Here is a 51,048-nt window from a genome sequence, read left to right as displayed (position 1 = left end):
CCTCCCAACTTCCGATTCCTGGGCATTCAAAAAATAAAATCTTTAAAAACAGCATTAAAGCTAAATTTATCAGTGTTTTCAGCAACTTTAAAAAAAATAAACACTATATTTACAATAGATTAAAACAAGGTAGAGTGAAGACGAGTATTGCGTGTCAGAAGTATCTACAGCAACTTCAGAACGACATAACAACGATGTATAATCAGCCCGTCTCCTCCAGTATTATTACGGCGATTATGACTGGCTTGCTTTCTATATCCTCTACCTTGGTAAGCGGCATATGTGGCGAAAAGGAAAAAAATATAACTCCGTAATTGGTTTGACTTTGTTGCTGGCACTTGCCTCTACCCCAATAGCAGCAAGCATTTTCGTGTCTCAATTGGCAGTCGCGCAAACCAATGTCCAAGAACCATCTTTTCCTCTTCCAACAAGCATTCCTGAGGGAACAACGGTGAAGATTGATGGCTCTGGGAGTATGGCTCGGATTAACGATAGTCTCAAGCAGAGCTTTGAACAACAATATACAGGCACAAAAGTTGAATTAGCAGCAAATGGTACTGATGCCGCACTAAAATCACTATTAGATGGGAAAATTGATTTGGGTGCGATCGCTCGTGATTTGACACCGGCAGAGCAAGCTCAAGGTTTGGAACAAAAACGTCTGTATCGTGAAAAAATTGCGATCGTTGTTAGTGAAGATAACCCCTATAAAGGAAATCTGACAAGCCAGCAGTTTGCGAGGATTTTTCGCGGAGAAATTACCGATTGGTCAGAACTCGGCGGCAAAAAAGGTAAAATTAGATTTATCGATCGCCCAACTTCCAGCGATACCCGCGAAGCTTTTCGTAACTATCCAGCATTTAAAACGACAAAATTTACCACAGCTTCCACAGCCACCACACTCAGTCAAGATGACAGCGTCGAGTTAGTTAAAAAACTGGGGAAAGATGGCATCGGTTATGGACTTGCGACCCAAATCTCAAAAGTCCCTGGTGTACGAGTCTTAAAATTACATCAAACTCTACCTGAAAATCCCAAATATCCATTCTCCCAACCTTTAGTTTACGTCTACAAGAAAAATCCCAGTCCCGGCGTTGCCGGATTTCTTGGTTTTGCTAGTGCTGCACCCGGAACAAAAGCTGTAGACATGGCAAGAAGTGCTGAAGCTAATGCAGTCGTCCAAAATATAGTGGCAACACCCACAGCAGCGAATGCCACTGCAACACCCGCAACAGCGAATTCACCTGTAACTGGAACCGAAGCCACTACCAATACCTATGCGGTAAATGGAACATCAAATCAGACAAATGCAGGTGATAACAAACAAGTCTTTGTACAATCTGGAGAAAACGCTGCATCCAGTGAAACAGGAACTTCTACTTTCCCTTGGTGGTGGTTATTACCCATTTCCGCACTTGGTGCTGCTGGCTTATGGCTATTAGTTGGGGGAAAACGCCAAAAAAATCAGGAATTAGTCGTATCGGAAACACCAGCAACTTCTGGAATTAGCGCTGCAAATACTCCAGAAGAAAACCCATTGTTAGTAAACGAGTCGAATCTCATCAACAACACCAGTCAAGGCGCAACAAATTTGCTAGATAGTACAAATAGTATTTCTAATCCCGAAGCTTCTAATCTCAAAGCTGTACCTTTAGCTGGTGCCGCCGCCGGAATTGGTTTATGGTCGCGATTGGGATATGGTGACATAGATGATGTCCCAAACGCAAGCATCCCCGCAGAAATAGAAATGACTAACTTTGAAGAACCTGCGGCGGTTGTCATCCCTCCAGAGAGAGAGATTCAGAATTTAGAAGTTGCAAAACCTGTGATTGATGCTGATTTACCTAATATTGAGCAGCCCAGCTTAACTACACCGATTCAAACGCCAGAAATTACCGACCTTCAAGAAGTTACATTAGAAAATGATTTACCGGAAATTCCAGAGGTCCAGTCACCTGATATGTCGCCGAACCCACAAGCCGACATTCCTCCAGTTGAGATTCTCCAAGCCAAAACACCAACTGGAAACAATTTGCTCAATAATATTAGTGGGGTAACTTTAGCAGGTGGTGCGGCTGCTGGTGCTGGATTGTGGTCGATATTAACCAATAACAAACCAAATCGCACAAATGTTGAGGTTGAGGAACAGAACTTAAATCTATCTCCAGAAACGCCCGAAGTCCCGCAAATTTCCTCAGTACCAATCAATAATTTTAGTCAACCATTGCCAGATGTCTGGGATGATACACCAGAAGAACCAATAGAAAGCGATCGCACTTGGTTTGGAAAGGCTGTAAATATCAATCCATCTGCCTCTGGAGATTTTACAAATCGTGATAACGAACGGGAAAATACTGAATTTTTAGTAGAAAATATTGCTAGTAGTGAATTAGAGGCAACTACTGCATCTCTGGAAACACCCGAAATAAACCTTCCGGCAGCAGAAATCAATCCAGAAACTCCAATAGTAGAAATTACAGAAGTGGAGGAACTGACACCAGGAGAACCCACAGCCGTTGATGCAGTTGCAGATGCCGCAGAATCTCACGAAGATATTATTCAGGCATCATTCTTAGAATCATCTTATGCAGATATTCCCACAACAGAAATTCCCGCAACAGAAACTCCGGCAACAACAGGACTCGATATTAATCCAGGCGTAATAGGTGGTGCAGCACTGGCAGGAGCAGGAGCCGCGATTTGGGCAAACAGTACAAATTCTGACAAAAATCCAGAACCAGAATACCAAGAAACTGCCAGCGAAACTCCTTCAATCACAGAAAACTCTGGCGAAGTAGTCACCCCAGCCATTAGTAGTGACAGCACGATTACCCTGACAGCGCGCACACCAAAATGGGCATATGTAAATTGGGATGTTGCCGATACAGACAAACAAAGCAAACGCCAACAAGGGGGCATATCTTTAGCATTGCGATTGTATGATACTACCGACATTGATTTAAGTTATCAATCCCCGCAACTCATACAGCAATATGAATGTGAAGAAACAATTACAGATCGTTTTGTTGCTATTCCCATTAGCGATCGCGATTATATGACAGAAATTGGTTATTTAACCAACGATAATACCTGGCTACCAATTGTGCGATCCCATATTGTGCGAATTTTTAACCGTCCCCAAAAGGAATTTTGGTTTGAAGCTGATGCAGAGCTAATAATTCATGGTGCAACTGAACCAGGTTCCAGCGTTTCTATTGGCGGAAAAGCTCTTAAACTCAAAGAAGATGGAACATTCCATCTACGAATTCCCTTTACCGATGACTTAATTGATTATGTCATGACCGCAGTTGCTCATAACGGCGAAAATGCCAAAACAATTCATATGCACTTCTCTCAAGATGGGACAAACAAAAAAGACGACAATGGTAGATAAATGAGATCATGAGGTCATTTCCGGCGAATTACTCATGATTTATTATTGTGTTGACTAGCTATGCCGCTAGTTTGCGCGATTGAGAATATACTACCCTTTGGTAGTAATTTTGTAGTTGACGGGTTGCGGCTCCCCAGCCCCAACGTTCTGCTTCCGTTCGGGCATTCTTGCGAATATTTTCACGTTCTTGTTTTTCTTCGAGGAGACGAATTGTCGCTGTTATCGCTCCAGTATCATCAGTTTTCGGGTCAAATAAATAACCATTTACCCCATCAGTGACAATGTCGGGAATACCCCCGGAATTAGAAGCCACTACTGGACATCCTGCTGCCATTGCTTCTAACAGTACCAATCCTAAAGTCTCGGTACGCGATGGGAAAATAAATGCATCTGCACTAGCAAATGCCGCAGCTAATTCCACGCCACGCAAATAGCCGACAAAATGGGTATTGGTATCGGTAAAGTGTAATTCTAAAGCTTGACGGTGAGGTCCATCACCCACCAATGCCAAGCGGGCATCGGGAATCGCTGCTAAAATTGGCTTGATCCGTTCGATTTCTTTCTCTGCCGACAACCGCCCTACATATAACAATAATGGGCTATCGGGAGAATTTTGGGACAAGTGCGATCGCATTTGCTCGCTTTTCCTAATCGGGTGGAATGTTTCCGTATCAACTCCCTTCTGCCACAAATCCACCCTTTCGATACCATGGGAACTCAATTCTTCACACATAGCAGTCGAAGTACATAAATTCAATGCTGCTTGATTATGTCCCAGCTTTAACAACTCCCACAATAAACCCTCCAATGCCCCTAAACCGTAGTGCTGTAGATATTGCGGTAAATGGGTGTGATAAGAGGCAACCAGGGGAATATCGTTGGTTTTAGCATGAAATATGCCAGACAAGCCTAAAACTGCTGGGTTAACCACATGGATAATATCGGGTCGAAATTCATCCACAGCCTCACCAATCGAAGGACGTGGCAATGCCATTTTCAACTCAGGGTATAGAGGTAGGGGAAAAGCTGAAACTCCATGTATTTTCGCCCCTCTGTACTCAGTCATCCCACCTTCAGGACAAACAACCAATACTTGGTCCCCATGACGTTGCAAATAATCAACAGTGTGACTTAAGCGTGTCACAATTCCATCGACCTTGGGCAGAAAGGTTTCCGTGAACAGGGCAATTCTCATAAATTAGTTATTAGTCATTGGTTATTTGTCAAGAGTTTATTTGCATTATGTTGAGAAAACTACAATGCAATTTCTCCTCTTTTGTTGAGGATACCGCTATTGTGACGCTGTATGGCTTTGAGTTAATTCTAATTTTTCTCTCCATACCAAATTCAACAGCGATTATCACTAGTATTGGCAAAATTAACAAAATTAAGAAGATATGGAGAGGGGATCAGAAAAATATAGGGAATTTCTTTTAGCCCCATTCCCTTTTTTCCTTTCCCCTTCCCTGTCCTATCTCTTCCAAGTCACCTTCGGCAAAATTTCGTTCTTGTCAACGCGATTTTGATACTTAACAGCGAAGTTCAACAGCGAATCAAGCAACGAATCTGAGAGGAAATGCGGTTGTAAACCCAAATCCAATAACTTGGTGTTTTTGGCGTTGAAATAATGTTCTTCCTTTTCAATTCGGGGATTTTCTAGGTGGTTGATATCCACATTTAACCCAATTGCATTCCCGGCTTTCTTCACCATCATCGCCAAATCACCGACGCTAAATAACTCAGTAAATTGGTTAAATACACGAAATTCGCCAGATTGTGCTGGGTTGGCGATCGCAATTTCCAGACAGCGTACAGTATCGCGAATATCCAAGAAACCCCGTGTTTGTCCACCCTTTCCGTAAACTGTCAAAGGATGCCCTACGGCAGCTTGAATGCAAAAACGATTTAAGGCTGTACCAAATACACCATCATAGTCGAGACGGTTGATTAACATCTCGTCCATGCCAGTTTCTTCGGTTAAGACACCGTAAACAACGCCTTGGTTGAGGTCGGTTGCCCGTAAACCCCATATTTTACAAGCAAAGTGAATATTATGGCTGTCGTGTACTTTGCTCAAATGATACATCGAACCGGGTTGCTTGGGATAGGGCAAGGTATCCTTCCGTCCGTTATGTTCGATGGTAATATAACCTTCCTCAATATCAATGTTGGGTGTGCCATATTCACCCATCGTCCCCAGCTTGACTAAATGGCAGTCGGGGAAATCCTCTTTCATTGCATAAAGCAAATTCAGCGTACCAACTACGTTATTAACCTGCGTTACCACAGCATGTTCGCGGTCAATCATTGAAAACGGTGCCGAACGTTGTTCCCCAAAATGCGCGATCGCATTTGGCTCAAACTTATGCAGCGTTTTACTTAAAAACTCGTAGTTCGTAATATCACCAACAAATAGGTCGATAGATTTACCCGTCAAATCTTTCCAGCGCTGGAGGCGTTGCTGAATCGAGGCGATAGGCGTAAGCGTTTCGACACCCAATTCGTTGTCCCAGTGCCGTCGCACCAAGCTATCTAAAATTGCTACTTCGTAACCTCGATTAGAGAGATATAGAGCGGTTGCCCAACCGCAATAACCATCGCCACCAATAACCAGGACTTTCATTTTCACCAGTTTTTACTCGCTGATAGCTAAATCTATCAGGTTTGTGTCCCCTCTAAACCACTCTTATACGAGATTGTAAATAACTTTAGCGATTAATCTGTTAGTAATTTGCCTGGTCTTCAGAATAATTACGAAAACCTGATACAGCAACTGAAGATAACAAAAATACTTGTCGCATTTTTGTAAATATTGCTTTTGCAATGTTGTTTATTCATCTTAAAACTCTTCTAATTAGACATTTACGTCGATTTTTGATCACATAATCTAATTTAAGTAATTAAACGTAATTTTAATTGAAGAGAAGTTATATAAATCACTAGTAACAATGTCACATTCTTACCAGGAATATTTAACCTATTCTTTACTCAAATTTAAATTCATCGAACGCTTGTTTACTGTGTGATTAGTTCAACTGTCGCTACTGTATGCAGCGCTTTGCTCAAGCTCCAATATTTTATTCGTTCCATAATAATTTTGATGTCATGTAAACATATATTAAGAAATTGCCGTCAAAACGTTTTGACGTCTTGACAAGAGTCACATTAATCGATAAGTTAAGATACATACCCGGGTAAGACCGTTAAAGAGTAATATGCAAGCTAAGCAAAAGGTAACTTTGTACTTGTCGCCAGAGCTGCATCGGAAATTAAAAATCCGTTCGGCAGTCGATTCTGAACCGATGTCCGAACTAGCCGAGCGAGCGCTGGTTTTCTACCTAACCAATTCTGAGTTAGTTGACGAAATAGAATCAAACTATGGCAAAACCCATAGAGTTTACTCCTGTCCAAACTGTGAAAGTTCGTTAGTTTTGAAGGATTCCGAATTGGTTGCTTTAAGTAAACAACCCGGTGTCATTAACCAAGAACGTATCTCTATTGACGACGAATTGGATGAGGACGGGGCAAATCCCAAGGGAGAGGAAGAGTTAGTTCCCTGCTGATAAAACATTTAAAGAGAACTAAATAACTCCGTATTGCTGTTAATTTGATTTTATTTTTAATTAATCTGGAAGCGGTATCTCTAAGGTCTCTAATCAAGGTAGGTATCAAGAAGGTCGAAGTTATGAAAGAAGAGCTCAACATTCTCATTCAGGCTCAATACCCCCTAATCTATCTTGTGACCTCAGAGGAAGAGCGGGCGGAACAAGCTATATTCACGATCGCTCAATCCTCGAAGCCGCAACGGCGGGTATATGTTTGGACAGTGACTCACGGCATTGTTGAGTACGGTCAGCCCAGGAATGTGACCCAGCACAATACTGTTTCACCGGAAGCAGCGATTGAGTGGATTATTAGGCAGAAAGACCCTGGTATATTTATTCTTAAAGATTTACATCCATTTATAGATGCGCCAGCGACGACTAGGTCTTTGCGAGATGCGATCGCTTCTTTCAAAGGTACGAATAAAAATATCATTTTGATGTCGCCGATGCAGCAAGTTCCGATCGAGTTGGAGAAGGAAGTAGTTGTATTAGACTTCCAACTTCCCGATATGAGCGAATTAAATAAAGTTTTAACATTCCACGTTGACCAAAATCGCGGTCGTAGATTGACAGCAGAAGCAAGGGAAAAACTTTTAAGAGCAGCTTTAGGTTTAACTAAAGACGAAGCCGAAAAAGTCTACCGCAAGGCACAGGTAACAACGGGACGTTTGACGGAAGATGAAGTAAACATAGTCTTGTCTGAGAAAAAACAGTTAATTCGACGCAATGGGATTCTCGAATATATCGAAGAAGATGAAACCATTGAAGCCGTAGGTGGATTAGAAGAACTGAAGAAGTGGTTAACGCAACGCTCCAATGCTTTTTCGGAAAGAGCTAGGGAGTATGGATTACCCCAACCGAAAGGTATGTTGATTTTGGGTGTTCCTGGTTGTGGTAAATCTCTGATTGCCAAAACTACTTCCCGTCTATGGGGTCTGCCACTGCTACGCTTAGACATGGGACGAGTTTATGATGGTTCGATGGTAGGGCGATCGGAAGCTAATTTGCGGAATGCCTTAAAAACTGCCGAATCGATTTCTCCAGCAATCCTCTTTATTGATGAGTTGGACAAATCCTTTGCAGGAAGTGGTGGTTCTGGTGATTCCGATGGCGGTACATCCAGCCGAATTTTTGGATCCTTCCTAACCTGGATGCAAGAGAAAAAATCTCCCGTATTCGTCATGGCAACCGCAAACCGCGTGGAAAGGCTGCCTGGAGAGTTTTTGCGGAAAGGTCGATTTGACGAAATTTTCTTTGTAGATTTGCCTACACCTGAAGAACGCCAAGATATTTATCGAATTCACTTGGCTAAACGTCGCGAAGACATTACCCGTTTCGATTTATCGCAATTATCGAACATGTCTGACGGTTTTTCTGGAGCAGAAATTGAACAAGCGCTTGTTGCGGCAATGTATGAAGCATTTGCCCAAGACCGCGAGTTCACACAACTAGATATTATTGCTGCACTCAAAGCCACGCTCCCACTGTCTCGAACGATGCAAGAGCAGGTGACAGCCCTGCGAGACTGGGCAAGACAGCGTGCAAGACCCGCCGCAGCCTCCGTTGCTGAATATCAGCGAATGGAGTTCTAAAAGCTTTCCTCTGCTACCACAGGGGGAAAGGCTAGCCTCACAGCTAGCAATTCAAAAAAAGAAGCCGCGACTTGACATAGCATTAAGTGCGGCTTGATAGAAACGTCCTTTTCTCTATCTTCTCTTTTGGAGGAAACCCAAATGTCTCATTTTAGCACTCTCCGTACCAAAATCACTGAAGCTGAAATCCTCAAGTCTTCGCTACGCGACCTTGGTATCTCGGTTAAGACAGAGGCTGATGTTCGCGGTTACAACGGTCAACGTGTACGTGCTGACATCGTTGCTGTTCTCGAAGGTGAATATGACCTTGGTTGGTCGCGCAATAGCGATGGTTCCTTCGACTTGATTGCAGACCTGTGGGGCGTTGCTAAGAAGCACAACCAAACCGAGTTAATCAACTCGATTAACCAAAAATATGCTGTTAATAAAACATTAACAGAAGTAAAACAACGCGGTTTGCAAAATGCCAACGTTAAGTTGGTATTGCAATAATTAATTCTCTGCGCGTTCCCAAAGCTGCACGGGTTAACCTAGTTTGAGAGCGGTTAGCCCGCTTTTTTCACGAAACCGAATTGCGAGTTTTATTGCAATTCGGTTTCTTGTTTTTCTCTACATATTTAACTTAGCATTTTTTAAAGAAAACTTAAAGTTGTCTCTAATTCACTTAGAAAAAGACTAATTGATCATCTGTATACAGCAAAACTATGACGATTGGTACTAGATACCTGTCGTCTACATCTTCGCGTCTATTTTATCGTCATTGTATTTATACTAAGAACGGTTAGAAAATGAACTTCTCAAAATGCTATTAGCGTTTATTTATAGGTCTTGTGGTTAATTGCTATAGGCGTAGCCTTATCGTAGAGTACAGCTAGCTAACAGCTAATAGCTAACCGCTCGCAATATAGCTGAATTTGGCATAAACTACTCAGAGTCGTAGTTACTCTACTTGTAATTAAAGCAAAGTTAAAACTTACACATGCTGAATGTACGCATTGTCAAGTATTGTGCCAATAGATGTTGCATAATCAATATCAACCAAAAATTTTTATAGTGATATTTAGCACTGACTTTATATATACGTACGTATACACAAATATAAATCTCGAAAATCCCCCTTATGGGTACTATTTTATTTTTAATTTATGACTGAAATAGCAAAAATTACCTTGTTAATTAACTTAAGAATGTAGAAACTATGGAGAAGTCATCATGTATCAAATGGAGGCAGCAGTACAAGCGGTAAGTCGCAGTTATGACATTATTTGTTTTGGTGATGAAGTACCTGGTATTCTGGCTTTAGTTTCTGCGGCAAGGGAACATTACCGCAGAACAGATAAATATCCCCGGAGTTTATTATTATTTAAAGGTAATTCTAAATACGGAATTGGTGGTCATTTAGTCCGTAGTAGGTTGGCATATTTAGAACGCTCCTCAGTACCGACAACAGTTCAACAAGAAAGACAATTAGATACATTTGGCGATGCACCAGCAATTTACAAGGAATTTTTGCAAAAGTCGGGAGTCGAACAAATTGTAATTGATGCAAGTAAAGCTGATTTTGCGCTGCGGGAGATGTTGCGTGAAGTTGGTGCTGATATTCTTAGCCATGTGGAAATTAAATCGGTAGTCCAACAGGGACATAAAATCAGTGGAATTGAATTAACCAAGGGTGAAATTTACTTTGGTAAGCAGTTCATTGACTGTACGGTAAATGCAGAGTTAGCACAGTCAACCCTAGGAATTGGTAAATATAAAGGATTTGAGACGATTGGTTTGCCAAATTCGGAACTCTCAGTGACTTGGGTATTTGAAACCCAAGGTTTAAACGTCGAAAAGTTGCAAAATATTGAGTATCAATACTTGAAACGCTTTATCAATCATGAAGATAGAGAAGCTCAAGCTTTACTAGATATTGCTGCGGGGAATGATGCTAATTATGCCGAACAATTGAGAAAAGATTTAGTTGATAAAAAAGGTTATCTCAAAACGATCGCAGTTGGGAAAGATTATCTTGATATTCGTTCTCCGGCACTATCAATTGCTTACCATGCTTTTCGCGGGACAAAATTTGATTTGGCGACGAGTACGAGTATTTTCGATTATGGGAATGTGGCTCTTTTATCTCGCCAACGCCTGTCGTGGAATGCATTATTATTTGCTGTCAATGCCGATGAGGCTGAAATATTAGTGCGTGGGAAAGCTCAACCAACGCGAAAAATGCTGGATGAAATGCTATTTGTAACTAGGTGGCTGCAATCACTGGGTGCGGGAGATGTGAAACCAGCAAAGGAATTATATATTCGCCATGCGGGTAATATTACAAATGTTGTGGAACCCTTAACTGGTGCCAAAATACTCACAGGTGGGGTTCCAGCAAACGAAGCTTTGGGTACTTTTGGCTATCATTTTGATGTTCGTGGAGCTACGCAAGGTATCATCCAACGGGTGGAAGAATTTACTCAGAATCAGGGTTGTGCGAATCCAGGCTTTAGTAACTTAGCTTTTTTAACACCATCGCTATTTAATATTGGGATTCAACATGCTTTGATGAAGTATGTACCGAATTTAGCAGTGGTTAGTCCCTGTTCGGGATTTGAAGGATATGCTTGTTTTCCAGGTCGAATTATTGAGTTTAATTGTGGTGTGGGACAAGGTGTGGGGATTGCTGTGGGAATTGCTCTCACTCAGGAGAGGGAACTTAACGAAGTCTCAAACAAGGAAGTCCGTGATGTTATGGAAGTTACGGGGATATTACCGCAAATATACGGTACAAGGGATGGAGTTGCAGCGACTCAAGTTGGTGATTTTCAACATTCGAGGACAGCTTGATACTTAGGTGCGCCTGAATATTTTCCGAGCAAACCGATGCGGAGATGGGGAGACAGGGGGACGCACAGAAAAATTAATGGTGAGTGAGAACTGAATTCTGCGGCAGAATATGGGCTGATATCAGCTTAATCGTTCCATAATGCATTCCGCAATCCGTTGTGCAGCACCTGGTTTGCCCATCCTTAATAAACCATTTTCGGCGATCGCATGTAGTTTATCAGGGTCAGCCAACAGATTTTTGACTTGTTTGCCTAGATTTTCGGCATGTGGAACCAAAATGACGGAATTGCCTAAAAGACGGCTTTGGGCTTCTGCAAATATGGGATTAAATTGTGGTCCTTTTCCAGGTATCGTCAATGCTGGTTTGCCCAAACCTACAAACTGTTCTGTTGCTGTTCCTGCCATAGCGATCGCAATATCTGCCATATGTAAACAGTCGTTATAGGCATTTTGTGTTAGGACAAAGTATGCATTCCTTTGTTTAAATGTCAAGGCTTTGCGGTCAGAAAATTTCACAGGTAATTCGGTGATGGGGTGGGGTTTCCAGCCGTGGGATGTGACAAATTGAGCGAGAATAGTAGAATCGAGATTAGGTGCGATCGCGCCTAAAAAAATCAGGATTTTGGAGCCATGGGAAACAGAATTTCGTTCTAACATGGTTTCCATTAGGGATGAGACAGCAATCATAATTTGTTCCCAGTTATCGTAGGCTTCGGGAATACGGGAACCGGGTAACAATGTCACCGCCAAAGGACGAATGATTTCTTGATGTTCTGCATCCGTTGCATAAACGCGATGGGTAGGAAAAGAAGGTTGCAAGTTATCCATCATCGGGTTGCCTAAATCAAAAACAGGAACCCGCATTTCTTGTAATATTTTTGTTGTTAGGGAATCTCTAGGGAAAACAGCTTTGCAGCGCTGACGAGTCATTAACCACCTCTCCCAAGGATGGTAAATCGAACCGGAAAAGTTTTCCCAATAGGCTCCTTTATTTGTTCGTTTCAATAATCCCGCATCATCACGCACATAATATTCAGATTTCGCTGTCCCCACAAATGCGTAATTAGCACCACTAATCGATGCAAATAGCAACGGCAAAATATCTCCAACAGCTAAAACCGCACTGCGATTACCAGCTTGTTTTTGTGCCTGTACCCATTCTCTAGTTGTTTGAATTTGGTTGAGAGTGAGTTTGAGCAAACCCCCTTGGACATCCCGCATCAATTGTTGTCCTGCATCCATATAGATGAAGCCACCGGAAGGCATCGTTTTCACAGAACCAACAATGGGAATATTCAGTTTTTGGTAAGCATATCCTTCCCCAACTAAAGGTAGTGCCGAAATTTTCGGGGGATTTTCTAATTGCAGTAATTCTTTCAAAATTCTCACTGCAATCACATCCTCACCATGTCCGTTGCTTAATATTAGTAGCTGCAATTGCGAAGTCATATTCATACAAATAGAAGAAGGGAAAGGGAGAATAGACGAAATTTTGGAGTTCCTAATTTTAGTCGAACTCACGTTTGATTAACAGTCAGCACTCTCCTGTTGATGTGAAGAAACAAAAATACATAAGTCACAGTCTCATTGGTTACGAGGAACGATAGATGGGGGAAAGAAAGGCTTGGTGTTGGAAGTTTAGTGTTATCCCCATTGCTTTTCCTTGGTACAACTAATTCCCGGATAAATCAGGCTAAATTTATTATGCGAGTTGCTAAAGCTACAATTATGACACTCGCCAGTATTACTGCTGGCAATTTTTCTGAGTCGGTAATAGCTGCACCGACAAATACTTCCACACCAACAAAAACCACTAATAGCGTTGTTATACCCGTAATTGAAGTTACTAGGCAACGGGTAGAGACAATTGCTCAACCAGAAACCGTAGATGCACCTCAATTCTCCCAAAATACAGTCAATGTGCAAAGTCGTGCCAGCAATAATTCGACTGTAGTAGTTGGAAAAGACGCAGGCAGAAGTGGAGAAGTGGAAAAAGCACCCGTACCAATTCCGGTACCGTCATTTTCTGCGGCGCGTGCAAAAGCTCCTGTACCAATTCCCGTCCCTGCCGTTGCTTCCCCTACTCCCGCAAAATCAGCCACTATCGCCCAAGCTCCCGTTGCCATTCCTGTTCCTGCTGTTGGTTCTCGTACTGCTGCTAAACCTGTAACACCAGTTAAAAAACCTACTCCCACTTCCCCCGCTCCCAATGTCACCGTGCCTTCTGCCGCCCCTACAATCAATGATGAAAATTTAGTTGTCCCTGCAATTGACATCCAAATAGTTGGCGCTAACCAGGAACTACAAAACATCATTCGTGAAGTTATTAAAACTCAAGTAGGTGGAGAAACTAGCAAAGCCCAACTCCAGCAAGATGTAGCTGCAATATTAGATACCAAATTATTTACCAGTGCGCGTGTAAATAGCACCACTACAAAAGATGGTTTGCGAATTGTGTATCAAGTACAACCATTAGTTGTGCGATCGCTACAATTATCGGGTGCTAAGGCGCTGACGTATAAAGTCGCTCTGGAACCGTTCCAAAATCAAATCAATCAACCAGTTAGTCCAACTGGCTTACAAGAAGCAGTTAAAAAGATAAATAAATGGTACAAAGATAACGGTTATAGTCTGGCAAGGGTAATTTCGATTTTGCCTGACAATCAGGGGATTTTGACAGTCAACGTTGCCGAAGGCTTGGTGAGTGACATCAAGTTTAAATTTGTCAATGACAAGGGTGAGACGGTTGATAGTCAGGGTAAAGCTGTTACTGGACGTACTAAAACCGACTTTATCCGCAAGCAATTGAAATTAAAATCCGGTGATATTTTTAGAGATGATGTTGTCCGCAAAGACGTACAACAGTTATATGCTTCCGGTTTATTCGAGAGTGTGAATCTTACCCTCGAAGGTGATGCCACAAAAACTGATGTTGTCTACGAATTGAAGGAAATGGGAGCGCGCTCCATTAATGTAGGCGGTAGCTACAATGCAGATCAAGGTATTTTAGGGACTTTAAATTACCAAGATCGCAATGTAGGCGGTATTAATGATACCTTGAGTGCGAATGTTCAAGTTGGCAGACGGGATTTCCTCTTTGATAGTACCTTTAATAGTCCTTACCGGATTACCGACCCCAACCGCAACGGCTATGCTATCAACATTTTCCGCAAACGGGGACTTTCAGAAGTCTTCGATGGTGATATTAAATTAGCAAATGGCGATCGCATTCGTGAAGGTAAAATTGGCGGTAGTGTCAGTTTCCAACGTCCCATTGATGACTGGGATGCTTCACTAGGATTTAATTATACCAGGGTCAGTATGCGCGATCGCGATGGTAATATCTCCTCCCAAGATGAACAGGGTAATCCCCTCACCCTCAGTGGAACAGGTATTGACGACCTAGCAACAGTCTCATTTACAGCAACAAAAGACGAACGCGACAACCCCTTAAATCCCACCAACGGTTCGATTCTCAAACTTAGCACCGAGCAATCAGTTCCCCTTGGTAACGGTAATATCTCTATGAACCGTCTCCAAGCAAATTACAGCCAATATACACCCGTCCAAGTGTATAAGAGCCAAAAACCTCAAGTCTTTGCTCTCAACGTTCAAGCTGGAACAGTTTTAGGAGACTTACCACCCTACGAAGCCTTTAATATTGGTGGTCCCAACTCAGTACGTGGTTATGGCTCTGGTGATGTTGGTAGCGCTCGTACCTACGTACTGGCATCCGCCGAATACCGTTTTCCCATCCTCCAAGCCTTAGGTGGAGTAGTCTTTGCCGATTTGGGTTCAGACTTAGGTTCCGGGGATACAGTCACAGGGAATCCTGCTGGAGTTCGTAACAAGCCAGGAATTGGTTTTGGTTATGGTGCAGGTATTCGATTTGACTCTCCCCTGGGCTTACTCCGTGCTGATTATGGGATTAATGACCAAGGAGAAAGTCGCTTGCACTTTGGGGTGGGGCATCGATTTTAGGAAATTAGGGGAGGCAGAGCAAAGGGGAAAAGATGATAAAAATATCACAACCACTCAATCCTTCCCTACTTCCTTTTCAGTAAAACTTCCGATCTCGATCGCCTGATGTTTATGTTGTAATGAAGTTTAGAGGAATACCCAAATCTGTGGTGTTCAAATATATGCATATATGCAAATTTTAAGACTTGTTTCTTGGCAGTAGTACAGTCTGGCGAAAAAAGCAACTATTAATGTTGTCCAAAAGTCTTTCAGTTCAATAATTATTAATTTTTTGTTCTGCATTCTGACTGCCAGATTCCACATTCTTGTACTAGCGTGCCTGCAAGCAAGACAAAAACATATAAGAGCAAATCATTATTCTGCTTTTTATTAATAATTTTTTGCAGTTATTTCATGCTTACAGAAATTTTCAGCGAACTTTTTCCTCTCTTAAGTACGGCTAGTCCTCAAAGTTTAGAATGGATGCTAAATGTTGCTACCGAACATGAGTATCCAGCCGGGCGGGCTGTACTAATGGAGGATTCTTGGGGAAATGCAGTCTACTTCGTGGTTTCCGGTTGGGTAAAAGTGAGGCGTACTGCTGGGGAACACTATCGTGCTTTGGCTATCTTAGGTAGGGGCGATTTTTTTGGCGAGATGGCAATTTTGGACGAGTCACCACGTTCTACTGATGTCATTGCCCTTTCCCCAGTCAAATTATTGAGTATTTCGAGAAATTGCTTTATCCAAATTCTCTTTAAAGACCCGCAGTTACATCATCGGATGCTACAAATGATGGTAAGGCGATTGCGACATGTGAATATGCGTCTGCAAATGCGTTCTTCACCACCAGCCGTCAAACTCGCTTATACATTAATTACTATTGCCGATACTTATGGTCAAGAATCAAATAAAGGGAAGGAAATCTTTAATGTCGCCTATCAAGATTTAGCGGATGTGACTGAAATTGGTGTTGATGAAACTGGCAAAATTATGGAGAAGTTATACGAAAAAGGTTGGATTGAAATTGATACAAACAAGCAAGTCGTGCATCTGGTAAATATGAAACAGTTGATGAGTTTAGCTGGTAGATTATAGGACTAGGAACTCTGTGATTACACTTAATCGAAAATCGAAAATTCCATCCACCCGTCTCGAAAATAACTGTAGGCGGGTTTTTGCTTTGCTGGTGAGGGGTGGCAGAATTCATTCAAGCTTTAACGTTCTCCGCTAAACTTAAGGGATTTCCATCAGCAAATATCTGAAAATATATTCAAAATATATAAGTATATAGATAGTAACGACCGTATTTACCGACTGCGATCGCCAAAATATCTCATTGGATCATTTCTATTTTACCTTAACGCCAAAGACAACACTCAAAATGACAGAAGTAATTGCTCCTCGCACTCACATCGCTCATCAAAATACATTACCAACAATTTTTTTCCATGTTGCCATGCCGCAACCACAAACTCATTTGTTTGAGGTGACAATGCGGGTTACAAATTATTCATCCTCTGTTTTAGATTTAAAATTTCCTGTTTGGACTCCAGGTTCCTATTTAGTACGGGAATATGCCAGAAATTTACAGGACTTTCGGGCGTTTTCTCTTGTCCAATCTGGTGAACAATCTCGCCAGCAACCTTTATGTTGGTGTAAAGTCAGCAAAAATCACTGGCAAGTTGAGACTAATAATGTTACCGAAATTACTATAAATTACCGTATATTTGCTAATGAATTATCTGTGCGAACTAATCATTTAGATACGACGCATGGATATTTTAATGGTGCTGCATTGTTTTTTAGAATAGCTGGTTGGGAAAAGCAAGCAATTAATGTGAAAATTACCCCAGCACATCCAGAATGGAAAATTACTACAGCCTTACCAATTGTTCCCGGTGAAAAAAATACTTTCTCTGCTGCTGATTTTGATACTTTAGTTGATAGTCCTTTTGAGATTGGTTGCCATTCACTACATGAGTTTGAGGTATTAGGTAAACCTCACGAATTAGCGATTTGGGGCAAGGGCAACTATGACATACAGCGAATGATTACGGATATACAACGCATTATTGAAGTTGAATCGGGAATGTTTGCTGGTTTACCCTACCATCGCTATCTATTTTTGCTGCATTTATCTGCCCAAGCTTACGGAGGATTGGAGCATAAAGATTCTTGTTCTTTGATTTATCAACGTTTTGGTTTTCGCGATAAGGATAAATACGAGCGTTTTCTGCAATTAGTCGCACATGAATTTTTCCACTTGTGGAATGTCAAGCGAATTCGTCCCCAGGGTTTAGAAGTTTTTGATTACGATGGCGAAAACTATACCCCTTCTCTCTGGTTTTGTGAGGGAACGACAAGTTATTATGATTTACTAATTCCTTTACGGGCTGGTATTTATGACGCTAAATCATATTTAGCACATTTAAGTAAAGAGATTACAAGATATCAAATCACACCAGGTCGTTCGGTGCAAGTGCTTTCCGAATCAAGTTTTGATGCCTGGATTAAGTTATATCGCCCTGATGCTAATAGTGGAAATTCTCAAATGTCCTACTATTTGAAGGGAGAAATGGTATCGTTATTAATAGATTTGCTCATTCGTGCAAAACACCGTAATCAACGCTCTTACGATGATGTCATGCGTAAAATGTGGCATCAATTTGGTAAGGATGAAATTGGTTTTACTCCCCAGGATTTACAAGATGTAATTGAGTCTGTCGCAGAAGTTGACTTAGCTGATTTCTTCACCAAGTACATCGATGGTTTAGAGGATTTACCATTTAATCAATACCTCGAATCATTTGGATTGCAATTGATTGGTGATGCTGATGCAGAACCATTTTTAGGCTTGCGGGTGAGTAACGAGCATGGCAGAGAAGTAATTAAATTTGTAGAAGCAGGTTCCCCTGCACAAATCGCAGGAATCACTGCGGGAGATGAGTTGCTCGCAATTGATGGCATTAAAGTTAGTGCTAATGGATTAACTGAACGTCTCAAAGATTATCAACCTCATGATAATATTGAAGTGGCTGTTTTCCATCAAGACCAGTTACTTAGTTTTAATATTGTCTTAGCACCTCCAAGACAAAGCAAATATCAAGTAATTCTTATCCAAAATCCGACTTCAATTCAAAAAGATAATTTAGTTGGGTGGTTAGGCGATTCTGTGAAGGGTTTGTTTTAGTTAAATTTAAAAATCCTGGAAAAAAGAAATATCCCTCACTTCTAGAAAAAGTCGGGGATATAACTCATCTACTATTTACAATTTACAAACAACCTGACATTCCTAGCAATTATTAGTTAATAAGTTTGTATGATTTGATATGCAGATATCCTGGCAAATTCTCTTAATGCCTGTGTAATTTGACTTGCTTGCAAGCACATGCCAATACTGAGTAGAGCGAGAATAATTGTGAATACAATGCCGACTTTGAAGCGGGATGAGGATTGTTCTTTGATAGCTGTTTCTGTTTCGACTTCTTCGATATCGGCAGGATTTAAAAACCCTTCGGCGATTAGGTAATCAATATTTCCGCCCGTTTGCGCCCATATATCTAATAGTTCGAGGTCTACTAATTTCTGGTAGCTTAATTTATGTTTGAGAGAATCATTAGGTATCATAGTCTCTCCTGTAATGATTTAATAGACAAAACCTGAAAATAAAATAAACTGGGTTTATTACCACAGGATTAAGTTAATATCACTTTATAAATTGTCTCTCATCTATTCGCAACAATTTGTATATCTCAAAGGCGGAAACAATTAATGAAGTCTATACCTTCCAGAAATAGCCTATCACTTTGCTAGCAGTGATAAAAGCAATTTGTTAACATTCTTGATATTTCGATAAGTTGAGTAATTATAATTATTCAATCAAATAGGTATTTTTCAGCAACTTTCCAATATCGAGAAAAGCGCTTCAAATCGATAAAACCGTCATAATCAAAAAAAGGCTCAATTGTACAGACTTCTAATTCCAGTGATTTTTTGATGCGATCGCATATTACATCAAATCGGGGACTGGGACTATTTGTGGTGACAATTTGAGTGGCATTATGTTCTTTAGCAAATTCTAAAATTTCCTTGGCTATGTCTCCACGCCTGATGGTGACTGGTAATTCTAGTAAACATTCGTAAATGAAGGTGATGCGTTTGAGACTAATTTGCCATTCGGTAAGTAAAGCATCATCCCACACCCAAATAGCAGGTGTATCAGGGTATTTTTCAAATGCAGGATTTTGGGGACTTAAGCAATCTCCATGTATCCAGATGATTGATGTTGGCATTTTTTGGTGAGTAGTCAAGGGTTGATGATTATTTATAGTTATTATTTCTATACTGCAAGCCTTTAGCTATTAGTCTTTAAGTCTAATCTTAAGGTGCTATAGCGATTTAGGGAGTCCAGTTTCTAGCTGTTTTTGGTGTAGCTATTATCGAGTCATTCTCAGCTAATTCATTTCGTTTGAATCTAACATTTCCTCAAACTTAAGGGGTAGCTGAATCTGAGTATGAATTTATCTCGCGTAGAGAGTAAGAATTTGAATGTACCTGATTTTTCTATTTTCCCTTTACCCTTTTACCTTTCTGCCAACTTTGACTATTTCTCTGCCGACTAAATTCTCCTTTGGGGAATAACTTTATTTCTAACTCTTCATAACTGCCTTCAAAATCACAATTCCCATACAACGGACATTTCTGACAATAAACCCCTTCCGTATATTTTTCTAAATTCTCACGATTAAAAAAATAAGGCTTATGACTAAACGTACTGGCAACCCACTGCCATGACATATTATTACTCGCCGGATCACCATCTAACAAATGTTCGAGAAACCATTTTGCTCCAGCTTGCCAGCGAATGCGTCGAAAATGCACTACATATGCAGCTATCCACATGCGTGCATGGTTGTGTAAATAGCCGATGTCTCGTAAATCATCACTAAAACTATCGATGCAAACTAACCCAGTTTTTCCTTCGCGAATATCTGCGGCTAATTGTGACGCATACTCACTCTTGTTATACCCAGTTTTATATTCTTCCTGATCTTCCCAAATTTTGTCCCCCAGTTGCAAATATAATCTTTGCCAGTAGTCGCGCCATCCTAACTCATTCACAAGCTTGATAGCATCATCTGGGTTATGGGCTTTAGCAACTGCAAAATCTCGAACTTCGCGTAAGCTTATTACACCATAACGAAGATATGGAGATAGATAAGTCACTGCTCCTTTGAAAAAATTACGTGTTTTGCCGTACTTAAGTGGGTCAACTTTTGCCAAAGCGACTTCGGCAGTTTTTCGTCCACCAAGCATTTCACTAATATGATTATCTGTTTCTGTTGCTTGAGGAAATTGTTCGCGAAGATACACAATAAGTTCATCCCGGTTACTAAATTCGCGCCGCATGTTGTGACTCATAATAAACCTGTGAGTGTTTAATTTAATCTATTCTCTGTCAAGCAAACTATGCTCTAATGTGTGAGTTTAGTATATCTTTGGTGTAAATAATAAGTATTAACCGTCAACTGTAATCAATTGGCTACACATTTAGGTATATATTATTAAGTTGAAAGTAGACAATTGATAAACTGATTTTTTTCAAAATAATTCCATTCTCTCAAGATAAATCAAATATTACTGTATATATTCACGATTAAAAATAACCATTTTCAATATGATTTTGTGCATCAACCCTAATTGTAATCAACCAAACAATCCTCAAGAAAACCGTTTTTGTGGGAATTGTGGTTCAGAATTACTTCTCTCTGGGAGATATCAGGTAATTCAACAAATTAATCAGCATAGTTATAACAATAATTCATCCTGTAAGTATGAAGTTCGCGAAGTTGGTAATGAGACAGTCAAATATCTACAAACTTTGACATCAAATAATTCGCAAGAAATTGAGCATTTTCACAAAACAGGTGAAGTTTTAAAGCAATTAAATCATCCTGGTTTACCAAAAGTAGAAGTTGATGGTTGCTTTATTTATTTTCCTCGCGATAAAGCAACACCTTTACATTGTTTAGTCATTGAAAAAATCACTGGTTTGACTTTAGATGATTATATATTGAGTCACTCTTCAACAGAGCAAGCACATCAAGCTCTAGATGAAAAATTAGTAATTAACTGGTTGCAACAAATTGTAGAAATATTACAACAAATTCACAGCCATGATTTATTACATTTACATATTCAACCAGCTAACATCATACTCCAAAATAATGGCAATTTAGCACTTGTGGGCTTTGGAGAACCGCAGATAAATAAACAAGTACAATTTATTGCTGCTTATACTCCACCGGAACAGATTAACAATAGTGCAGTGTCTCAATCTGATTTTTTTGCTTTAGGACGCACATTTGCTTTTCTCTTAACTGGAAAATCTCCTCTATCCTATCTCGAACTTTATGAACCAAATTTCAATAATTCAAATGCAGATAATACAAACTTAGATAATGTAAATTCAAAGTATACCAATTTGCAAAATAGTTGGCACAGTCATACTACTAAAATATCCTCAAAAATAGTTAATTTACTCGATGCAATGATGTCTCCCATACCAAGAGAACGTCCTCAAAGTACAGAGGAAATCTTGCAAACTTTAGCAGAATTAAACCCAACAGCAACCCCGTTAATGGTATCACAAACCAGCCTGAATCCATCTATTTTATTACCGCGCAAAACTAGATTTTCATGGAGTTTTTTGTTTGTGTGGATAATTGCGATCGCATCCTGTGGTACTATTGGAGGCTTTATTGGTTTTGTAGCTGGTTTTCTGGCAGAATTTATTCTGGGTGCAGTTTTCAAAAATATCACTGTTGGTTTTATCTTTGGTGGGGCAATATTTGGGCTAATTACTGGAATTGGTATTGGATTAGCACAAAGTATATTACTACGACAGAGTTATTTTAAACTACGCTGGTGGTTTTTGGTGACAGTTTTGGGATTCATATTTGAAGGTATTTTGAGTGTTTTTAGTGGAAGTTATGGAACTCAAAATAAGTTATTTATTATCCCAGGTTTAGCCGTGGGGATTTGTCAATGGTTAGTGTTACAGCGATATATACGTATACAAACTGCTTTTTGGTGGGTATTGGCAAGCGTTGCTGGCGGTGGTGTAGCTGTGGGAATTAATAAAGCAGTCAATTATTATTTCGGGAATGCTTATAGTATTTTTGGTATTGTCTTGGGGTTGTTTGGTTTTGCAATAGTTACAGGTATCGTTTTACAGTTTTTATTGATGCGCTATCAAAAATTAACTTAGAAGATTACTTTCCATAACTTAGGAAACCCACCCATAGGAGTGGGTTAGTTACATGTGAAGTAACCTCCCGACAATCATAATTTAGTGCTTTATTTAGTGCTTAAATCTTTGTGCCATCTCAGCAATTCTGATACCCAATCTTTCTGCTGTCAATTTATCTCCAGTATCAATTTCAGCAGGTTTTCCACTCATATCTAATGGACTCGAACCCATTACCCCCATATACGAACCCAAACGGTTTACTCCATCATCTTTACCAAGCAAAAAACTTGACATCTCTCCTGGATTCACCCAAATCATGCTGTGCTGGGCGGCATTAATCGCCATATAAAGCAATGTACCTTGCTTGTCACCACTTGGAGAACTCGAATGGGTAAAACCTGCTGCTAATTTATCTTTCCAACCTTGCTGAAACCAAACTGAACTTGCAGCATCAACAAAAGCCTTAAATTGAGCGGCGACACCACCCATATAAGTAGGGGAACCAAATATAATTGCATCCGCTTGATTCAGTTTTTCCAAAATCGCGTCATCCTGCCAACGTCCATTAACGATTTGTTCCCCAGTGATTCGCAATAAATCAACCGTTGTCCCGGAAACCTGATTCGCACCATTTGCGATCGCTTCTGCCATAAGATGGGTATGACCGCTACCGGAGAAATATATAATTGCCACAGATGGCATAATGAACCTCGTGTTTGGATGAAATATTTAGATTACCGAGGTTGATAGTAAAAGAAAATACTAATTGAAGTAAAGTAGTTACCAAAAAGTAACCATAATCATCCTCTTCGGAATCTGGCGCTACAAATTTTGCAAATTTAGATTCTTGTTTGACTCTCCCTTCTGGCAGACAGAGTTTTTTCAGTCATCTATCGATGGCATTAGTTGATTGAAATTACATTATTAATTAGTTTTATATGTACTGTTTTACATAATCCAAATTTACCTGAATCGCTATATCGACTTGTAGCGATGAATTTAATTAGCGAATTAATCAGTAAATAAATCAGCAAATATTAGTTATTCTTAATTGTTAAAAAATGTAACGTCTGTTACCATTTGCCTGATAATTTATGACTTAAGGTTGAACATGTTTCTGCATTCTGGTTCACAAAAATCATCCCAGGTGAGGGATATACGGCTTTTTTAGTAGGGGAAATCACACCGAAAGGTACTGTTTGTTTTCATACGTATCTTCTAAATTAAAGATATATCAGAGTAATGGGGTATATAAATAATAAATAATTAATTGCCTGACATTTGTAAAGTTTTTTTGCTATTTTGTATTCAACGGAACAGTTGTAGCTAAAAAGCTAAGTTTAAATAATTGTTAATTCCTCAATTGACCACCTAATTCCATAGCCAAAACGGTGACGTGTTTAGCAAAAATAATCTGAAGCTACAACTGAAATTGCCGGAATAGATAGCGTGGAAATTGTATGTAAATTGAGCAGTTGATACAAAATACTTCACTCGAACCAGGAGAAGCTAACTACTATGCTTAAAACTAACAACAAAAACCTTGTTTTCCCTGTCTTTATCCAACCTGTCACAGAAGAAGTTCAAGAATTTGTCACCAGACAGTTGCCAAAATTTAAATTTGATTGGTTACAACCACTACGAAATCGCATTGATGCATTAGAAATAAATAATCGTAAATTGGCGAAACTAGTTGCGAAAGTAATTCCAGCCCAATGTCCATTTGAACGTGATATCGTTGTGTTTGGTCGTAAGGTGGCTCACATTCCGCCAATGTGCAAATTAAACCCTTTATATGAACAATTTGTGGGGTTGCGTTTTCGGGCTTTATGCTATCTAGTAGACAAATGCGGAGAAGATATTCAGTCTTACTGCTAGTCCAAGAATTACAGAAGTCCAGAAGTCAGAATTCAGCCATCAAAATATATATAGAAGTTTTGAACATGATGCTGTAAATGTACTAAAATCAGAAAACTAAATAGTGTAGTTGAGATAGAGATAGCAAGTAATGGATATTCAAATTGAGCATCAACCAAGTCAGGAAAAATTACACCATTTAGGTGTGTCAAAATGGGGCATTTGGCAAAAAGAAATCTCTAAATTTCCTTGGACTTATGATACTCAAGAGACTTGTTATTTTTTAGAAGGTGATGTAATTGTTACGCCTGATGGCGGTCAACCAGTACAGATGGGAAAAGGGGATTTGGTGACGTTTCCAGTGGGAATGTCCTGTACATGGGAAATTAAAAGTGATGTGAAGAAACATTATTCTTTTAATTAGCTGAAATTTCAAGCATCAGGTTAATCAATCAAATAAAAAAGTGTATGGAGATTCGCAGGAACTGTTGTTAAATTACTAGAATTTAGAGATTGCTGTATCTCCAATAATCTCTGAAAACTCGTAGCGACTCCATACTAAAAATAAGCATTTATAAAGTTGAATAAAGTTGAATAGTTCTATTTGTTTCTGCGTTTTAAAGCCTGCTCTACAGTTCCACCCCGACGAAATCGAGATAAAAGTATCGCAGCTTCAGCCCGTGTTACAGCCTTTTGAGGTGCGTATATACGGGTTGTGCCGTAGACACGTGCAAAGTTTCTCCCACTAGCCGCATTACCTAAATCAAAAGCAATATAAGGAAGGTACTTTTCACTGATTTGCCCAACATCAGTGAATCCTTTAGTTTTACCGATGAAGTTACGCAGTGCATCAGAGGAACGACTGCTGTTGATACTAGAATCCAGGGTTGTTTTGAGAGCAATCATTTGTTCTCGTGTCAAAATGTCATCAGGTCTAAAGTTGCCATCATCAAAACCAGCCAGGAAACCTGCATTGTGAGCAGATTGAATAAAGGTAAAGTGGGGATGAGAATTAGAAACATCAGGGAAAGCTGATGTGGGGTTTTCAGACAGACGAATTGGCTGTTTGTGTAGCTGATTGTAAGTCTTGACTAGCCAAGTTACAAACTGACTACGGGTAATTGCTGCTTGTGGTTGAAATTGACCTGATGTAGTTTCTAATACTCCTAATTCTGCTAGTTGTCTAATTTCTTTTTCGCCGGAAACACCAGTAATATCCGTGAAAGTTGTTGAGGTATTTAACTGGCTAATTGTACTTTCAGGCGTTAATAACTGTCTTGGAAACTGTGCAAAAGATGATTGTTGATTGCTACCCCAACAAAGCAAAGCGACAGCAGTCACACTGACAGCCTTGATAACTAATTGAATCTGAGAAGACATAATCACGTTTCCTTTTTTGGTAAGTTTTCAATGTATTTTGTAGACTCAAAAGTAAATATGTGTGAGTTTGCCAAAATATGCCAAAAGCTAGTGGTTCGCCAAGCTAAAATTAACGGGTTAAGATTGGCTTGGAGATACATGGGGGGAGATTTTTATTCCTGCAAAGTTGCTTTGGTGGAATACTAGACATCGCCACTGCGTAAATTTGTGCTTAACTGTGATTCTTGATGATGAAAGCTAGTCAAAGAAGATGCTGTCTAGCGGCAAAAAGTTGCGTATTACCAAAATTTTCATGAGGATATTTAGGAAAATGTTACTACACTTAAGCACCTGGCAAGAAGTCGAAACCTATTTGCAAACATCCAGAGGGATTATTTTTCCCATTGGTTCAACAGAGCAACATGGACCTACAGGTTTAATTGGTACTGATGCAATTTGTGCAGAAGCGATCGCTCGTGGTGTCGGTGAAGTTACTAAGGCGATCGTTGCCCCGACAATCAATGTGGGCATGGCTCTCCATCACACTGCTTTTCCTGGCACGATTAGTTTACGCCCCAGCACTCTAATTCAGGTAGTACGCGACTATGTTACTAGTTTGGCAAAAGTAGGTTTTACAAAGTTTTACTTTATTAATGGACATGGTGGTAATGTTGCTACCCTGAAAGCTGCATTTTCGGAAACTTACGCCCACTTGGAAGATTTGCAGATTCAGAATGCACAACAGGTGCAGTGTCAGGTGGCAAATTGGTTTATGTGCAGTTCTGTCTACAAACTGGCAAAAGAATTGTATGGGGAACAAGAAGGTTCCCACGCGACTCCCAGTGAAGTTGCTGTCACCCAATATGTCTATCCAGAAGCGATTAAACAAGGGTACTTATCCACAGAAGTTGCATCTGAACATAAAATTTATAGTGCTACAGATTTTAGATTACGTTACCCTGATGGGCGTATGGGTTCTAACCCGGCTTTAGCCACACCCGAACATGGCAAGCAATTTTATGATTTAGCTGTCAAAGAACTGAGTTCAGGGTATTTAGAATTTTTAGAAACAGCTTAGGAATCATGTAAAAATAAGTAGTGCAAGCGTCTCGCTTGCTATTTTCCAAAGGTGGGCAAGATGCCCCGGAGTTTTCCGTGAAGAACATCTCCCCGGAAACTCCTGTCCACACTACTTGTTCAATTTATTTTTATACGAATACTTAAGAATAAGAATTTAATAACCTACAACTTTTGATTAGATTGGGAATGGTGCGTTACGCTCTGCTAACAGCACCCTACTTTGGTATTTTTGAGGACGCACGTATATACCTGTATAAATATTTAAACCGATCGCATTCAGTATCCCAAACACTGGGTTTACGTCCATCCTCGTCTACTGCACCTGCGATTTGGTAAGCGACTGTTGCCACACCCCAAGAAAAATCTTTTGGGAAGATATAAACCATAGTATTTTGGATTAGGAATTGTTATGCTGTTTATGAATGGGTTGATTGTGCATGAAAATTAGCATCCGCGATCGCTTATTTATCTTCCTAATCTATGCTAATAACGGCTAATACATATCATTTTCTGGTTCACGACTCTTCAAGACGCAACCTTTAAGGTTAAGTAAATTGAGAAAGGTGACAATCAGGATGATAACAGCTTGTATATTACCCGTTTGCAGTATACAACGCAAATTGTTACCCCTGTTTTGTTGTCCCACATTTAGCCCAAAATTTAACCCAAAATTTAGTAGCGAGAGCAAACCCCATCGGCACTATTCCACTGAAAGACTCACACTTTTTCGGTTTTTCAGAAAGTGGAATGTGAAGAAAAACTTATCTCCATCAATATCATTACATTTAGCTTCATCGCTTTTTTATCGTTGAGTATAAATGCTTAGATATGATATCCCTAGCAAATTTATCTGTAGGTGAATCTCAAATCAAGTCATAAACATATTTTATCCCTTGCTGTCAGCGTCGCCTTAGCTATCTGCTAGGCAAAAGTGACAATCATTTATTGTGATTGCGAATAATTGCAAAAAACCATCCTTGAGTGCGATGATAACAAGTGTTTGCATATTTATTATGTTCAGTAAATTGTTTTTGTAGGTGGTTTGGATGAAGTTAATTACCAACATTGCCGATTTCATCGCTCTTTTCTAGTTTGCTTATTCCTTAATTGAGATGCTCTGTAACTGAATGATACTCGGCTTATTTTTGAGCAGTAGCTATCAGTAATCACAAAATAATTTTATTAATTAACTTTTGAAAAGTTAGAATTTTGCAGAGTTCAACAATGTACGAACAAGATAACTGCGATCGCCAACTAGCTGACAATAAGCTGCCACATAAATATGCAGCATTATTAGAGCATGAAAATCTTTGTCAAATTTTACTCGACAATTCTCCCAATTATGCCTTAATGCTGTTTGACCAAAACTTGCGCTACTTAGCCGCCGAAGGGCAAGGACTCACAGTGTTTGGCATAGCTCAAGAAACAATAATTGGTCGAACTATTTGGGAAGTATTTCCTCATCCAACTTGTGTATTGATAGAGCCATTATATCGACAGGCTCTAGTTGGAGAAAGCAAGATTGTGGAAGTGCTAGGTAATAATTATTTTTATCAAATCAATACAATTCCCATCAAAAACGAGCGCGGAGAAATTTTTGCGGGAATGGCGATCGTGCAAAATATTAGTGAACGCAAAAAGGTAGAACAATCTTTGCGTGAAAGCGAGCAACTCAACCGTAGCATCTTTGAAAATAGCCCTGACTGCATTAAACTTTTGGACTTAGATGCCCGTTTATTATCCATGAACAAACCAGGGCTACTGCTCATGGAAATTGATGACTTTACTCCCTTGATTGGCAAGTCATGGATTGATTTTTGGCAAGAACCTGCCCGTAGTTTAGCCTCAGAGGCGATAGAAACTGCCAAACAGGGAAAAGTAGGAAGCTTCCGGGGATTTTGTCGTACTGCCAAAGGTACACCCAAATGGTGGGATGTGATGGTTTCACTAGTCACCGATGTGGAAGGGAACCCCAAGTTATTAGTCTCATCCTCCCGTGATATTACTGCCCAGAAGCAGTCCCAGGAGGCACTCCAGGAAAGCAAGGAAATACTGTGGTCTGTGTTAGAAAATTTACCGGTGGGCGTATGGATTAGCGATAAAGACGGCAATATTGTGCATACAAACCGAACTGGCGAGGAAATTTGGGCAGGTAAAAAATATGTGGGAGTGGAGGATTACGGAGAATATAAGGGATGGTGGGCTGATACAGGTGAACTGATTACTACTGAAGAATGGGCAATGAGGCGGGCAATTCAACAAGGAGAAACTTCTATCAACGAAGTCATAGATATTGAGTGCTTCGACGGTAGCCAAAAAACCATTTTGAACTCAGCCGTACCGCTACGGGACAGCCAGGGAAATATTACCGGAAGTATTGCGGTTAACCAGGATATTAGCGAATATCGGCAAATGCAGGCAGAACGTCAACAAATGTTAGCACGATCGCAGCATTATGCAAATCAACTACGTGGCTTAACTAAAGCAGCTTTAGCCATTAATTCTGCCCTTTCCATTGCCGAAGTCATTAGAGTCATTACTGAACAAGCTCGGACTATTATTGGCGCACATCAATGTGTCACTAGCGCCACAACTAACGAAAATTGGGCACAATCAATTAGTTTTATCTCGCTTTCCGATAAATATGCAGCTTGGCGGGATTTTCATGAAAATCCCAATGGTACTGGGATTTATAGACGTGTTTGCGAGACAAATCGCCCCATGCGAATGACACAAGCAGAAATTGAAGCCCATCCCCAATGGCAAGGATTTGGTAGTGCCAGGGAAAAACACCCTCCCATGCGGGGTTGGTTAGCAGCACCCTTAGTTGGACGTGACAGTCGTAATCTGGGATTAATCCAACTATCCGATAAAGATGACGGCAGTGACTTTAGCGAAGAAGACGAGTCCATACTTGTCCAAATAGCACAAATGGCATCAATTGCCCTGGAAAATACCCGCCTTTACGAAGCGGAACAAAAAGCCCGTAGCGAAGCCGAACAAGCCAACCGCATTAAAGACGAATTTCTAGCTGTACTTTCTCACGAATTGCGATCGCCTCTCAATCCCATTTTAGGTTGGTCGAAAATTTTACAAACCCGCAAACTCAATCCGGAAAGCACTGCTGAAGCGTTAACAATTATTGAACGCAATGCCAAACTTCAAGGACAATTAATCGAAGACTTATTAGATATATCTCGAATTTTACAAGGGAAATTAACCCTCAATGCTTCCACAGTCGAGCTAAAATCTCTCATCTTAGCAGCCTGGGAAACAGTACGTTTAGCAGCAGAAGCCAAAAACATCCAAATCACAACAGTATTTGCAGTAGATGTCTGTCATGTTCTTGGTGATGCCGGACGTTTGCAACAAGTTTTCTGGAACCTTTTGACGAATGCAGTTAAATTTACGCCAAATGGAGGTTGGGTAGAAGTGAGTTTAGAACAAATCGATAACAATGCTTGCATTACTTTTACTGATAATGGCAAAGGCATTAATAAAGAATTTTTACCTAACGTTTTTGAGTATTTTCGCCAAGCAGATAGTGCCACCACCCGAAAATTTGGCGGCTTAGGTTTAGGATTAGCAATTGTCCGGCAAATTACCGAAATGCATGGTGGTAAAGTCAGCGTGGAAAGCGACGGTGAAGATTTAGGGGCAACATTTAAAGTGGAATTGCCACTATCTCAGACAGCAGAAAAACAAGAGAATCATATTACCAACGAAGAATTTGCCTCAGATTCTCAAAACCTTCAAGGCATCCAAATATTAGTTGTGGATGATGATGTCGATTCACGGGATTTTATTGCTTTCGTTTTGGAAACGGAAGGAGCAATTATTACCCAAGCCACATCAGCCTTTGATGCTTTAGAAATATTAAGCGAGTTTCAACCAAAAATTATCATTAGCGATATTGGAATGCCAGAGATGGATGGCTATATGTTAATGCGTCAAATCAGAACTTTACCCCAAGATGCAGGGGGAAACATTCCCGCAATTGCATTAACCGCCTATGCAAGTGAATATGATCAAAAACAAGCGATCGCTGTTGGGTTTCAAAAACATTTATCGAAGCCAATTGAACCTAATGAGTTGATTGAAGTCATTATGCAAGTTGTCAAAAATACTCAATTTTGACTGCATGGTGGATAACTTTAGAAAACAGAATCTTTTACCAATCCCCGAATTACATTATCTTTAATCATCAGTAAACGAGAGGTTTGAATTACCATATCTAATAGTTGTTCACGAGTCAAACTTTCAGCCGATTGTTCCATTAAACGCATCTGAAACTGCTGTTCTAGGGTAAGTTGAAATGCATGAGTATCCATAAAAAACTCCTATATTCCTACAATCATCTGAGCCAAATTATTAAATAAGTTCGCTTTTGACTCTTTGATTGCCATGTTATATGATTTTGTTTTTAGTGTTCACTATCTTTAGTATTGCTTCTTTTTATTATTGGTAGTGGGCTTTTATTTCTCAAGATATGTGATTGCTGATGATTAGCTATTTCCCAAGTTAAATAAGTTCATTAGTGGTTGAAAAATCGCCCATATTGATGATTCTGTCTTTTGGATTTGTTTCTATATCTTCAGATAGATGATTCAATGGTTGATTAAATGTTTGTTTCTCATCACAAAGCCAGATTTAGCTCTTGGGGTAGAAGACAATGGTATAGGAATCGCTCCAGAGTATAAAGAACAAATATTTGATGTGTTGAAACGATTTTATGGTGGCGATTTATACCAATAAATTGAATTGGCTTGGCAATTATCCGTAAAGTGACGGAATACATGAATTGTCAAGTTGGCAGTCAGAATTAAATCGAGGTTTGCGCTTTTGGATAAACTTACCACTCTTTAGAGAGAATGAATAATATATAAATACTTGCTAGAGAATGAAGATATTGGTGCAGGCATACTGTTAGCCTATGTTTAGATAAGTAAACAATATTTAAATTAAATTAGTTTAATAGTATGCTACGCATTTTGCTGATAGATGATAATCCCGATACCCGTACTTTGGTGATTCGCTTTCTCAAAAAAGAGTTTTGTGACTTAGAGGTTGAGCATATTATTGATGCGACTAGCTTTGCTCAAGCATTGACTGTCAACAATTATGATCTTGCCATCACTGATTATCAGTTGCATTGGAGTAATGGTTTAACTGTATTGAGCGAACTCAAAGCCGTTTTTCCCGAACTCCCCGTCATCATGTTTACCAGTTCTGCGACACAGGAAATAGCTATAGAAGGGATGAAAGCAGGTTTAGATGATTATGTAGTTAAATCTTGTCATCATGATATTCGTCTAGTTACAGCCGTAAAACATACGTTAGAACGTATTGATTATCAACGTAAATCTGCAAGTTTAGAAATTCGCCTACATTCATTATTAAATAGATTAAATGTAGGTATATTTCGCTCAACATTAGAAGGTAAATTATTGGAAGCCAATGCCACTTTTCTCAAGTTTTTGGGTGTGGAGAATATTAACCAAGTCCAGTTTTTGAATTTACATGAGATTTTTTTTACATCCCAAGAGCGTAGACAATTACTCCAAGAATTGCGAGAACAAGGGCAGATTTCGGGAAAGGAAGTTAAATTTCAGCAGTTAAATGGAAATACTATCTGGATCAGATGGAACCAAGTTATTAGCCAGGAAGGAAAGGAAATATTTGTCGATGGATTCATTGAAAATATAACCGATCGCAAACAATTAGAAATTGCTCAAACACGAAATTATACACAGTTAGCCCAAGCAAATCGTCTCAAGGATGAGTTTTTAGCAACTTTATCTCATGAGTTACGTACTCCTTTAAATGCTATTTTGGGTTGGGCTAATATTTTACGGACTAAATTAGTCGATACAATCACAATGTCTCGTGGCTTAGAGGCGATTTATCGGAATGCCAAAACACAATTGCATCTTGTCGAAGATTTGTTAGATACTTCCGATATTATTAAAGGAAATCTCAGACTAAATATTAGAAATGTAGACTTTCGGGCGGTGATTTCATCAGCTCTAGAAGTTGTAAATCCCGCAGCATCAGCTAAGAATATTAATATCAATGTGACATTTGATCAAAATGTAGACTTTATTTTTGCTGATGGCGATCGCTTGCAACAAATTGTCTGGAATTTACTTTCTAATGCCATCAAATTCACACCTCATGGAGGAGTTGTAGAGGTACATTTATCAAAAGTAGAAATAGGAAATAGAGAAAGAAGAGGCTTGTTTTCACACGTAATCAAATACGCCCAATTGACAATTCGTGACAGTGGTGATGGCATCAATGAAGAGTTTTTACCTTATGTTTTTGAGCGCTTTATGCAAGCCGATGGTTCTAGCACTAGATGTTATGGTGGTTTAGGTTTAGGTTTAGCAATTGTGCGTCATTTAGTCGAATTGCATGGTGGTAAAGTTTGGGCTGAAAGCCCAGGGAAAAAACAAGGAGCAACTTTCATTGTGCAAATTCCCTTAACTTCCAAGCAAAAATTCGCACCACCTGCCGCCTGGGCGATGGCGAATCATCATCAAGACTTAGTAGAAAATACTTCTGTATTGCAGGGTTTAAAAGTTATGATAGTAGACGACGAAGCAGATAGTCTTGACTTGCTTTGTTCGATACTGACAATTTATGGCGCTCATGTCAAAACTGTCTCATCAGTTAGCGCCGCAATCCAAACTTTAAACTCATATACTCCCGATGTACTAGTCAGCGATATTTATATGCCAGAAAATGATGGCTGCTATTTAATCCAGCAATTGCGAAAGAAGACGAAATTTGCTAGAATTCCCGCGATCGCGATTTCCGCTTATTCTCAAGAAGCAGATGTAAACAAAATAATTTCTGCGGGCTTTCAAGTCTATATGCCCAAACCTTTTGTTCCTGATAAGTTAGTGGGGACAATTGCGAAATTGACAGGGCGATAACTATAGTTTTATATAGTTTTATGAGTTTCTCCGCCAGGATTGTGGTCAAATAAATAGGAGAGACGTTGTTATCTAACGTCCCTAAAAATTACCAATTGATAATTTAAATAAATTATTTAAACCAACTATTTAAACCAACTATTTAACTAACCCTGCACGCAAAGCACGAACAGCAACTTGAGTGCGATCGTTTACGCACAACTTATTCAAAATATTCCGGACGTGGGTTTTCACTGTACCAACGGTAATATACAGTTTTTCAGCAATTTCACCATTACTACATCCGTCCACAATCAAATTTAAAACATCAAATTCCCGTGTTGTTAAAGGGTATGACTCTAACATTTGATTATCTTCAGCAGACAAACCATGAATAGAAACAGTATCGGAATTAGCAGTAACTAAATCCACATTTCTCTTACTTTTATCTAATACAATTCTCGCAATTAATGGGTCAATCCAGGAATTACCTAAATGTGTAATTCGCACTGCATCAGCAAGTTTTTCAATACTCGCATCTTTCATATAGTAAGAATCTGCACCCGCCGCAAAAGCTGCGAGAACAGTATCTTCATTTTGATTCATCGTCATAATTAAAATTTTTGTTTGGATGGGGGATTCTGCATCCAGAGAATTTTTGATTTTCTGTGTTAATTCAATCCCACTCATATCTGGCAAACCCACATCAACGATCGCAATGTCAGGTTGTGTAGACTGAAGCAACTTTAAGCCCGACATGGCATTTCTGGCTTCACCAACTATTTCAATCCCTTCTTCCTTAGCTAAGGCTGCCCGCATCCCCATACGGGTGAGGTCATGGTCTTCTATTAAAATAATCCGAATTGTATCCATAATTAAACCTCAATTTTTCTAAAAGTGAAAGATAGTTTCATCAACTTTATTGGTGGTTATCATGTTCCTATTCACAAATTCTAAATGTTACAGCAATATCAGTCTATCCATCCCCAGAACAGTAAATATAACTCAAATTAAGTTCTGCCGAAAGAGTATAATTAAGTCGGAAGTCAGTTTGAAGATCACTTTAAATATATACTAAAGGTTAGTAAATGCCTATCTTCAGGAGGATGTATTATTTTTCTGCTCAGGCGCTCTCCCCATTTAGATACAATTTTGCTGGCTGCATAGAAATAGATAATAGATATCAGTATTATTCGCTTCCCAAAAAAGGGAAAATAGCTAACCCCATAACATCAAAATTTTACTGTTTTAATTTTTAATTGTTTTCCGGAAGCAAGTAATATTGAATTAGATATAACTGCAATCTAGATGTCGATTTAAAATCTCCCTCGCACAGGAGAGATATAGCTTAACCCTTAGGCGAGATTATCGCAGCAAGACAACAACAAAATTACATATCTTGGTTGCAGATGTAAATGTCGAAGTTTAGGAGAGCGGTATAATTAACTACTATACTTCGACAACTGGCAAATTTTACTGCTAGTTTTATTTAAATTTTAGATAGCTGAGAAAATTTATGAGCGGGGAATTTTGGATTAATTTTTTCAGGACGGAACCTTTTATTCCTCACGGGCATTGTTATCTTTGGCAAACAAATTTAGTCTGGCTGCACATCCTATCTGACTCATTAATTGCACTAGCCTATTATTCCATCCCCATTAGTATATTCTATTTTGTTCGTAAGCGGCAAGATTTGCCTTTTAACTGGATTTTTCTCTTATTTGCTGGTTTTATTATTGCTTGTGGCACGACTCATATCATGGAAGTCTGGACACTTTGGCATCCGATTTATTGGGTATCGGGAACTCTCAAAGCGATGACGGCGATAATTTCGGTTTTTACGGCGATAGAACTTTTTCCCCTAATACCGCAAGCTTTAGCACTACCAAGTCCAGCCCAACTTGAACAGGCAAATTTGCAACTGCAAGCACAGATTGGTGAAAAACTCAAGGCTGAGGCACAACTGAGAATTTATCAAAATCAACTAGAGAAATTAGTTGCCGAACGTACCAATGAACTAACACAAGCAAATGACCAATTGCAACAAGAAATCAGCGAACGTAAGCGTACAGAAATTGCCTTGCGCCAAAGTGAGAAGCAATTTCGCCAACTAGCAACCCAAGCGGAAGAAGCAAACCGTATCAAAGACCAATTTTTAGCAGTTCTTTCCCACGAATTGCGATCGCCTCTAAATCCAATTTTAGGATGGTCAAACATTCTTCTCACTCGCCGACTCACACCCGAAAAAACAACTGAAGCTTTAACAATTATTGAGCGAAATGCCAAATTACAAGCTCAATTAATCGAAGATTTACTCGATGTTTCGCGAATTTTACAAGGAAAATTAAATTTAAATACAAATCAAGTAGATTTAGAATCAATTATTTACCATGCTTTGGAAACGATTCGGCTAGCAGTAGAAGCAAAATCCATTGATTTATTCTTTACAGTTGAAAATTGCCAATTTCGAGTGTTTCCCCAACAGCTTGAAGATAACGAAGAAGCATATTTCCCGCTTCTATCTTCACTTCCCCACCCCAAATTGGAAATCAAAGGAGATGCCGCCAGACTGCAACAAGTCATCTGGAATCTCCTCTCGAATGCAGTTAAGTTTACACCACCTGGTGGTCGAGTCGAAATCAAATTAGAAAAAGTCAATCAATACGCTTGCATCAAAGTCATTGATACAGGCAAAGGCATTAGCCCGGAGTTTTTACCCCACGTATTTGAATACTTTCGTCAAGCAGATAGCGCCACCACCAGGAAATTTGGTGGTTTGGGTTTAGGACTGGCAATTGTTAAACAACTAGTCGAACTTCACGGTGGGATAGTGGGAGTCGAAAGTCCAGGGGAGGAGCAGGGGACAACCTTTGCCGTCCAATTTCCTTTACTGGAAGTCACTAGGAAAAAAACGAGACAGGACAGTCAAATTCCGGTTGACTTAAATTTCCGAAATCTCCAAGGAATAAACATCTTAGTTGTCGATGATGATAATGATTCGCGGCATTTTCTGGCTTTTGTGTTGGTAGAAGAGGGAGCAAATGTCATCCAAGCCAAATCAGCATTAGAAGCATTAGAAATTTTGGTAAATTTTGTACCTGATATCTTAATTAGTGATATTGGAATGCCAGAAATGGATGGTTACACATTGATCAGTCAAGTGAGACATTTTGTCAACGGAGCAATGCCAAAAGCGATCGCCCTGACAGCATATGCGGGGGAATATGATCAACGCAAGGCTTTAGAGGCTGGGTTTGCCATGCATATATCGAAGCCAGCAGAGCCACATGAGTTAATTATCGCCATTCAGCAAGTGTTGGCAAGTAAGGGAAATTAGCAAAAACACCTAAATTCAAATATACTCATCTATCTTCAGATATAGTAACTACCTCAGCAAATAATTCTCAAGATAGGGAAATGCGATCGCTAAATTCTCCGTAAGACATCAACCCAAATAACTAGAGATTGATTACTTGAGAATACACATCATCAGATAATTCCCCTAGATAAAAACAGCACAGCAGCTAATTAAACAAGCTGATATGATTGTGCTGCGTAAACGTAATCCTAATCAAAGAGAACTTAAAATCGTGGCAGAAACAAATGGCGTAATGATGCAGTATTTCCACTGGTACAACCCAGGAGATGGTAGCCTGTGGAAGCAGTTGGCAGAATCAGCCGCAGATTTAGCAAAGATTGGTGTCACCTCCCTGTGGTTGCCTCCAGCATATAAGGGTACAGGTGGGGGTATGGATGTGGGCTATGGGGTGTATGATTTATTTGACTTAGGTGAATTTGACCAAAAAGGCTCCGTCCGGACTAAATATGGTACTAAAGCAGAATATTTACACGCCATTAAAACTGCACAAAAAGCGGGAATTAGAATCTATGCCGATGCTGTTTTCAATCACAAATTAGGTGCAGACGAAGAGGAAGAAGCCGAAGCAACACCCTTTCATCCTGAAGATCGTAACGCAGTAGTTGGCGAATATCAAAAAATCAAGGCTTGGACTCATTTTACCTTTCCCGGTCGCGGTGACAAATATTCCAGCATGAAATGGCATTGGTGGCATTTTGACGCAATTGACCACAATGTATATAATTCTGATGAAAATGCCATTTACTTACTCAAAGGCAAAGAATTTGACCGCAACATCGATTTAGAAAAAGGTAATTTTGACTATCTCATGGGTTGTGATTTGGATATGGACAACCCGGAAGTAACTGGAGAATTAAAATACTGGGGTGAGTGGTATATAGATACAACTGGTGTTGATGGTTTTCGCTTTGATGCTGTCAAACATGTATCGGCGGATTTCTTCCTCGAATGGCTGGAACATGTTCGCAACCATGCCCAACGTGATATCTTTGCAGTTGGCGAATATTGGTCTTATGAAGTTGAGGCTTTACATTACTTTATTACTGTTACTAATGGGAAGGTGACTTTATTTGATGCACCTTTGCATTACAACTTCCATCTTGCCAGTAAATCTGGTAATAACTACGACCTCAGACAAATTTTCGATAATACTCTGGTACAACACCAGCCTACCCTCGCTGTCACCTTAGTTGATAACCATGATTCCCAACCGTTACAATCCTTGGAATCAGTGGTTGAAGCCTGGTTTAAACCCCTTGCCTACGCTTTAATTTTGCTCAGACGCGAAGGTTATCCCTGCATATTTTACGCAGATTATTACGGCGCTCATTACAAAGACTATGGCAATGATGGTAATGAGTATGAAATTTGGTTAGATAGCCACAAATGGATTCTCGATAAATTTTTATTCGCACGTCAAACCTATGCCTACGGGGAACAGTACGATTATTTCGATCATGCAAATACCATTGGTTGGACAAGATTAGGAGACGAAGAACATCCTGGAGGCATGGCAGTTGTCCTGAGTAACGGTAGCGATGGTAGTAAATATATGGAAGTTGGACAACCCAACCGTACCTATATCGACATTACCGAACATATTAGTGAACCGATAACAAGCAATGATGAGGGTTGGGCTGACTTCCGATGTCATGCAGGTTCTGTCTCCGTTTGGGTTCCCCAAGAATCTGTGTAAGTATTCGTGTAAAAATAAATTGAACAAGTAGTGTAGGCAGCGTATCTCCTTCGGAGACGCTCCGCGAACGACTGAGCGCTCACGCCGAAGTCCCACCTTTGGGAAATAGCGAGCGAGACGCTTGCACTACTTATTTTTACATGATTCCTTAGCTAACCTGAGTCATACCTCATCTCCAAAATCTCGCACCAGATAAATCTCCGTGTCACTCTTAATGATAAGTATTCAACCGGACATGGTATCACTCCCCCTCAACTTTCTTGGAGCTTGTCTCTTTGTTTCTCCCTCCCAAGTATTGTCTAGTCTTCTGCCTTTAGGTACTGGCTGACTCATGATTTTTGCTGCGACTATAAATAGGGTTAAAGTCGCAAATATATCTTGATCGACAACATCATGAAACTTTTAAATCAAGTTGCTGTCATCACTGGTGGAGGTTCAGGAATTGGTCGTGCAACTGCCATTTTACTGGCAAATGAAGGGGCAAAAATTGCCATTATCGACTACATACAGGCAAGTGCAGAGGAAACAGCTAGCAAGATTACCAATGCTGGGGGTATTGCATTCGCAATTACCGCAGATGTCGCAGATGCAGGGCAAATGGAAGAAGCATTTCAAAAAATTATTCATCAGTATCAAAAAATTGATATTTTGTTTGCCAATGCAGGTATTAATGGCGTGTGGGCACCGATTGAAGATATTGCCCCTGATGAGTGGGATAGAACCATCAATGTGAACCTCAGAGGAACATTTCTCACCACTAAATATGGTGTTCCTTATCTCAAAAAACAGGGTGGTTCCATTGTGATTACATCATCTATAAATGGAACCCGCAGTTTCCGAAAAATTGGGGCAACAGCTTATGCATGCACTAAAGCTGCCCAGGTTACTTTTGCCAAAATGTTAGCACTAGAACTTGCCCGCGATCGCATCCGAGTTAATGTTATTTGTCCGGGTGGAGTTTTAACGGGAATTAATGAAAGCACGACTAAACGACATTTAGATTGGATTCCTGGTGCTGCTGAATTAATGAAAGATAATATTCCCTTGACTGGAAATGTTGCTGGTACTAGTGAAGAAGTTGCCCAATTGGTGTTATTTTTAACTTCAGATACATCCAAATTCATTACCGGGACTGAAATTTGGATTGATGGAGGTGGCTCTTTGAGTTCAGGGTGAAGATGAAAAAAAACACTAACCAAGGAAATAATTTTTCTAATTTTAATAATAGTAATATATCTGGCGATCGCCTTTGTGCAAATTCAGAGATGGAGAAACTGCCAGAAAATTTACTCAAAAATATTGAAGCAGTAATAGGTTTGCAAGCTCAGGATGAGCAAAAAATTCCCCTGCATCAACGAATTTTAGAAAAAATGGCTAGAGGATTCGGTCAACCCTGGTTCCTTTATACTCAAATTATCTTTTTTACTAGTTGGGGTATTTTTAGTCATCTGGCGAATATTGGCATCCTCGCTGGAGAATTTCCCAAACTAAACTTACGGGAACAAGGAATTGATATTGCGGCGTTGCTAATTTCTACAGGCGTATTAGTTCATCAGACTCGTCAGGAAAAACTCGAAGATAAGCGATCGCATCTCATACTACAACTAAATCTACTCACAGAACAAAAAATCGCCAAGCTGATTGCATTAGTAGAAGAACTGCGGACTGATTTACCTAATGTCCAAAATCGCTATGATCGAGAAGCTGAAGTTATGCAGCAAAGCACTAATCCACAAATTGTCTTGGACATACTACAACACAATCTTGATCAAGTCAATTTTGAAAATGGACAAGTGGAAATAGAGAAGATACAAACGTCACATGATTCTACCAGTATCACCAGAGAATATACTTAAATTTACAGCTATATAACTATTAGCGAATGTCTGAGTGAATATTTTTTATTGGGAGTATTATCAACAGATACTAAATCATCCCTAGCTTAATTTTGTTGGTGACTCATTTTTTCACCAGTCAAATTTTAAGAATTAATGATAAACCAGGCTCTAATTATTTATGAATTTATGATGTAGAATTCAAATATCTGTAGAATGTATGGCTGTTTGCTCTTAAAAATTTGTTTAATTGTGACAAATTAAATGGAATTGCTCTAGAATGCTTGTTTTAATTCATCAAAAGGATACTGAACAGTGCTGATAAACAGTCCTATCATCGCATTTACAATTCTCCTAATAGTAATTTTTGCAATTCCACCATTATTTGAACGCTTAAAATTACCTGGGTTAGTCGGTTTACTAGTAGCAGGCGTAATCTTGGGCAGTAGTGGATTAAATCTACTCAATCATGAATCTGAAACCGTCAAGCTATTATCCGAGATTGGCAAAATATATCTCATGTTTGTAGCGGGTTTAGAAATTGATTTGGAACAATTTCGCAAAACCAAAAATCGCTCAATTACATTTGGAATTTTGACATTTTTAGTACCATTGATAGCAGGCATTATTGTTGGTAGAATATTTAACTTCAGTTGGAATAGTTCAGTTTTAATTGGCTCATTGCTCGCTTCGCATACACTCCTAGCATATCCAATTGTTAGTCGTTTAGGAGTCGTCACTAATGAAGCAGTAACCGTCACTATTGGCGCAACCATTTTCACTGATACAGGGGCTTTGTTAGTTCTAGCTGTTTGTGTTGGCATTCATGGGGGAGAATTTACTGCTCTGAGTTTAGTAAGTTTATTAGCTGGATTAGCAATTTATTCAGCCATTGTTTTATTTGGGTTTGACTGGGCAGGAAAGGAGTTTTTTAAACGCACGGGTGATGAACAAAGTAATCAATTCTTGTTTATTTTACTCGCATTATTCTTAGCATCTGTGGGCGCGCAAATTGTTGGTGTGGAAAAAATTGTGGGAGCATTTTTAGCTGGTTTAGCAGTTAATGATGTGTTAGGACGTAGCCCAGTTAAAGAAAAAATTGAGTTTGTAGGTAGTGCTTTATTTATCCCTTGTTTCTTTGTAGACATGGGACTATTAATTGATATTCCGTCATTCATCAAAACCCTAAGTTCCATCGGTATTACCATCGCAATTATTGTGGCTTTGATTGGTAGTAAGTTCATTGCTGCATATCTAGCCAAACTGTTATACCGTTATAATAATGCGGAACTATTAACAATGTGGTCATTGTCTTTACCACAGGTAGCCGCAACACTCGCAGCCGCATTAGTTGCATATCAAAGTGTAAACTCTGCTAATGAAAGATTGATTAATAATGCTGTTTTAAATAGCGTTATTGTCTTAATGCTAATCACTTCTATTCTTGGTCCGATGATTACAGCTAGATTTGCCAGCGCTCTCACTATTTCCCAAGATGATTTAGCCGATGAGCCGCTCGCAACTTGGTGGAAGAATGACAGCATTAATAGTAACAATATATTAGACGAAACTCAGCATCCATTTACTGTAATAGTGCCAATTTATAACCCACAAACACAACGTTATTTGTTAGAAATGGCGGCACTGTTGGCGCGTCATGAATTAGGGAAAATAGTGCCACTAGCAATAACGAAAGGACATGTGCAAATGGATAATCCTGAGTTAAAAATGGCTCTGATGCAAAGTCGAGAACGATTGCAGATAGCGACAGAAATTAGTCAAGAGTTTGATGTGGAAGTATTGCCAACTGTACGGATAGATGATGATATTGCTTTGGGTATTAGCCGTACTAGTAGAGAACAAAATGCTAGCTTAGTAATATTAGGTTGGTCACGGAATCTTGGTTTGCGATCGCGTTTATTTGGTAACATCATTGATGGTATCTTTTGGTCTTCCCACTGTCCAGTTGCTATGGCACAGTTGTTAAATAGTCCGACAAAATTTCAACGGATTCTTGTACCTGTCGGTGACTTGACACGTCAAACCATAGGTGCAATTAAGTTTGCCCAAATTTTAGCCGATGTCAATCAGGCGGAAGTGGTTTTATTACATATTTATCATCCGCGAACACCACAAAATAAAGTAGAACTGTTCAAGTCTCAATTATTAGATATTGCCTCGAAAAGTCAATTAGAAGTCAATACCAATATTCAAACAGTTAAAGATAATGATGTTGCGAAAGTCATTATTGAGGAAGCATTAAGCTTTGATTTAGTAGTTTTGCGTTCTGTACGTTATCGGACTGCGGGTGGCTTATCTGTTAGCGAAGTAACTACACAGGTAATTCAAGGCTTAAGTAGTTCAATTATCTTATTGGGAGAACCAAATTAGTAGAATTGAGCATGTCAAAATCAATGTACTAAACCCGCACGTAAAGCGCGAACAGCAGCTTGAGTTCTATCAGCAACACAAAGCTTGCTCAAAATACCGCGAACGTGTGTTTTCACAGTACCGACTGTTAAGTAAAGTTTTTTACCAATTTCTGCATTATCACAACCAGCAACTATTAATTCTAAAACTTCCTTTTCCCGTTGAGTGAGAGGAAAACTTTCGATAGTTTTTTCCACCTCCGGTTCCAAACCTTCAATCATGACTCGTTTAGAGCCGATACCACTATTGGCATCATCCCGTCGTACTTGTTGGAGTACAATATCTGCGATCGCAGGATCAATCCAAGAACTACCTGTAGATGTGGTTTTCACCGCATTAATTAAGTTTTCACTTTCAATATCCTTCATGCAATAAGAATCTGCTCCCGCCCCAAAAGCGGCTAACACAGCTTCCTCACTGTTTTGCATGGTTAAAATCAGTAGATTTGTGGTGAAATCCTGAGTTTCCTGTTGGTATTGTCGGTATCTGCGTGTCAATTCAATCCCATCCATATCAGGTAAACCGATATCAATAGTCGCCACATCTGGCTTTAAAGTCTTAAGTAGCTGCAAACCGTCCGTTGCATTGGAGGCTTCACCGATAATCTTAATTTCCGGCTCTGTTTGTAAAGCAGCCCGCAAGCCCATTCTGGTAAGGTTATGGTCTTCAATCACAATTACCTTAATCTCGCTCATGGCTGTTTACCTCTTCCCAAATCTAATTTCTAAAGTACAGATTAAAATAACCTTCTTAATTTTATTGGTAAAGCTATGCAAAAACTACAAATTTTAATGATTTTAAGTTAATTGCATCTACTATAAGTAGTAGAAAAGCTTACTGTCAAACTACTAGAAATAAAAGTTCATTAATTACATCCTCTTTAATATCCAATTTATACATCTGTCGCTGGGTAGATTTTTTCGGAGATAAAACTAGACCTAAGAATCTAGTCTTGAGATAGATAAAAGGATAAATTTGATTAATATGGGTAGCCCATAAATTACGTTGATATTACAATGTAGCCTTTAATGTGCTATCAATAATTTTATTTATGCATATTTAAAAAACTATGTTAATTAATAAACCTGTTAGGAAAGACAAAATACTGGTAGTTGATGATATTTTTGAAAATTTACTGCTCCTCGAAACAGTTTTAGAATCAGAAGGTTATGAAGTAAGTTTAAATGAAGATAGTAAAACTGGTTTGAGTATAGTTGAAGATTGGCGACCAGATTTAATACTGTTAGATGTAATGATGCCAGAATTGGACGGCTATGAATTTACTCGTCGAATTCGCAATAATAAAAATCTCCCATACATTCCGATTTTATTAATTACTGCCCATGGACAATCCAGCCTGGTTGAGGGACTAGATGCGGGTGCTGACGACTTTATCCGTAAGCCATTCGATCCAGAGGAACTACATGCCAGGGTGCGATCGCTACTACGTCTCAAACATACCATAGACGAACGTGACCAGATGGCAAACTTACGTGAAGATTTTGTTTCGCGTTTCACCCATGATTTACGAACGCCTTTAGTTGCGGCAAATCGCATCTTAAAATTAATGTTAGAAGGAATGTTTTTTGAGGTGACACCAGAAGCCTCCGATGTTTTTCAGACGATGATTGGGAGCAATGAAGATTTATTGACGATGGTTAACACTTTATTGGAAGTATATCGTCATGAGGCTGGGAGTAAAAGTTTAAAGCTGTCGGAATTTGATATTCACGAATTAGTCCGAGAAGTGACTCAAGAATTGAAACATTTGGCAGAAGAAAAGGGACTAGCAATGAATTTGGAGGTATCTGCAAATATTCATGGTTTAGAGAGTATAATTGTAGGCGATCGCATCGAATTGAGACGTGTTGTCACTAACATTATTGGCAATGCTATTAAATTTACGGAAACAGGTTATGTCAATGTAAATTTAAATCTCCATCCAGATATTGTCACTATTGAGATTCAGGATACAGGAGCCGGAATTTCTATCCAAGAGCAAGCGAGATTATTTGAGCGTTTTCGTTCGGGTAAGCATCAAGGTTCCGGTAGTGGTTTAGGTTTATATTTGTCGCGGTGTATTATTGAAGCTCACCAAGGTTCAATTGATGTTACATCTGAGCCGGAACAAGGGAGCAAATTTAGTATCAATATACCGCGTGTGAAAACTGTAGATAATCGCAGCAAACAGAGATAATAATTTATCAATGAACTGGCAATTAATATCAAATATTTTATAGAGGTGAGATTATGGAAGAGATTTTAGTCAGAGCTAAACAGTTAAAGCAAGAATTACTTGACTTTGTCATGGATGCGGAGGGGGATTTAGCAATTGCACTAGAATCTTTTTATGCTCAAAAATTATCCATATTACCAAAATCTCAATATGCAAGTAACACAAATAATGAGATGGTAATGGATATGTTCTTGACAGATGCAAAAATTGATGAGAAAACACCAATTGATTTATTTTTAGATAGTAAGCCCAAATTAACAGCAAGCGATTTTTCGCTCGTGAAAAGTTGGCAAAAAAGTTTTATTGGCTTGTTTGCTGTCACCGAAATTTTTGCTGATGGTTGTCAACTCATGAATTGGATGACTGCAAAATATTATGTAGTCAAAACTAAAAATGCCGATGAGTTACAGTTACTAAGTAGGATGAAAAATGGAGAAATTTTACTCGCACGCATAGCACCTGTAACTGATAGCTACTGGATGTTTTCTACTTCTATAAGTATCATGGGTAAGTTGGGTAAACCCAAACTAGCGATCGCAATTGGTAACTTTAAACAGAATTATAAAAATTATTTGTATACAGATGCGCCAGATTTATTAGAAGAAGCATGGCAATCTGTAGAGCAGTATCATCAAGCTTTTCTAGACTTTTTCCATAGTGATGAAATTACCTTACCTGGATATCAGCTACAAAAAAAACTCAAGGAATTTCAGGAATTCATCACTCAGCGTTCTTTAGAGAATGCAGGTATTGATAGCTCAAAATCATTAAAAGAATTAGTAGAAGAAGCTGGAGTTTCGAGGGAAGAAATAGTTGATGTAGCCGCAGAAATGGGGGCAGATGCAAAAGTTGCTTCGAGACTTTTAGAAGATAATAAAAACACAAAAATGGTGGTACCTGATATTGAGCTACCAAATCACCTCAAAAAAGCAGAGCAGGTTACTGTCATTACCCATCCTCGCTGGGGACAGATGTTTTTGACAAACTATCAATTATTTAAAAACATGCTAGGGGTAGCAGATTGGCGTAGTGTTGAAAATGCAGAAAAATTATTACGTCAATATCTAGAAGAACCAGAAATTAATCTCAGTATTTGGCAGCGTTTAGCGAAGCAATATCCAGTGGAATTAGAAAAAGTATTACAAGCATATTTAAATAGAGAAGAATTTAATTTACAGCAAGATTTAGAAACGACTCTGCAAGAATTTAATAAATCTCTCAATCCAGAATTGCCGGAAATAGCTAGTGTTCCTTTACATCTACATAATTTATTTCAAGAGGCTTTAATAGAGGTTAATGGTAAGAGTAAATCTAAAAATAAAAGTAAAGCTAAATCAGGATTTGGCTAATCAAGCTAATCAAATTGATTGAGAAATGATATTTGTAAATAGAAAAAATGTAAATAGAAAAAACTATAAATCCCCGATTTCCTCAACCAATCGGGGATAAGTTGATATGTAAGACAAGATAAAAGTTTAGTCTAAAGCCTTCTTGATTTCGTCTTTGATATTTTCAACTGTGTGGCGCATTTGAGATTCGGCTTGTTTTGCTTGTCCTTCAGCCTTATCGTTGGGATTGCCAGTGACTTCGCCAACTACTTCTTGAATTTTTCCTTCGATATTTTTAGCAACTGCCTTAACTCTATTTTCGGTACTCACTTGTCTTGCTCCTTAATTAATTAATAAATTATTTGAGAGTTTATTATGTATTGTCGTTTGATATATTCAAACCGACAGCACCTTTATAATAAACTTATTTAAATTTTATTACCTCTATCTTCAGGAAGAAAATTATTGAAATATTGCTGCTCCTAAATACTCAGATTGTGCATAGATTTAAGTACATAAATTTCAGTAAATTAATTAATTATTGAATTTATTTTCATCAAAGACTAGTCACAACTCATTTGTATATTTTTGTAACACAAGTAAGGCAAGCCGAGGCTGAAGGCAAAAGCAAATATTCACCTGATTAATTAGTCCCGATGAAGGATATTTATCACTTCAGATAATATCTCAAGATTCTAGATATTCGTTCAACAGATAGAGCAAAAATAGAAAATAAAACCTTAATCTTAAGAACATAAGGACACGCAACACAAGAAAACAAATCATACAATAAGGAGAAATTAAGATGAGCGGTATAATTGCTTGGTTGATTTTAGGTTTAATCGCAGGTGCATTAGCTAAGTTCTTTTATCCAGGTTCACAAGGCGGTGGTATCTTCTCCACAATTGCTTTAGGAATTTTGGGAGCATTGGTAGGTGGTTATTTAGGTCAAGTTTTACTAGGGAGTGGTGCAGCCGCCTCAGCCACAGTCGGAGCTTTATCTATTGGTAGCATTGTCTTTGCAGTTCTTGGAGCTATGTTACTAATCTTCCTTTGGGGTTTAGTAGCTCGTCGAGCAGTTTAACTAGCTGAAGATTACCTGAGGTTAATTGAGTAATTAACCTTTATTAACCTTAATTAGCCTCAAATAAGCAGCTTCATATTTGAATGGGGAGATAAAGTCATGACATTAGAAGTAGAGCAAAGAGCAGTCGGTGTTTTTACTCAGCGCTCTGATGTAGAACTTGCACTGATTGACTTAAAAAATGCTAACTATCCGATGCATAAAGTATCAATAGTTGCCAGAAATGCAGAACATGAAAGTGATATTGCTGGTGTTGAAGTTAAAGAACACACTGGAAACAAAGCCGAAGAAGGCGCAGTTGTGGGGGCAGCTACTGGCGGTACGGTAGGCGGTTTGAGTGGTTTACTAATTGGTTTAGGTCTGATGGCAATTCCCACAATTGGACCGATTATGTTAGCAGGGGCTACCGCTACTACGATCGCAACTGCTTTAGCTGGTGGTGCAATTGGTGCAGCTGCTGGTAGTTTAGGTGGTGCATTAATAGGTTTAGGAATTCCCGAAGACGAAGCTAAAATTTATAGCGATTTAGTTCACCAGGGTTACTATTTAGTCATCGTAGATGGTAACGAAAGAGAAATTATTATTGCCGAACAAATTTTTCGCAAACGCGGCATTAGAGATTGGGGAATTTATCAAACATCTACACCTGTGAAAAGTCGCTACAAAAATGCTGCTGGTCTTTTATTCAATCGTCAAAATGTAGAGCAAGCTTTAACTCAATTGCAAGATAGTGGTTTTTCGATGAATCAAGTATCTGTAGTCTCTTCAGGCGCTTTTCTCGATGAAGAATTTGATCGCGTAAATTTCTACAGCAGAGATGATTGGGATAGTTTAGGTATTCCTAAAGATATTACAGATACTTACCAATATCGGATGAATTTAGGTGACTATTTGATTGTGATTTCCGGAACTGAATTGGAAATTGCAGCAGCAAGAAAAATTTTGGAAGCAAGCAACGTTCAGGAGTTTAACGTCTATAGTCCAGCTGTTGTTCAAGCTGTTTAATTCCAGAAGTGTCAAGAAAGACATCCTCCTGAAGACATTTCACTTCAATAATAAATCAAGGAAAATAGATCATGAAAAAAGCGATCGCATTGTTAGGTAGTAGTATCCTATTACTTTCAGTTGTTGCTTGTACTGATGCCAAGAGGACTACTAATGTAGCTCCTGATTCTACTGAAGATAAGATAGAGGTTCCCAACGCACAACAAGCAACAGATTCCAAAGCGGATGCTACCAGTGAAACTCGCAGAAGACAATTAGATGCAGACATCCAAGCTAGAGAACAACGCAATAATGCTGTAAATCAAGGTTCAGCCGAAAATAGACCAGATAAAGATGTCGCTAGTGAAGTTCGGAGTAAATTAGAGGCGAATCTTCCTGCGAGTGCCTTGGTTATAGAAGCTGATAAGGGTGTCGTGACAGTAAGCGGAAGCGTGCCTACTCAGCAACAATTCGACAAAATCGCACCTTTGGCGCAAGAAATTAAAGGTGTCCAATCTGTCAAGGTGCAAGTAGCGGTAGCACCTGCTCAACCTGCAAATGCAAACTAGGAGATTGACTGGGAGAGACGGAGAAGGGGAGATTTTTGTCCCTGCAAAGTTGCTCTGGTGAACTACTAGATACAGAGCGATATATTTCTACATAATTTTCCAGTCATCTCACCTAATTAATATGGTGATTCTATCTCAAGGATGAGATGCGATCGGCAAAATAGTTTCTGTAGATTGATAAATATTTGCCCTGAAGATTGATTTGCAAGTTATAGATTTTCAAGTACAAACTAAATAGTAAATACGTAGGAGATGAATAGTCATGAATAAAAATATCAGGAGTCCCAAAATGATGAAAATTAAATCACTTTTTTCTAACCTTATTTGTGGCTTCTTAGCTATTGTTACCATCTGGGTTGGAGTATTTTCTAATTTTAGTTCAGCGAATGCTACACCTTTAACAAATACTTCTCAGTTAGTAGCACTTTTTGGCAAAGGTAGCGCCGATCAAGCAGCTGGAAAAGTAGAACAAGCCGTAGGTTCTGCACAACGTAACCTTGGTAAAATGACTGGACAGGCAGAAGGAGCTATCAACGAAGCGAAAGGTAAAGCTAGAGAAGATATTGGTACTACTAAAAACGCCATTGAAGACGTAGCAAATAGAGCTAAAAACAAGGTCGAAAGAGATATCAGAACCACGAAAAATGCAGTTAACAATGCAGATTTAAGAGCAACTGATGAATCTCAAGAGGCGATTCAAGAAAGTTATGACAGAGTTGAAAAAATTACAGATAAAGCTGTTGATAACGTCAAAAGCATTTTTGGTCAATAAGTAAATATTTGCCAAAATACTCAATTTAGGAGTGGTTATATGAATACAAAGCAAGATTTTCAAGAGAAGATGGAGATACAACTGGCAAAACTCCAAACTCAAATCGATGAATTAAAAGTTAAATCTTCTCTTGCCCAAGCCGATGCTAAGGATGCATATCAAGAACAGCTTGCATCTCTAAATACCAAGTGTCAAACTACCCGCCTCAAATTGCAAGAACTCAAATCTAAAGGTGGAAACGCTTGGGAGGAAATGAAAGATGGCTTAGAAACAGCTTGGAGTGACCTACAAGATTCCTTTAATCGCGCTGTGACTCATTTTCGCTAAAGGGCTAATTCTTGCTAATTTCATTCATCACATTCAGTCAATTCAATTCAATTTAATTCAATTTATTCACTAGGAGAAACCAATGAATTTTACTCGTTTAATTCAATCAGTTGTTCGTTCTTTCCGCTTTGTAATTGCTACAGCTTTGTGTCTAACATTACTTTTCTCTAATGTTCTGCCTGCATCTGCAAACAGTACCTCCAAAAGCGCTAACACTGACGCGACTACACAATTAAACAAAATTCAAGAAAAAACTGATGATGTCGCTGCTTCCAAAGGTCCCGACTTAGAAGAAACACAAGCAGAAACACAAAAAGGTCTCAACGAAGTTCAAGGTGATGCTGACAAAGATAAAATGTTTCGTCCTAGTAATTCCCAAAATGCGACTTCTATAGAAAACCAAGTGGAAAGTTTCTTAGAACAAGCAACTGGTAAAAAATAGAATTTTTCTGATGTCAAAATTAGAACAATATCTATAGCATTCCGAAAATATTTGTGAACACTCATATCTCTGATTTTTCTAAAAAGTCGGGGATATGAGATTTTTATTGTTTACA

Annotated in this window: 42 protein-coding genes; 29 read left to right on the top strand and 13 right to left on the bottom strand. The window is 39.1% G+C overall.

The genetic code is table 11. The features are described 5' to 3' along the window. Together VB733_RS12010 and VB733_RS12005 are read left to right on the top strand one after the other, a co-directional pair. On the top strand, nucleotides 1-314 hold a 314-nt coding region (locus tag VB733_RS12010; RefSeq protein WP_323340315.1), incomplete at its 5' end, for a hypothetical protein. After that, nucleotides 281-3,394, top strand: coding sequence for a substrate-binding domain-containing protein (locus VB733_RS12005; protein WP_323340314.1), 3,114 nt, complete (start codon nucleotides 281-283; stop codon nucleotides 3,392-3,394). The genes VB733_RS12010 and VB733_RS12005, both read left to right, overlap by 34 nt. Nucleotides 3,395-3,452: 58 nt before the next feature. On the opposite strand, the gene VB733_RS12000 is transcribed toward VB733_RS12005, so the two are convergent. Further along, nucleotides 3,453-4,589, bottom strand: a complete 1,137-nt coding sequence (locus tag VB733_RS12000; RefSeq protein ID WP_323340313.1) for a glycosyltransferase family 1 protein — start codon at nucleotides 4,587-4,589, stop codon at nucleotides 3,453-3,455. A 276-nt stretch (nucleotides 4,590-4,865) separates the two neighbouring features. Then, nucleotides 4,866-6,017: an NAD-dependent epimerase/dehydratase family protein gene (locus VB733_RS11995; protein WP_323340312.1), complete on the bottom strand. Its 1,152-nt coding sequence runs from the start codon at nucleotides 6,015-6,017 to the stop codon at nucleotides 4,866-4,868. A gap of 592 nt (nucleotides 6,018-6,609) precedes the next feature. On the opposite strand from VB733_RS11995, the gene VB733_RS11990 reads away from it, so the two are divergent. The 4 genes from VB733_RS11990 to VB733_RS11975 all read left to right on the top strand — a co-directional run bounded on the left by VB733_RS11990 (nucleotide 6,610) and on the right by VB733_RS11975 (nucleotide 11,423). Beyond that, a complete protein-coding gene (locus VB733_RS11990; protein ID WP_323340311.1) occupies nucleotides 6,610-6,957 on the top strand; it encodes a hypothetical protein in 348 nt (115 codons plus the stop codon). A 122-nt stretch (nucleotides 6,958-7,079) separates the two neighbouring features. Then, a complete protein-coding gene (locus VB733_RS11985) occupies nucleotides 7,080-8,591 on the top strand; it encodes an AAA family ATPase (RefSeq protein WP_323340310.1) in 1,512 nt (503 codons plus the stop codon). Nucleotides 8,592-8,732: 141 nt separating this feature from the next. Further along, on the top strand, nucleotides 8,733-9,083 hold the full coding sequence (locus VB733_RS11980) for a DUF1257 domain-containing protein (RefSeq protein ID WP_096616248.1): 351 nt from the start codon (nucleotides 8,733-8,735) through the stop codon (nucleotides 9,081-9,083). Nucleotides 9,084-9,803: 720 nt separating this feature from the next. Next, entirely contained in the window at nucleotides 9,804-11,423 is a 1,620-nt protein-coding gene (locus VB733_RS11975) for an FAD-dependent oxidoreductase (protein WP_323340309.1), read from the top strand. A 120-nt stretch (nucleotides 11,424-11,543) separates the two neighbouring features. Here VB733_RS11975 and VB733_RS11970 read toward each other — a convergent pair whose 3' ends face one another. Then, entirely contained in the window at nucleotides 11,544-12,872 is a 1,329-nt protein-coding gene (locus VB733_RS11970) for a lipid-A-disaccharide synthase-related protein (protein ID WP_323340308.1), read from the bottom strand. Between the two features lie 255 nt (nucleotides 12,873-13,127). Here VB733_RS11970 and VB733_RS11965 point away from each other — a divergent pair, with 255 nt between their 5' ends. The 3 genes from VB733_RS11965 (at nucleotide 13,128) to VB733_RS11955 (ending at nucleotide 18,576) form a co-directional block, all read left to right on the top strand. Continuing rightward, nucleotides 13,128-15,404, top strand: a complete 2,277-nt coding sequence (locus VB733_RS11965; protein WP_323340307.1) for a BamA/TamA family outer membrane protein — start codon at nucleotides 13,128-13,130, stop codon at nucleotides 15,402-15,404. Between the two features lie 393 nt (nucleotides 15,405-15,797). Beyond that, a complete protein-coding gene (locus VB733_RS11960; protein ID WP_323340306.1) occupies nucleotides 15,798-16,481 on the top strand; it encodes a Crp/Fnr family transcriptional regulator in 684 nt (227 codons plus the stop codon). 286 nt (nucleotides 16,482-16,767) lie between these two features. After that, complete coding sequence (locus tag VB733_RS11955) at nucleotides 16,768-18,576, top strand: M61 family metallopeptidase (protein ID WP_323340305.1); 1,809 nt, start codon at nucleotides 16,768-16,770, stop codon at nucleotides 18,574-18,576. Between the two features lie 116 nt (nucleotides 18,577-18,692). On the opposite strand, the gene VB733_RS11950 is transcribed toward VB733_RS11955, so the two are convergent. The 3 genes from VB733_RS11950 to VB733_RS11940 all read right to left on the bottom strand — a co-directional run bounded on the left by VB733_RS11950 (nucleotide 18,693) and on the right by VB733_RS11940 (nucleotide 20,807). Beyond that, on the bottom strand, nucleotides 18,693-19,013 hold the full coding sequence (locus tag VB733_RS11950; RefSeq protein ID WP_323340304.1) for a hypothetical protein: 321 nt from the start codon (nucleotides 19,011-19,013) through the stop codon (nucleotides 18,693-18,695). Nucleotides 19,014-19,261: 248 nt separating this feature from the next. Next, entirely contained in the window at nucleotides 19,262-19,678 is a 417-nt protein-coding gene (locus VB733_RS11945; protein ID WP_323340303.1) for a hypothetical protein, read from the bottom strand. Between the two features lie 271 nt (nucleotides 19,679-19,949). After that, nucleotides 19,950-20,807 carry an FAD-binding domain-containing protein gene (locus tag VB733_RS11940; protein ID WP_323340302.1) on the bottom strand — a complete coding sequence of 286 codons (858 nt, stop codon included), beginning with the start codon at nucleotides 20,805-20,807 and terminating at the stop codon, nucleotides 19,950-19,952. A gap of 256 nt (nucleotides 20,808-21,063) precedes the next feature. Between VB733_RS11940 and VB733_RS11935 the strand changes: the two genes are divergently transcribed. Continuing rightward, complete coding sequence (locus tag VB733_RS11935) at nucleotides 21,064-22,656, top strand: protein kinase domain-containing protein (protein ID WP_323340301.1); 1,593 nt, start codon at nucleotides 21,064-21,066, stop codon at nucleotides 22,654-22,656. Nucleotides 22,657-22,749: 93 nt separating this feature from the next. On the opposite strand, the gene VB733_RS11930 is transcribed toward VB733_RS11935, so the two are convergent. After that, the gene (locus VB733_RS11930; RefSeq protein ID WP_323340300.1) at nucleotides 22,750-23,340 is read right to left on the bottom strand and encodes a flavodoxin family protein; all 591 of its coding nucleotides are present in this window, start codon (nucleotides 23,338-23,340) and stop codon (nucleotides 22,750-22,752) included. 816 nt (nucleotides 23,341-24,156) lie between these two features. On the opposite strand from VB733_RS11930, the gene VB733_RS11925 reads away from it, so the two are divergent. Beyond that, nucleotides 24,157-24,516, top strand: a complete 360-nt coding sequence (locus VB733_RS11925; protein WP_323340299.1) for a Mo-dependent nitrogenase C-terminal domain-containing protein — start codon at nucleotides 24,157-24,159, stop codon at nucleotides 24,514-24,516. Nucleotides 24,517-24,646: 130 nt separating this feature from the next. Beyond that, nucleotides 24,647-24,919: a cupin domain-containing protein gene (locus VB733_RS11920; protein ID WP_323340298.1), complete on the top strand. Its 273-nt coding sequence runs from the start codon at nucleotides 24,647-24,649 to the stop codon at nucleotides 24,917-24,919. Nucleotides 24,920-25,095: 176 nt separating this feature from the next. Here VB733_RS11920 and VB733_RS11915 read toward each other — a convergent pair whose 3' ends face one another. Then, nucleotides 25,096-25,875 (bottom strand): S-layer homology domain-containing protein, encoded by a 780-nt coding sequence (locus VB733_RS11915; RefSeq protein WP_323340297.1) that lies wholly within the window; start codon nucleotides 25,873-25,875, stop codon nucleotides 25,096-25,098. Between the two features lie 310 nt (nucleotides 25,876-26,185). Between VB733_RS11915 and VB733_RS11910 the strand changes: the two genes are divergently transcribed. Continuing rightward, nucleotides 26,186-26,932, top strand: coding sequence for a creatininase family protein (locus VB733_RS11910; protein ID WP_323340296.1), 747 nt, complete (start codon nucleotides 26,186-26,188; stop codon nucleotides 26,930-26,932). Between the two features lie 217 nt (nucleotides 26,933-27,149). Here VB733_RS11910 and VB733_RS11905 read toward each other — a convergent pair whose 3' ends face one another. Further along, complete coding sequence (locus tag VB733_RS11905; protein ID WP_323340295.1) at nucleotides 27,150-27,320, bottom strand: family 1 glycosylhydrolase; 171 nt, start codon at nucleotides 27,318-27,320, stop codon at nucleotides 27,150-27,152. A gap of 838 nt (nucleotides 27,321-28,158) precedes the next feature. On the opposite strand from VB733_RS11905, the gene VB733_RS11900 reads away from it, so the two are divergent. After that, nucleotides 28,159-31,071: a PAS domain-containing protein gene (locus VB733_RS11900; RefSeq protein ID WP_323340294.1), complete on the top strand. Its 2,913-nt coding sequence runs from the start codon at nucleotides 28,159-28,161 to the stop codon at nucleotides 31,069-31,071. Nucleotides 31,072-31,088: 17 nt separating this feature from the next. On the opposite strand, the gene VB733_RS11895 is transcribed toward VB733_RS11900, so the two are convergent. Further along, a complete protein-coding gene (locus VB733_RS11895; protein ID WP_323340293.1) occupies nucleotides 31,089-31,265 on the bottom strand; it encodes an NblA/ycf18 family protein in 177 nt (58 codons plus the stop codon). 271 nt (nucleotides 31,266-31,536) lie between these two features. Between VB733_RS11895 and VB733_RS11890 the strand changes: the two genes are divergently transcribed. Both VB733_RS11890 and VB733_RS11885 read left to right on the top strand, forming a co-directional pair. Beyond that, on the top strand, nucleotides 31,537-31,689 hold the full coding sequence (locus tag VB733_RS11890) for a hypothetical protein (RefSeq protein WP_323340292.1): 153 nt from the start codon (nucleotides 31,537-31,539) through the stop codon (nucleotides 31,687-31,689). A 224-nt stretch (nucleotides 31,690-31,913) separates the two neighbouring features. Beyond that, nucleotides 31,914-33,872, top strand: coding sequence for a response regulator (locus VB733_RS11885; RefSeq protein WP_323340291.1), 1,959 nt, complete (start codon nucleotides 31,914-31,916; stop codon nucleotides 33,870-33,872). A 138-nt stretch (nucleotides 33,873-34,010) separates the two neighbouring features. On the opposite strand, the gene VB733_RS11880 is transcribed toward VB733_RS11885, so the two are convergent. Continuing rightward, nucleotides 34,011-34,724, bottom strand: coding sequence for a response regulator transcription factor (locus VB733_RS11880; RefSeq protein ID WP_323340290.1), 714 nt, complete (start codon nucleotides 34,722-34,724; stop codon nucleotides 34,011-34,013). A gap of 643 nt (nucleotides 34,725-35,367) precedes the next feature. Between VB733_RS11880 and VB733_RS11875 the strand changes: the two genes are divergently transcribed. From VB733_RS11875 to VB733_RS11855, 5 genes are all read left to right on the top strand, one after another. After that, entirely contained in the window at nucleotides 35,368-37,188 is a 1,821-nt protein-coding gene (locus tag VB733_RS11875) for an ATP-binding protein (RefSeq protein ID WP_323340289.1), read from the top strand. 253 nt (nucleotides 37,189-37,441) lie between these two features. Then, the gene (locus VB733_RS11870) at nucleotides 37,442-38,926 is read left to right on the top strand and encodes an alpha-amylase (protein WP_323340320.1); all 1,485 of its coding nucleotides are present in this window, start codon (nucleotides 37,442-37,444) and stop codon (nucleotides 38,924-38,926) included. Between the two features lie 393 nt (nucleotides 38,927-39,319). Beyond that, the gene (locus VB733_RS11865; protein WP_323340288.1) at nucleotides 39,320-40,102 is read left to right on the top strand and encodes an SDR family NAD(P)-dependent oxidoreductase; all 783 of its coding nucleotides are present in this window, start codon (nucleotides 39,320-39,322) and stop codon (nucleotides 40,100-40,102) included. A 2-nt stretch (nucleotides 40,103-40,104) separates the two neighbouring features. Beyond that, nucleotides 40,105-40,782, top strand: a complete 678-nt coding sequence (locus VB733_RS11860; protein WP_323340287.1) for a DUF1003 domain-containing protein — start codon at nucleotides 40,105-40,107, stop codon at nucleotides 40,780-40,782. A gap of 294 nt (nucleotides 40,783-41,076) precedes the next feature. Then, nucleotides 41,077-43,152: a cation:proton antiporter gene (locus VB733_RS11855; protein ID WP_323340286.1), complete on the top strand. Its 2,076-nt coding sequence runs from the start codon at nucleotides 41,077-41,079 to the stop codon at nucleotides 43,150-43,152. A gap of 20 nt (nucleotides 43,153-43,172) precedes the next feature. On the opposite strand, the gene VB733_RS11850 is transcribed toward VB733_RS11855, so the two are convergent. Beyond that, nucleotides 43,173-43,886: a response regulator transcription factor gene (locus VB733_RS11850; RefSeq protein WP_323340285.1), complete on the bottom strand. Its 714-nt coding sequence runs from the start codon at nucleotides 43,884-43,886 to the stop codon at nucleotides 43,173-43,175. A 374-nt stretch (nucleotides 43,887-44,260) separates the two neighbouring features. Between VB733_RS11850 and VB733_RS11845 the strand changes: the two genes are divergently transcribed. Both VB733_RS11845 and VB733_RS11840 read left to right on the top strand, forming a co-directional pair. Then, nucleotides 44,261-45,388 carry a hybrid sensor histidine kinase/response regulator gene (locus VB733_RS11845; protein ID WP_323340284.1) on the top strand — a complete coding sequence of 376 codons (1,128 nt, stop codon included), beginning with the start codon at nucleotides 44,261-44,263 and terminating at the stop codon, nucleotides 45,386-45,388. 53 nt (nucleotides 45,389-45,441) lie between these two features. Continuing rightward, nucleotides 45,442-46,776 (top strand): hypothetical protein, encoded by a 1,335-nt coding sequence (locus VB733_RS11840; protein ID WP_323340283.1) that lies wholly within the window; start codon nucleotides 45,442-45,444, stop codon nucleotides 46,774-46,776. Between the two features lie 126 nt (nucleotides 46,777-46,902). On the opposite strand, the gene VB733_RS11835 is transcribed toward VB733_RS11840, so the two are convergent. After that, a complete protein-coding gene (locus tag VB733_RS11835; protein ID WP_323340282.1) occupies nucleotides 46,903-47,085 on the bottom strand; it encodes a CsbD family protein in 183 nt (60 codons plus the stop codon). A 475-nt stretch (nucleotides 47,086-47,560) separates the two neighbouring features. Here VB733_RS11835 and VB733_RS11830 point away from each other — a divergent pair, with 475 nt between their 5' ends. The 6 genes from VB733_RS11830 (at nucleotide 47,561) to VB733_RS11805 (ending at nucleotide 50,933) form a co-directional block, all read left to right on the top strand. Further along, the gene (locus tag VB733_RS11830; RefSeq protein ID WP_323340281.1) at nucleotides 47,561-47,839 is read left to right on the top strand and encodes a GlsB/YeaQ/YmgE family stress response membrane protein; all 279 of its coding nucleotides are present in this window, start codon (nucleotides 47,561-47,563) and stop codon (nucleotides 47,837-47,839) included. A 99-nt stretch (nucleotides 47,840-47,938) separates the two neighbouring features. Further along, on the top strand, nucleotides 47,939-48,844 hold the full coding sequence (locus VB733_RS11825) for a hypothetical protein (protein ID WP_323340280.1): 906 nt from the start codon (nucleotides 47,939-47,941) through the stop codon (nucleotides 48,842-48,844). A gap of 71 nt (nucleotides 48,845-48,915) precedes the next feature. Next, nucleotides 48,916-49,392, top strand: coding sequence for a BON domain-containing protein (locus tag VB733_RS11820; RefSeq protein ID WP_323340279.1), 477 nt, complete (start codon nucleotides 48,916-48,918; stop codon nucleotides 49,390-49,392). A 262-nt stretch (nucleotides 49,393-49,654) separates the two neighbouring features. Further along, nucleotides 49,655-50,164 (top strand): CsbD family protein, encoded by a 510-nt coding sequence (locus tag VB733_RS11815; RefSeq protein WP_323340278.1) that lies wholly within the window; start codon nucleotides 49,655-49,657, stop codon nucleotides 50,162-50,164. A 39-nt stretch (nucleotides 50,165-50,203) separates the two neighbouring features. Next, nucleotides 50,204-50,491, top strand: a complete 288-nt coding sequence (locus VB733_RS11810) for a coiled coil domain-containing protein (protein ID WP_096616298.1) — start codon at nucleotides 50,204-50,206, stop codon at nucleotides 50,489-50,491. A gap of 82 nt (nucleotides 50,492-50,573) precedes the next feature. Beyond that, entirely contained in the window at nucleotides 50,574-50,933 is a 360-nt protein-coding gene (locus tag VB733_RS11805) for a hypothetical protein (protein WP_323340277.1), read from the top strand. Nucleotides 50,934-51,048: the final 115 nt, after the last annotated feature.

The sequence above is a fragment of the Calothrix sp. UHCC 0171 genome, from assembly GCF_034931845.1.
In the GTDB taxonomy this organism is placed as follows: domain Bacteria; phylum Cyanobacteriota; class Cyanobacteriia; order Cyanobacteriales; family Nostocaceae; genus Brunnivagina.
The sequence above is the reverse complement of the archived record's forward strand: the minus strand, read 5'-3'. Positions and strand labels throughout refer to the sequence as shown.

Excerpts from the sequence above, each read along its gene's own strand:
- VB733_RS11925 (WP_323340299.1), top strand. The coding sequence starts at position 24,157 with ATGCTTAAAACTAACAACAAAAACCTTGTTTTCCCTGTCTTTATCCAA.
- VB733_RS11940 (WP_323340302.1), bottom strand. The coding sequence starts at position 20,807 with ATGAGTCACAACATGCGGCGCGAATTTAGTAACCGGGATGAACTTATT.
- VB733_RS11995 (WP_323340312.1), bottom strand. The coding sequence starts at position 6,017 with ATGAAAGTCCTGGTTATTGGTGGCGATGGTTATTGCGGTTGGGCAACC.
- VB733_RS11820 (WP_323340279.1), top strand. The coding sequence starts at position 48,916 with ATGAAAAAAGCGATCGCATTGTTAGGTAGTAGTATCCTATTACTTTCA.
- VB733_RS11945 (WP_323340303.1), bottom strand. The coding sequence starts at position 19,678 with ATGCCAACATCAATCATCTGGATACATGGAGATTGCTTAAGTCCCCAA.
- VB733_RS11965 (WP_323340307.1), top strand. The coding sequence starts at position 13,128 with ATGCGAGTTGCTAAAGCTACAATTATGACACTCGCCAGTATTACTGCT.
- VB733_RS11915 (WP_323340297.1), bottom strand. The coding sequence starts at position 25,875 with ATGTCTTCTCAGATTCAATTAGTTATCAAGGCTGTCAGTGTGACTGCT.
- VB733_RS11830 (WP_323340281.1), top strand. The coding sequence starts at position 47,561 with ATGAGCGGTATAATTGCTTGGTTGATTTTAGGTTTAATCGCAGGTGCA.
- VB733_RS11955 (WP_323340305.1), top strand. The coding sequence starts at position 16,768 with ATGACAGAAGTAATTGCTCCTCGCACTCACATCGCTCATCAAAATACA.
- VB733_RS11975 (WP_323340309.1), top strand. The coding sequence starts at position 9,804 with ATGTATCAAATGGAGGCAGCAGTACAAGCGGTAAGTCGCAGTTATGAC.
- VB733_RS11840 (WP_323340283.1), top strand. The coding sequence starts at position 45,442 with ATGGAAGAGATTTTAGTCAGAGCTAAACAGTTAAAGCAAGAATTACTT.
- VB733_RS11920 (WP_323340298.1), top strand. The coding sequence starts at position 24,647 with ATGGATATTCAAATTGAGCATCAACCAAGTCAGGAAAAATTACACCAT.
- VB733_RS11935 (WP_323340301.1), top strand. The coding sequence starts at position 21,064 with ATGATTTTGTGCATCAACCCTAATTGTAATCAACCAAACAATCCTCAA.
- VB733_RS11900 (WP_323340294.1), top strand. The coding sequence starts at position 28,159 with ATGTACGAACAAGATAACTGCGATCGCCAACTAGCTGACAATAAGCTG.
- VB733_RS11865 (WP_323340288.1), top strand. The coding sequence starts at position 39,320 with ATGAAACTTTTAAATCAAGTTGCTGTCATCACTGGTGGAGGTTCAGGA.
- VB733_RS11905 (WP_323340295.1), bottom strand. The coding sequence starts at position 27,320 with ATGGTTTATATCTTCCCAAAAGATTTTTCTTGGGGTGTGGCAACAGTC.
- VB733_RS11950 (WP_323340304.1), bottom strand. The coding sequence starts at position 19,013 with ATGATACCTAATGATTCTCTCAAACATAAATTAAGCTACCAGAAATTA.
- VB733_RS11805 (WP_323340277.1), top strand. The coding sequence starts at position 50,574 with ATGAATTTTACTCGTTTAATTCAATCAGTTGTTCGTTCTTTCCGCTTT.
- VB733_RS11825 (WP_323340280.1), top strand. The coding sequence starts at position 47,939 with ATGACATTAGAAGTAGAGCAAAGAGCAGTCGGTGTTTTTACTCAGCGC.
- VB733_RS11860 (WP_323340287.1), top strand. The coding sequence starts at position 40,105 with ATGAAAAAAAACACTAACCAAGGAAATAATTTTTCTAATTTTAATAAT.
- VB733_RS12005 (WP_323340314.1), top strand. The coding sequence starts at position 281 with ATGTGGCGAAAAGGAAAAAAATATAACTCCGTAATTGGTTTGACTTTG.
- VB733_RS11850 (WP_323340285.1), bottom strand. The coding sequence starts at position 43,886 with ATGAGCGAGATTAAGGTAATTGTGATTGAAGACCATAACCTTACCAGA.
- VB733_RS11980 (WP_096616248.1), top strand. The coding sequence starts at position 8,733 with ATGTCTCATTTTAGCACTCTCCGTACCAAAATCACTGAAGCTGAAATC.
- VB733_RS11815 (WP_323340278.1), top strand. The coding sequence starts at position 49,655 with ATGAATAAAAATATCAGGAGTCCCAAAATGATGAAAATTAAATCACTT.
- VB733_RS11960 (WP_323340306.1), top strand. The coding sequence starts at position 15,798 with ATGCTTACAGAAATTTTCAGCGAACTTTTTCCTCTCTTAAGTACGGCT.
- VB733_RS11990 (WP_323340311.1), top strand. The coding sequence starts at position 6,610 with ATGCAAGCTAAGCAAAAGGTAACTTTGTACTTGTCGCCAGAGCTGCAT.
- VB733_RS11880 (WP_323340290.1), bottom strand. The coding sequence starts at position 34,724 with ATGGATACAATTCGGATTATTTTAATAGAAGACCATGACCTCACCCGT.
- VB733_RS11810 (WP_096616298.1), top strand. The coding sequence starts at position 50,204 with ATGAATACAAAGCAAGATTTTCAAGAGAAGATGGAGATACAACTGGCA.
- VB733_RS11885 (WP_323340291.1), top strand. The coding sequence starts at position 31,914 with ATGCTACGCATTTTGCTGATAGATGATAATCCCGATACCCGTACTTTG.
- VB733_RS11845 (WP_323340284.1), top strand. The coding sequence starts at position 44,261 with ATGTTAATTAATAAACCTGTTAGGAAAGACAAAATACTGGTAGTTGAT.
- VB733_RS11985 (WP_323340310.1), top strand. The coding sequence starts at position 7,080 with ATGAAAGAAGAGCTCAACATTCTCATTCAGGCTCAATACCCCCTAATC.
- VB733_RS11910 (WP_323340296.1), top strand. The coding sequence starts at position 26,186 with ATGTTACTACACTTAAGCACCTGGCAAGAAGTCGAAACCTATTTGCAA.
- VB733_RS11875 (WP_323340289.1), top strand. The coding sequence starts at position 35,368 with ATGAGCGGGGAATTTTGGATTAATTTTTTCAGGACGGAACCTTTTATT.
- VB733_RS11930 (WP_323340300.1), bottom strand. The coding sequence starts at position 23,340 with ATGCCATCTGTGGCAATTATATATTTCTCCGGTAGCGGTCATACCCAT.
- VB733_RS11970 (WP_323340308.1), bottom strand. The coding sequence starts at position 12,872 with ATGACTTCGCAATTGCAGCTACTAATATTAAGCAACGGACATGGTGAG.
- VB733_RS11890 (WP_323340292.1), top strand. The coding sequence starts at position 31,537 with ATGATTCAATGGTTGATTAAATGTTTGTTTCTCATCACAAAGCCAGAT.
- VB733_RS11895 (WP_323340293.1), bottom strand. The coding sequence starts at position 31,265 with ATGGATACTCATGCATTTCAACTTACCCTAGAACAGCAGTTTCAGATG.
- VB733_RS12000 (WP_323340313.1), bottom strand. The coding sequence starts at position 4,589 with ATGAGAATTGCCCTGTTCACGGAAACCTTTCTGCCCAAGGTCGATGGA.